The 57,671-nt window shown below is 43.2% G+C and carries 45 protein-coding genes and 1 other RNA gene; 31 read left to right on the plus strand and 15 right to left on the minus strand.

Features of this window, described 5'->3' with window-relative positions; all coding sequences use genetic code 11:
- Positions 1-33: 33 nt before the first annotated feature.
- Complete coding sequence (locus QL982_RS03735) at positions 34-255, plus strand: transposase (protein ID WP_290190173.1); 222 nt, start codon at positions 34-36, stop codon at positions 253-255.
- Between the two features lie 119 nt (positions 256-374).
- Here QL982_RS03735 and QL982_RS03740 read toward each other — a convergent pair whose 3' ends face one another.
- The 4 genes from QL982_RS03740 to QL982_RS03755 form a co-directional block, all read right to left on the minus strand.
- Complete coding sequence (locus tag QL982_RS03740) at positions 375-1,106, minus strand: Smr/MutS family protein (protein WP_290161479.1); 732 nt, start codon at positions 1,104-1,106, stop codon at positions 375-377.
- A gap of 382 nt (positions 1,107-1,488) precedes the next feature.
- The gene (gene trpC / locus QL982_RS03745) at positions 1,489-2,358 is read right to left on the minus strand and encodes an indole-3-glycerol phosphate synthase TrpC (protein WP_290161477.1); all 870 of its coding nucleotides are present in this window, start codon (positions 2,356-2,358) and stop codon (positions 1,489-1,491) included.
- 73 nt (positions 2,359-2,431) lie between these two features.
- Positions 2,432-3,553, minus strand: a complete 1,122-nt coding sequence (gene trpD / locus QL982_RS03750) for an anthranilate phosphoribosyltransferase (protein ID WP_290161475.1) — start codon at positions 3,551-3,553, stop codon at positions 2,432-2,434.
- Positions 3,554-3,635: 82 nt separating this feature from the next.
- The gene (locus tag QL982_RS03755) at positions 3,636-4,259 is read right to left on the minus strand and encodes an aminodeoxychorismate/anthranilate synthase component II (protein WP_290161474.1); all 624 of its coding nucleotides are present in this window, start codon (positions 4,257-4,259) and stop codon (positions 3,636-3,638) included.
- Between the two features lie 908 nt (positions 4,260-5,167).
- Here QL982_RS03755 and glnA point away from each other — a divergent pair.
- Positions 5,168-6,577, plus strand: a complete 1,410-nt coding sequence (glnA, locus tag QL982_RS03760; protein ID WP_290161472.1) for a type I glutamate--ammonia ligase — start codon at positions 5,168-5,170, stop codon at positions 6,575-6,577.
- A 372-nt stretch (positions 6,578-6,949) separates the two neighbouring features.
- Positions 6,950-7,738, plus strand: a complete 789-nt coding sequence (locus QL982_RS03765) for a DUF4124 domain-containing protein (RefSeq protein WP_290161470.1) — start codon at positions 6,950-6,952, stop codon at positions 7,736-7,738.
- A gap of 244 nt (positions 7,739-7,982) precedes the next feature.
- On the opposite strand, the gene QL982_RS03770 is transcribed toward QL982_RS03765, so the two are convergent.
- Positions 7,983-8,696, minus strand: coding sequence for an SIMPL domain-containing protein (locus tag QL982_RS03770; protein ID WP_290161468.1), 714 nt, complete (start codon positions 8,694-8,696; stop codon positions 7,983-7,985).
- 255 nt (positions 8,697-8,951) lie between these two features.
- Here QL982_RS03770 and ffs point away from each other — a divergent pair.
- From ffs to msrB, 12 genes are all read left to right on the plus strand, one after another.
- An RNA gene (ffs, locus tag QL982_RS03775) (signal recognition particle sRNA small type) lies at positions 8,952-9,048 on the plus strand.
- A 360-nt stretch (positions 9,049-9,408) separates the two neighbouring features.
- On the plus strand, positions 9,409-10,005 hold the full coding sequence (locus QL982_RS03780; RefSeq protein ID WP_290161466.1) for a LemA family protein: 597 nt from the start codon (positions 9,409-9,411) through the stop codon (positions 10,003-10,005).
- Positions 10,006-10,018: 13 nt separating this feature from the next.
- Positions 10,019-13,018: a M48 family metalloprotease gene (locus tag QL982_RS03785; RefSeq protein ID WP_290190168.1), complete on the plus strand. Its 3,000-nt coding sequence runs from the start codon at positions 10,019-10,021 to the stop codon at positions 13,016-13,018.
- A 110-nt stretch (positions 13,019-13,128) separates the two neighbouring features.
- Complete coding sequence (locus QL982_RS03790; RefSeq protein WP_290161462.1) at positions 13,129-14,022, plus strand: DNA polymerase III subunit psi; 894 nt, start codon at positions 13,129-13,131, stop codon at positions 14,020-14,022.
- A 92-nt stretch (positions 14,023-14,114) separates the two neighbouring features.
- Positions 14,115-15,251 carry a 3-phosphoserine/phosphohydroxythreonine transaminase gene (serC, locus tag QL982_RS03795; RefSeq protein ID WP_290161460.1) on the plus strand — a complete coding sequence of 379 codons (1,137 nt, stop codon included), beginning with the start codon at positions 14,115-14,117 and terminating at the stop codon, positions 15,249-15,251.
- 308 nt (positions 15,252-15,559) lie between these two features.
- Entirely contained in the window at positions 15,560-17,392 is a 1,833-nt protein-coding gene (locus QL982_RS03800; RefSeq protein ID WP_290161542.1) for an extracellular solute-binding protein, read from the plus strand.
- Positions 17,393-17,696: 304 nt separating this feature from the next.
- Positions 17,697-18,476 (plus strand): hydroxyacylglutathione hydrolase, encoded by a 780-nt coding sequence (gene gloB, locus QL982_RS03805; RefSeq protein WP_290161458.1) that lies wholly within the window; start codon positions 17,697-17,699, stop codon positions 18,474-18,476.
- Positions 18,477-18,579: 103 nt separating this feature from the next.
- On the plus strand, positions 18,580-19,650 hold the full coding sequence (gene yejB, locus QL982_RS03810; protein WP_290161456.1) for a microcin C ABC transporter permease YejB: 1,071 nt from the start codon (positions 18,580-18,582) through the stop codon (positions 19,648-19,650).
- Positions 19,651-19,748: 98 nt separating this feature from the next.
- Positions 19,749-20,762 (plus strand): ABC transporter permease, encoded by a 1,014-nt coding sequence (locus QL982_RS03815; protein ID WP_290161540.1) that lies wholly within the window; start codon positions 19,749-19,751, stop codon positions 20,760-20,762.
- A gap of 76 nt (positions 20,763-20,838) precedes the next feature.
- Positions 20,839-22,443, plus strand: coding sequence for a dipeptide ABC transporter ATP-binding protein (locus QL982_RS03820; protein ID WP_290161538.1), 1,605 nt, complete (start codon positions 20,839-20,841; stop codon positions 22,441-22,443).
- A gap of 186 nt (positions 22,444-22,629) precedes the next feature.
- On the plus strand, positions 22,630-23,934 hold the full coding sequence (locus QL982_RS03825) for an iron-containing alcohol dehydrogenase (RefSeq protein ID WP_290161454.1): 1,305 nt from the start codon (positions 22,630-22,632) through the stop codon (positions 23,932-23,934).
- A 343-nt stretch (positions 23,935-24,277) separates the two neighbouring features.
- Positions 24,278-25,486, plus strand: a complete 1,209-nt coding sequence (msrB, locus tag QL982_RS03830) for a peptide-methionine (R)-S-oxide reductase MsrB (protein WP_290161452.1) — start codon at positions 24,278-24,280, stop codon at positions 25,484-25,486.
- 95 nt (positions 25,487-25,581) lie between these two features.
- On the opposite strand, the gene folE is transcribed toward msrB, so the two are convergent.
- Positions 25,582-26,178 carry a GTP cyclohydrolase I FolE gene (gene folE, locus QL982_RS03835; protein ID WP_290161450.1) on the minus strand — a complete coding sequence of 199 codons (597 nt, stop codon included), beginning with the start codon at positions 26,176-26,178 and terminating at the stop codon, positions 25,582-25,584.
- A 461-nt stretch (positions 26,179-26,639) separates the two neighbouring features.
- Here folE and QL982_RS03840 point away from each other — a divergent pair, with 461 nt between their 5' ends.
- The gene (locus tag QL982_RS03840; RefSeq protein WP_290161448.1) at positions 26,640-27,449 is read left to right on the plus strand and encodes an enoyl-ACP reductase; all 810 of its coding nucleotides are present in this window, start codon (positions 26,640-26,642) and stop codon (positions 27,447-27,449) included.
- Positions 27,450-27,551: 102 nt separating this feature from the next.
- Complete coding sequence (locus QL982_RS03845) at positions 27,552-28,247, plus strand: YoaK family protein (protein WP_290161446.1); 696 nt, start codon at positions 27,552-27,554, stop codon at positions 28,245-28,247.
- Between the two features lie 77 nt (positions 28,248-28,324).
- On the opposite strand, the gene QL982_RS03850 is transcribed toward QL982_RS03845, so the two are convergent.
- On the minus strand, positions 28,325-28,489 hold the full coding sequence (locus tag QL982_RS03850; protein WP_290161444.1) for a hypothetical protein: 165 nt from the start codon (positions 28,487-28,489) through the stop codon (positions 28,325-28,327).
- 689 nt (positions 28,490-29,178) lie between these two features.
- Between QL982_RS03850 and QL982_RS03855 the strand changes: the two genes are divergently transcribed.
- Positions 29,179-30,600: a DASS family sodium-coupled anion symporter gene (locus QL982_RS03855; protein WP_290161443.1), complete on the plus strand. Its 1,422-nt coding sequence runs from the start codon at positions 29,179-29,181 to the stop codon at positions 30,598-30,600.
- A 177-nt stretch (positions 30,601-30,777) separates the two neighbouring features.
- On the opposite strand, the gene QL982_RS03860 is transcribed toward QL982_RS03855, so the two are convergent.
- Entirely contained in the window at positions 30,778-32,007 is a 1,230-nt protein-coding gene (locus QL982_RS03860) for a siderophore-interacting protein (RefSeq protein WP_290161441.1), read from the minus strand.
- A gap of 307 nt (positions 32,008-32,314) precedes the next feature.
- Here QL982_RS03860 and hrpA point away from each other — a divergent pair, with 307 nt between their 5' ends.
- Complete coding sequence (hrpA, locus tag QL982_RS03865; protein ID WP_290190169.1) at positions 32,315-36,562, plus strand: ATP-dependent RNA helicase HrpA; 4,248 nt, start codon at positions 32,315-32,317, stop codon at positions 36,560-36,562.
- 279 nt (positions 36,563-36,841) lie between these two features.
- Positions 36,842-37,210 (plus strand): hypothetical protein, encoded by a 369-nt coding sequence (locus tag QL982_RS03870; protein ID WP_290161437.1) that lies wholly within the window; start codon positions 36,842-36,844, stop codon positions 37,208-37,210.
- Positions 37,211-37,287: 77 nt separating this feature from the next.
- Here QL982_RS03870 and QL982_RS03875 read toward each other — a convergent pair whose 3' ends face one another.
- Complete coding sequence (locus QL982_RS03875; RefSeq protein ID WP_290161436.1) at positions 37,288-37,617, minus strand: hypothetical protein; 330 nt, start codon at positions 37,615-37,617, stop codon at positions 37,288-37,290.
- 513 nt (positions 37,618-38,130) lie between these two features.
- Between QL982_RS03875 and QL982_RS03880 the strand changes: the two genes are divergently transcribed.
- Together QL982_RS03880 and QL982_RS03885 are read left to right on the plus strand one after the other, a co-directional pair.
- Positions 38,131-39,408, plus strand: a complete 1,278-nt coding sequence (locus QL982_RS03880; protein ID WP_290161434.1) for a hypothetical protein — start codon at positions 38,131-38,133, stop codon at positions 39,406-39,408.
- Between the two features lie 702 nt (positions 39,409-40,110).
- Positions 40,111-40,680 carry a hypothetical protein gene (locus QL982_RS03885; RefSeq protein ID WP_290190170.1) on the plus strand — a complete coding sequence of 190 codons (570 nt, stop codon included), beginning with the start codon at positions 40,111-40,113 and terminating at the stop codon, positions 40,678-40,680.
- A gap of 185 nt (positions 40,681-40,865) precedes the next feature.
- Here the strand turns inward: QL982_RS03885 and QL982_RS03890 are convergent, their stop codons facing one another.
- Complete coding sequence (locus QL982_RS03890) at positions 40,866-41,696, minus strand: EamA family transporter (RefSeq protein WP_290190171.1); 831 nt, start codon at positions 41,694-41,696, stop codon at positions 40,866-40,868.
- Between the two features lie 331 nt (positions 41,697-42,027).
- Between QL982_RS03890 and QL982_RS03895 the strand changes: the two genes are divergently transcribed.
- Positions 42,028-42,711, plus strand: a complete 684-nt coding sequence (locus tag QL982_RS03895; RefSeq protein WP_290164941.1) for a YetF domain-containing protein — start codon at positions 42,028-42,030, stop codon at positions 42,709-42,711.
- A gap of 110 nt (positions 42,712-42,821) precedes the next feature.
- Here the strand turns inward: QL982_RS03895 and creD are convergent, their stop codons facing one another.
- Positions 42,822-44,405: a cell envelope integrity protein CreD gene (gene creD / locus QL982_RS03900; protein WP_290164939.1), complete on the minus strand. Its 1,584-nt coding sequence runs from the start codon at positions 44,403-44,405 to the stop codon at positions 42,822-42,824.
- A 285-nt stretch (positions 44,406-44,690) separates the two neighbouring features.
- On the opposite strand from creD, the gene QL982_RS03905 reads away from it, so the two are divergent.
- Positions 44,691-44,906, plus strand: coding sequence for a hypothetical protein (locus QL982_RS03905; protein ID WP_290164938.1), 216 nt, complete (start codon positions 44,691-44,693; stop codon positions 44,904-44,906).
- A gap of 62 nt (positions 44,907-44,968) precedes the next feature.
- On the opposite strand, the gene QL982_RS03910 is transcribed toward QL982_RS03905, so the two are convergent.
- Both QL982_RS03910 and pnuC read right to left on the minus strand, forming a co-directional pair.
- Positions 44,969-45,571, minus strand: coding sequence for an ATP-binding protein (locus tag QL982_RS03910; protein ID WP_290164937.1), 603 nt, complete (start codon positions 45,569-45,571; stop codon positions 44,969-44,971).
- Positions 45,522-46,235 carry a nicotinamide riboside transporter PnuC gene (pnuC, locus tag QL982_RS03915; protein ID WP_290164936.1) on the minus strand — a complete coding sequence of 238 codons (714 nt, stop codon included), beginning with the start codon at positions 46,233-46,235 and terminating at the stop codon, positions 45,522-45,524. The genes QL982_RS03910 and pnuC overlap by 50 nt, the downstream gene beginning before the upstream one ends.
- 267 nt (positions 46,236-46,502) lie before the next feature.
- Here pnuC and QL982_RS03920 point away from each other — a divergent pair, with 267 nt between their 5' ends.
- The 6 genes from QL982_RS03920 (at position 46,503) to QL982_RS03945 (ending at position 55,120) form a co-directional block, all read left to right on the plus strand.
- Positions 46,503-47,648, plus strand: a complete 1,146-nt coding sequence (locus QL982_RS03920; protein ID WP_290164935.1) for a beta-ketoacyl-ACP synthase III — start codon at positions 46,503-46,505, stop codon at positions 47,646-47,648.
- A gap of 241 nt (positions 47,649-47,889) precedes the next feature.
- The gene (gene prfA, locus QL982_RS03925) at positions 47,890-48,981 is read left to right on the plus strand and encodes a peptide chain release factor 1 (protein ID WP_290164934.1); all 1,092 of its coding nucleotides are present in this window, start codon (positions 47,890-47,892) and stop codon (positions 48,979-48,981) included.
- Positions 48,982-49,112: 131 nt separating this feature from the next.
- Positions 49,113-50,651 carry a lysine--tRNA ligase gene (gene lysS / locus QL982_RS03930; protein ID WP_290164933.1) on the plus strand — a complete coding sequence of 513 codons (1,539 nt, stop codon included), beginning with the start codon at positions 49,113-49,115 and terminating at the stop codon, positions 50,649-50,651.
- A 116-nt stretch (positions 50,652-50,767) separates the two neighbouring features.
- Complete coding sequence (locus QL982_RS03935) at positions 50,768-52,030, plus strand: hypothetical protein (protein WP_290164932.1); 1,263 nt, start codon at positions 50,768-50,770, stop codon at positions 52,028-52,030.
- Between the two features lie 69 nt (positions 52,031-52,099).
- On the plus strand, positions 52,100-53,986 hold the full coding sequence (gene dnaX, locus QL982_RS03940; protein ID WP_290190172.1) for a DNA polymerase III subunit gamma/tau: 1,887 nt from the start codon (positions 52,100-52,102) through the stop codon (positions 53,984-53,986).
- Between the two features lie 234 nt (positions 53,987-54,220).
- Complete coding sequence (locus tag QL982_RS03945; RefSeq protein WP_290165948.1) at positions 54,221-55,120, plus strand: LysR family transcriptional regulator; 900 nt, start codon at positions 54,221-54,223, stop codon at positions 55,118-55,120.
- 175 nt (positions 55,121-55,295) lie between these two features.
- Here QL982_RS03945 and QL982_RS03950 read toward each other — a convergent pair whose 3' ends face one another.
- Together QL982_RS03950 and QL982_RS03955 are read right to left on the minus strand one after the other, a co-directional pair.
- Positions 55,296-56,477: an aspartate aminotransferase family protein gene (locus QL982_RS03950; RefSeq protein WP_290165949.1), complete on the minus strand. Its 1,182-nt coding sequence runs from the start codon at positions 56,475-56,477 to the stop codon at positions 55,296-55,298.
- Between the two features lie 41 nt (positions 56,478-56,518).
- On the minus strand, positions 56,519-56,710 hold the full coding sequence (locus QL982_RS03955) for a DNA gyrase inhibitor YacG (protein ID WP_290165953.1): 192 nt from the start codon (positions 56,708-56,710) through the stop codon (positions 56,519-56,521).
- Between the two features lie 194 nt (positions 56,711-56,904).
- Between QL982_RS03955 and QL982_RS03960 the strand changes: the two genes are divergently transcribed.
- Complete coding sequence (locus tag QL982_RS03960; RefSeq protein WP_290165951.1) at positions 56,905-57,582, plus strand: DUF938 domain-containing protein; 678 nt, start codon at positions 56,905-56,907, stop codon at positions 57,580-57,582.
- Positions 57,583-57,671 lie beyond the last annotated feature (89 nt).

Below are 57,671 nucleotides of genomic sequence, written 5' to 3' on the forward strand. Positions count from 1 at the left end.
AAAGCACTGCTTTGCCCGAGCGCAAGGGGAGAGCTGTGCTCGAGTACAACCTTCCACAAACGGCTTGATACCAAAGTACTTCTTGAAGAGGCAGGACATACTATTTTATGGCTGCCTCCATATAGTCCAGACCTAAATCCTATCGAGCAGATGTGGGCTTGGGTGAAAAGAAAACGTAAGGATTGGCAAATAGATTGTATAGATACGCTGTTCTTTTATTTTCTTTGGATCTGTGATTGCTTTACTTTGCCTTGACTATAGCTTTGTGCCTACAGCTTGCTACTATAGAAATAGACAAGTTACTTATATAAAAAAGGACTGCTATTTGCAGTCCTTTTTATTTAGCGTGATTTTATGTTCACTGACAATAATAATTATTCGCCATCTGCTTTAGGTTTTTTGAGCAATACTAATACAGCACCATTACCGCCATCTTTAGGCGGGGCAGAGCAGAAAGCTAGTACTTCTGGTAATTGACGTAACCAACCATTCACACACGTTTTTAGAATGGCCTCAGAGCCTTTACCATGGACTATTTTTACCATCGTCTCATTTTTCTGCTTCGCTTGACTCAGTAATTGCGTCATGGCATCGCGAGCTTCTTCTATCGTGCAACCATGAATATCTACAGCATCATACCAACGTAGCTTGCCTTTCTTAAGTTGATCAAAGATCTTGTTTTGCAAGGTTGGCTGTTTGTACGATAAAAATGCTTCAGCAGCCACAGGATTGAGCAGTGCTTGCATATCTGACAAGCCTGCGCCCAAGTCACTGGCTTCACTACCTTGAGCAGCCGCACGTTTAGACAGTGTGGTCGCATCAGGTTTGCCCGCTTTTGCTGCGTTTGCAGGTGAGCGGACGTTTTTATCTTCGAGCTGATCGACACCATGCATGGCTTGCATAAACAGCACTTTATCATCATCGATATGTTCGCTGTTCATTTGCTTAACAGTCTTATTGACTTGTTTTTGCGTGGGTAATGACACAGGTTCAGTTGGTTTTTGATCCTCACCTTCAGGTGACGTGGTATCACGCCCTTTGCTTAGTTGGCCTTTTAGCTCTTTAAGTTGGTCTTGCATTTCTTTTGAAAACAGAGAATTTGACATAAAAGTTAATGTATCGTTGGTTGATGAATGAATGACTTAATAGTCTATATCGTCGCTGGTTTTATACTAGGGTCTGTTGAACATTCAAATATTAGGGCTGCTGATTGCTAAAATTGCACCAAACTAGGCGCAAGTCGACGATAATGTCGAGACCTTAGCTAGGTTTGCAACAACGTTTGGGGTGATTTTAGCATCAGCCTTTCAGGGCAGTACTATTTTTTGCCAATATATGGCGAAATTGTTTAACCTAGAATGACTAGGCGTCAAAAATTTCACTGCATATTGCCTAAAAAATAGTGACTGCCAGCACCACATTTGAATGTTCAACAGACCCTAATATAAGCTTACGAGTCGTATCGTAGTCTAATCTATTTTGGTTACTTTACTCGTCTGCTGCGACGCCCGCAAGTAAGGATTGTAACGCCTGCCCTGGATGATCGGTTTTCATAAACTGCTCACCGATTAAAAAGTGCTGAATATCATGACTTAACATCAAACGAATATCATCACTACTATGAATACCACTTTCGGTAACGACAAGCGGTTTAAGGGTTGTGTTGTCTACCGCTAATGCTTCGATCAAAATATTTTTTAGATCGAGTGTGGTTTGCAGGTCGACGTCAAAAGTATTTAAGTCGCGATTATTAATGCCATAAATATTGTGCGCTGAGCGTGGCAATGTTAGTGCGCGATCAAGCTCAGATTTGGTATGTATCTCTATCAATACATCCATACCTAACTCGATACTCAGTGCATGCAACTCGTGTACTTGCGTGTCATCAAGGCAAGCCATGATAAGTAGGATGCAGTCTGCACCCATTAGATAAGATTGATAGATTTGGTATACATCTACCATAAAATCTTTGCGCAATATCGGTAGGCTAGCGGCATTAGCCGCTTGAAGAAGGTAGCTGTCATCACCTTGAAAATAATCACGATCGGTCAATACTGATAAACAACTGGCACCAGCTTGCTCATATTGCTGGGCAAATAATGCTGGTGCAAAGTTATGATTGATGATGCCTTTAGACGGCGATGCTTTTTTAATTTCCGCAATGATACCGACACTGTTTTTGTTCGTACTGGCCGCTCGTAAAGCGGCAGCAAAGCCTCGGCGTGGTTTATTATCAGCTGCGACTTGCGCTTGTAAATCCTCAAGAGAAAGCATCTCACGCGCGGCTTTCACTTCTTCTACTTTGGTTGCGACAATACGCTGTAATACTGAAGGTATGTCTGAGTGAGTTGTGTTCATGCTGGTATCCGTTTTAGACTTCTTTGACTATAGACAGTGGTGGTAAAGTTTGCACCATATGAGTGTTTATAAGTTAACCCTGAGCCACTAATTGCTGTGTGTAGTTGGCCAAAGCCTCAAGTTTGAGTAATGCATCGCCATTTTGGATGATTTTTTGTGCTCGGCTGACGCCATTAGGATAGTTGCTGGCAAGTCCTGCGGTGTATATCGCCGCGCCTGCATTCAATGCAATCATGTCACGAGCTTTTAGCACAGCACGGTCATGGGTATCGGAGCCTGATAAGGCCGCACGAATCAGCTCAAGGCTTTGTGCCGGAGAGTCGACATCAAGACCGATAAGGGTTTGGGATTCGATGCCAGCATCTTCTGGCATCATCTCATAAATAGAGATTTCACCATCTTTTAATTCAGCGACTGTGGTCGACGTGGCAAGGCTGATTTCATCCAGACCATCTTTTGCGCCCACAACCATGACATGACGTGCGCCTAAGTTTTTCATAACCTTTGCGATCGGCTCGCACAGCTGCGCGGTAAACACGCCAATTACTAGGTTGGGCGTGCCAGCGGGGTTGGTCAATGGGCCTAAAATATTAAAGATGGTACGCGATTTTAGCTCACGGCGTATAGGGTTGGCATAACGCATGGCGCTGTGGTGATTGGGTGCAAACAAAAACCCAATACCTTGGTTTTCGATACAGTCTTGTGCTTGTGCAGGTGTGAGCGCAAGACTGATGCCTGCTTGTTCAAGTAGGTCTGAGCTGCCAGATTTGGTCGAAACGCCGCGATTGCCATGCTTTGCCACTTGTGCCCCAGCGGCAGCAGCGACTATCGCTGACGCAGTCGAGACGTTGAACAAGTTAGCACCATCGCCGCCAGTACCGACGATATCGACCAAGTAATCACAGTTTTTTGGTTCGATATTGGCTGCCAATGCGCGCATGGCACTGGCTGATGCGGTGATCTCGTCGATGGATTCACCTTTCATGCGCAAGCCAGTCAAGATAGCCCCCATCATGGCGTCGCTACATCTGCCTTGCATGATGATCAGCATCACTTGATACATCTCATCAAAGGTCAAATCAATGTGTTGAAAAATTCTTTCTAACGATGCCGTCAATAACTTATGAATATCTGCATCAGACAGTTTTTCAATACTCTCTGGGGTGTGAGTTTCTTCTATTTTTATCGTACTCATGATGGTCTCTCTAATGGTTATTTTTTATATGGATATATATGATTTGGAATAGAGTGTCACGTTTCAGTGACTTGAGTCAAAACTAACCGACTTGTGGCAGCTCATCTGATGCTAAGGTCGCCAAGCCATAAGTCTGTAAAAAGTTATTGAGCAAATGATAGCCCGCTTCGCTCAAGATTGACTCAGGATGGAACTGGACACCTTCTATCGCTAGCTCTTTATGACGGATACCCATGATTTCCTCGATACTGCCATCGATATGCTGTGTCCATGCGGTCAGCTCAAGGCAATCTGGTAGGCTATGCTTATCAATGACGAGCGAATGATAACGCGTGACTTGCGAGGGATTCGGTAGTCCAGCAAACACGCCCTGACTGTTATGGTAAATGGCTGACAGTCGACCGTGCATGACTTCACCCGCTTTGACCACTTGTCCACCAAATGCTTGACCGATGGCTTGGTGCCCCAAGCAAATGCCCAATATGGGAATAATGCCTTTGAATGTCTCGATGACCGCTAGCGAAATACCAGCACGGTCAGGGTCGCAGGGGCCTGGGCCGATTACGATCACATCAGGTGCAAGGGTTTGAATCTGCTCAATGCTGGCCTGATCGTTGCGCCAGACAGTGATGTCCTGCTTTAATTCACCGAAGTACTGTACGATATTGTACGTAAAGCTATCGTAATTATCGATCATCAAAATCATTAAGGTTTCAACTTATCAGTTTTATTATATTTTTAACATAAGATATTTTGCGACTGCTATTAACGGTAACTATTACCTGTCGTTATCTTACCATTATTTTGCTTTCTATCAAATGTAGGGTATAGGCGACCTAGGGTAGGGCGTGCCATCAATTAGCATCTTGATGCATTTAGTGGTTTTAACATGGTTAAATCTTACCAAGCATCGTTAGAAGTATTAGCGCTGAATAAAAACCTATTTTTTATCGTGCTGATTTAGGCGGCATGACCATTATGATTTGGCCGCTATAAATTGATTGCTATGACTTGATCGTTATGGACAGTGCTATACATTCAATCATTAGCGTTGCACCAAAAAAGAACAGTTGAAACGTTAGTATATTTGAATCTGCACTGATTCGGTGCGATTGGTTCCTGATTAGTGCTTTGAGTCGGTGCGGTAGAAAAATATAATTGGCTGAACATAACTATTTATATAAAGATTTAAAAGGTATAAGGTACTGTAATAATTGATAATAAGTCATGTTCTTAACTTTACTCACGATGGGCGTGGCAATATATTGGCATAGCCTTTGCTATATGGCTGTTATGATTATTTATGATCCCAAAAAACGGATCTGAAAATAATTATCAGTAAGTGCTTGAAGAGTTCAGCATTATGAGTTTTATATTGCTAGAATGTGGTTAGGATTGACTTGGCGTATTTTGGATCACTCACGTAATGATTGGTCTGATTGAGCAAACGCCTTAGATGAGTATCTTGACTAATACGCCAAATAGTGCTGATAATAAGCATAATATCGAATGCGCTGTTTTAGTATAAAAAAGCACATCTGACATTCTTGAACAAGAAAGCCATATTAATAATTTTAAATCGCAATCACGTGATCAACACAACGGAGACTATTTATGTCGAATAAACTATTAGATCTTATCCAATCCTCTAATGCTAAATGGGTTGACTTTCGCTTTACTGATACACGCGGCAAAGAGCAGCACATCAGCTTTCCAGCGCACAGCGTTGACGAAGATGTCATGGAAGATGGCAAAATGTTTGATGGCTCCTCTATCGCTGGTTGGAAGGGTATTGAAGCGTCAGATATGATCTTGCGTCCTGATCCAGAAACGGCTTTTCTTGACCCGTTCTTTGATGCGGTGACTGTGGTTGTTACCTGCGATATTATTGAGCCGTCAACCCTACAAGGCTATGATCGTGACCCACGTTCTATCGCGCGCCGTGCTGAAGAATACTTAAAATCTACGGGCATTGGTGATACGGCTTACTTCGGTCCTGAGCCTGAATTCTTTGTATTTGATGATGTTAAATGGTCAGTCGATATGTCTGGCGTTAGTCACAAAATCACGGCTGAAGAAGCAGCATGGTCGACTAATGAGACTTATGAGTGGGGCAACATGGCGCATCGCCCACGTGTAAAAGGCGGCTATTTCCCAGTACCACCAATCGATAGCTCACACGATATGCGTGCTGTTATGTGTGAACGTATCGAAGAAATCATTGGTGAAGGTAGCGTAGAAGTGCATCACCATGAAGTTGCGTCTTGCCAGTCTGAAATCGGTGTAGCATTCAACACGATGGTACGTAAAGCAGATGAAGTTCAGCAATTGAAATACGTGGTTCATAACGTTGCACATCAGTTTGGAAAAACAGCCACCTTTATGCCTAAGCCAATCGTTGGTGATAATGGTTCAGGTATGCATGTGCATGTATCAATTTCTAAAGATGGCGTAAACACATTCTCTGGTGATGAGTATGCGGGTCTGTCTGAAACAGCCTTGTATTTCATTGGTGGTATCATCAAGCATGCTCGTGCTTTGAACGCGATTACCAACCCATCGACCAACAGTTATAAGCGCCTAGTACCACATTATGAAGCGCCTATTAAACTTGCTTATTCAGCATCTAACCGTTCAGCGTCTATCCGTATTCCACACGTGAGCAGCCCTAAAGCGGTACGTGTAGAAGCCCGTTTCCCTGATCCAACAGCCAACCCTTACTTAGCATTTGCTGCATTGTTGATGGCTGGCCTTGACGGTATCCAAAACAAAATGCATCCAGGCGAAGCTGCGGATAAAAACTTGTATGACTTGCCACCAGAAGAAGAAGCGCAAATCCCAACGGTTGCAGAGAGCTTAGATGTCGCACTACAAGCATTGCGTGACGATCATGACTTCTTATTAAAAGGCGATGTGTTCACTGAAGACATGCTAGAAGCGTTTATCGCTTTGAAAGAAGAAGAAGTACAACGTCTGAACGTAACTGTACATCCTGTTGAATTTGACATGTACTACAGCTGCTAATTAGTCGCTAAAGCACTCAGTTATTTTGAGTCATAAAAACCAGCTAAGTTATTCTTAGCTGGTTTTTTTATGCCTTTACCATCGTTTTACGCTTTGTCTGGAATATATAATCAATCCTCTATAAAAGAGTGACAGCGTTAACCTCACTTGAAGTATGACATATACATCTGCATTCAGTTGCCTTGTATCTCTTTTAAACTGAATCAACTATAGCATTTGATAAAATGCAGCGATCAACAGTGCCTAGCCTATTTATCAAAATTAAACACACCCTAGCTTGATTGGCAAAGATTCTTTGAAATCAATACTGATTTCACGTCAAAAGTAACGCATAATAGTTTTTATAAAATTATATTAATAGGTTAATGAATCATGACTTTACTCTCAAAACCAATTTTTTCAAAAGGTGATTTAGGGCTAGGATTATTGGCTACGATGATTATTAGTACAGCCAGTCTCTACGCGCCTTTGGCAAATGCCGCGCCTATCTATAAAGTTATTGACGAAAAGACGGGTCAAGTCACCTTTACCGATCGCCCACAGAATTATGAGCAGCAGGCTGGCAAGCAAGTCACTCAGACCAGCGTGATGACTAGAAGTGACACATTTAGCTCAAGTAATAATGGCAAGGAAGGCAGTCAGCCGAGCCAAGTGAGTGATAGTGAAAGCGACAGTGCGACAGCAACTGCTGACGCTAAAAATAGCGCTGCGGTCAAACCACCAGTTGATTATCAGCTTGCGATTACTGAACCCAATGAAGAGCGTGCTTATCGTCGTCCAGCCCAAAGTATTGATATCAATGTGCAAGTCAAGCCAGCGCTACAAGCTGGTGATAGTGTGACGATTTACTTAGATGGTAATGAGGTCGCGCAAGGTCTTAGCGCCTCGATTGCAACGATAGATATTTTACCAGGATCGCACAGTGTGAAAGCAGTGCTGACAAATGAAAAAGGGCAGGCAACCAAGCAGGCAGAGCGTACCGTCCATGTGATTCAGAACAATACAACATTGCAAAATAATAAGAAAATCGCGCAACAGCTATTGGCTTATAAAAATTTGCCTTGGTATGAAAAAGTGAAATTAAAAATGCGCAGAAAAGACAGCGATGCGAAAAAGCCACAAAGCAGCCAGCCTGTGACTAACAATGCTTTTGTTCAATGAGCTGAATAAAATAGTAGCCAAAGGGTTTAAGCAGTCGAATATTGTATTTAATGTTTTTTAATCGTCTAGGATCTGTTGAACATTCAAATATTAGGGCTACTGATTGCGAAAATTGCACCACATTTGAATGTTCAACAGACGCTAAAAAAAGAGGCGCTCACTATGACAAGTGAGCGCCTCTTTTTTTGTTGATGTTTTGGTTTGTGGAAAGGTTTTAATATCTTAAAGACATCAGTTGATTCAGCTACTTAGATAGCTCGATCGTACCATTTGCGGTCACTGAAATGGTGCTGTTGCCAGACTCGAAGCTTTGGCTTGGTACTGATTCAAGTGAGTCTGACTTCATGCTCATGGCGCTATACATTGGGCGTGGGTAGTTGCTACCAGTGTTTAGATTGACAGTGATGACACGATAGCCACTGGCATCCCAAGCGCGAGTGAGGCTCTTAGCTTGTTGCTGAAAAGCGCGAGAGGCTTCGGTCATCAACTTCTGCTCTAGCGCATCTCTTTTGGTATCTGAGACACCAAAGTTTAGATTGTCCATGACCAAGGTTTCTTGTAAATCAGCAATGAGCTGGCTGGTTGCTGAGAAATCTGTGCTTTTTAAATCTATGTTTGCCTGACCTGTCCAACCAATAATTTTATTGTTTTTGTCGTAGCGTGGATAGGTGCGTTGTTGCCCTGTACTCACGGTCACGCTAGGGTAGCGCTTGGCGATTTTCATGGCATTATTGGTTGAGGTATTGAGCATAGCGGCCAGCGTCTTAGAATCCGTTGACTGTGCTTTTTTATATAAGCTGGCTCGTACTTCATCATTTTGAATTTCTTCTTTTGTTTCTGTTTGAAACGTCAGTTGATTATAGCCTGTAGGTTCTGCATGGGCGCTACCCATCATTGCTGTCATCAGACAAACCGTACCAGAAGCCAGTGCTGCTTTATTGAGTAAAGTGTTTTTCATTATTATCTCCTAAGTTCATTCTCAAAATACATAAATGAATAGTGTTAAAGCTCATTTATAGATGAAAAGCGGTACCTTTTATTTGTTGAGTAAAAAGAGGTATTCAGCTTCGTTCATTAAAATAGCAAAATTTAGTAGTATTGCTGTAATAGTTTTGTGACCCAAGTTACAGAATATTTTTGTCCCAAAACAAACAGTTTTGAGATAGGGGTTGTAATTTCTGAAAATCCTTGTATAATTTGCAACCAGTGGCTCCATTGGTAGCCTCGCAACATTGTTCTATGAACCCCGCCAGGACCGGAAGGTAGCAACGGTATTAGTCACAATGTGTGCCGAGGATGTGCTGATGGAGTCGCTTTTTTTTGCCTAAAATTTGATGATTGTATAGATTGTTGATTAGAAATACCTATTTGATATGCTAAGCCCTTAATTATGAAGGGCTTTTTTTTGGCCTGTATTTTGTTTGATTTTGCCCTAAGATTGATTAAGATGGGTTAAAATACAATGTATTAACTTTTATTAATATTTTAGGATATGTCCTCAATTCAATTGCTCATCATCTAACTGGACTAAAGATAGCAAGATTTTGCCACGTAGCGTCAAAAATGTGGTTAATATCTCGATATGCTCGGCACTATTTTCCTCGTTGGATGGCAATTTTTCTCACTATTTTTAAAATGAGGACATGATCTAGACACTTTGGGGTTTTTTTATGAAAATGTTTGTTTGGCTGTTTATTGCATTTGTGGTGCTAGTAGTTGTATTTGGTGTCTCTATATTTAATAAGTTGGTACGGGCACGTAACCAAGCAAAAAATGGCTTTGCTCAAATAGATGTACAGTTGAAGCGCCGCCATGATTTGATTCCAAATTTGGTCGAAACCGCCAAGCGTTATTTAACCCATGAAGAAGAAACGCTGACTCGCGTCGTTAGTGCGCGTAATCATGCCCAAAGCTTGCAAGATTCCAATAAGCATCAGCCAGACTCGCTAGAACATATGGCGCTGTTTGCAAAAGCAGAAGGTATGTTGTCTAAGGCGTTGAGTCAATTTTCCGCTGTCGTCGAAGCCTACCCAGAGTTAAAAGCCGATAGTATGATCAAAGAGCTCATGGACGAACTAACCAATACGGAAAATCGCATCGGTTTTGCGCGTCAGCATTATAATGATAGCGTGATGTTTTATAATAACGACCGCGAAATATTCCCCAATAACCTCGTTAGTACGACCTTTGGTTTTCGTGCGCTCAGTCCGTTGGTGTTCGAAGACAGAGAAGCCATTGCTCAAGCACCGATTGTCAATATGGGCTGAGGTTTAGATAAATTTGGCGAACTCTAGGCAGTCTATTCTGATGGATTTTTTCGGTGAACAGCGAATACGTACGCGGCGCAGTCTATTACTTTATGGACTGTTTTTCCTGATCGTGCTTGCTCATATGGCGGTAGGACTGGCGGTCATGTCTGTACTGCTGGCTGTATTTACAGGTGGTGTGTATCACTGGGTGTTGGTTCTGGTCATTATCTTGACGCTGGGTAGTTTCGTTGGCGGGAGTTTTTTAGAGTATCGACGCTTGAGAGCGGGGGGGCGCGCTATTGCTCAGCGAGTAGGGGCGGTCAGACTGTTTATTGATAACAGTCAACAACCATGGCAGCACAGTCATGGAGTTGCGCATCAACACGAAGCTGAAGAGAAGGTTCGCTATAGCTCACGTCATATAGCGGTGCGTGATGAGCGTGATTTTCCACCAGTCTATCGTCGATATTATGAAATTGCCCAGCAGTTAGCGATTGCAGCGGGTTTGCGCACACCGATTTTATATGTATTGCCTGATGAACAAGGTATCAATGGCTTTGTCGCTGGTCGTCACAGCCAAGATATGGTGCTCGTCGTTACCCAAGGCGCGCTAGATAAACTGTCTGATGAGGCGCTATACGGGCTCATTGGTCATGAGTATGGTCATATATTGCATGGCGATGCCACCTTTAATTTACAGCTGATGGTGATATTGGCAGGCTTGCAAATGCTATATGACTGGAGTGATCCCATCTCCAATCATCGCTACTTTGATAATAGCATTACCTCCAATACACCTCTATCACAGAGGCAAGTGGATACGCTTGCACGCAATACAGAGGCGCAAACGGCCAGTTTTACCACGCACAGTGAGTGGGTGACCTACTGGCAACAACAGTCACAACAGCAACAATCCTCAGCCAAGCATCAGTCCAAGTGGGTACAACCCCCACCTGTAATAGATCGTCAAGCCCCGCGTAGTATCTGGACATTGCTGCTGCATGGCTTGAGCTTCTCTAGTATGGCAAGCGCGCAGCTGATTAAGCACAGTTTTAACCGTGAGCGTGAGCTGCTCGCTGATGCAACCAGTGTTCAGTTAACACGTACGCCTGCGATTATAGAAACTTTAAAAGCCATTCATCAAGATTCGCTTGGCTCTCGCTTATCTGGTATTGCTGATATCAATGGACTCAGCCATTTTTTCTTTGCCAGTAGCGGTACAGATTTGGGCGATGTTTCATGGTTTGCCACTCATCCCAGCTTGACTGAGCGTATGAGTGCCATCAATACTGAGGCCCATCATACATTTGCCGTACAAGTCGCTAAGGAAAAACGAATAAATCAGCAAAAAATCAAAGAAATATATCGGCAGCGCCGCTTAGGCGACTGGGGAGCGATAACAGGAAATAGCCTAAGCGAAGACGTACCAGAAAAAAGCAAACATCGACCATCAGTATTTCAAGCACCCACAGCCTCATCGATTAATAAAAACACTGATAATGATGACGACTGTCCATCTGATAACAGTGTGATTGGTTATCCTGACCATACAGTTGGGGGAAAAACGCCTGCTTTTTCTACGAGCGACAGTCCTAGCAAAAGTAACAGCGAATTGGAAACCGATATTGGTTTAGAGTTTACCGTAGAAGCCGATGTGGTGATTGATGGACGGTTGCAGGTACAGGCCGAAGATATAGGTACTTACCAGCTGTTAACGCCATGGCAGGCCAAACTTGACCCTGATTTACCAGAAAACACATTAATCGAAGTCAGTGATATTCAAAAAATCTCATTACCCCAATACCTACTCAATCACTGTCATCACCCTTTAGGCGCGCAAGCCTTGCTCGAGTCTGTCATGCTTTGTCATCAGAGTCGCCCATTATCAACGGCTGCAACGTATGATTTGACAGATATTTGGTGTGAGGTGACTGCTGTCGAAGCTGACACGACACGCAATGAGCAAATACTACCGCATACGATAGACCATCAGCTACTGACGATAGTGTCCCGTCTTGATAGACGTTTAGACAGCGCTTTGATTATATTTGCCTTAAAACGGCTGCGCCGACATGATTTATCTGAAATATCGATCGAACACTTAAAGCGCAAAAGTGACCGCGATCACAGTCACGACAGTCATCAGCACTACACACAGCAAGAAAAATGCCGTACGATGTTATTGCGTTATCAGCAAGGCATGTTTGAGCTGTTCAGTCAGCAGCTGACATCAGACCTAACCAAAAGCTTTGCTCAGGATTTATCAGTTCAAAAAGCATCTAGCAATCATGCTCACGTGGCAGCACCTTCCTTAGATAATTCGACAGCGTTAGCGCTACAGTACTCGCCAATACTGTCATTATGGCAAGCGTTACATTTACAGCAATTGCTACCGATATTGTCTGAGGTTTTGCACGATACAGACACACAGGCTCGCTGGCTACAAATGTTGAAAACTGGTATGGCGGATATCTGCGCGCAACTAGATCCTTCACGGCAGGTATTTACGGGTCTTAGTGCGGCTCAAGTATCGATTATCATTTTGCTGGCTTATCGATTGTCAAAAGATGCCAAAGGCCAGATGACCTCAATGCACGATCGGTTGATGTTGAGTGAAGGTAATGAGAGTGTGGCGCATTATATTGTAGATCTGAGACGTCATGCTCGCTTAATTGACGTTGATCTCGTGACAGTGAGTGATGTTAATTTGCAGTGGTTGTTATTGACTGCACAACATTTGAATGGCATTCAACTACTGGCGGTTATGGCTGCGGTGCCTGTTTTTATCAACGGTACAACCAAGCCTTTAATAGACGCTCAAAACACTGATAATTATCGAGAGAGACAACAGGATAGCAGCCAAATAGATTATAATGACGACGATACGGTTCGGCCTGCCCATCATGAGTATCGCCAATGGCTAAGTACGTTGCACACCATGATGTTACACGATACGATAATCAGCCAAGATGAATACGATTGTTTGATGACAATGGCAGAGCATTGGCTAGGCAAGCGACAGCTTTTTTGATGGGTATGTATTTAGTAATTGATAGTACGACGTATACTCAATGAGAGCGGCCAAAACCACAAACCCATCTATAAATAATATAGATAAGATAATCAGGATAGTAAAGTCGTATGAGTGATACCCAAGACCCGCTAATTGTATTGCAGCGCCGTGTGCAGCAACGCCAAATTCTAGCGATGATGGGTATCAATCAATGGGTGCAGCCCGCGTCACAGACCATCAATATGGCGGACATTGCGACAGTTTCGGTTAAGCCATCAAACACTGACTCTACTGACATCAGACCTACAAATCATGAGTCAACGAGCGCTGAATTTGCAGATATAGCCGATCAGCCGATCAGTGATTATGATGTCAATGACTATAATACTAGCGACTATGCTGTCGATGAGTATGATACTGATTCGCAAGCTATTGGTGAACAGACGGCCAATGAGCAAAGCCCTGTTACTTATAGTTTTGATTCCGTTGATTCGAATACTGTTAGTTCAAGTGCTGGGTCTAACTACCATGACATCCCAAGTACTGTATCGAACCAAACTGTAGCAACCTCTACGAATGCACCTGTTGAGCAACATTCATTTGCGCAGAGTAATTTTCCGAAAAGTACTAGTGATAACAGCATAAATGATGATAGCTTAAAAAAAGTAGTACCATTTGACCTGCAGGGTGGGCGTTACGGTGACTGGGTAATATTGGTTGATATTCAAGCGCTCAATAGCGACAGTCAAAAACTGTGGCAAAACATCACTCAAGCGCTATCAATCAGCTGCGAGACAACCTCATTCCCGATCTGTAACGGCATGGATACTGCTGAGCTTGCCAATGCCAGTCTTGCTGGATATATATTTCGAATTGGCCGGAGCGAAGAGATACAAGTTGCCGCACTAACGGCGTTACCTGACGGCCTTCAACATCCCAATCTGACCACTGTGCCAACATTAGAAGAAATGCTCGTAGATAGTGATGCTAAACGTCAGCTATGGGAGCAGATATCTCATTGAGTTGTATTAAAACCAACAGTGATACAAATGCCTTTATCAACAAACTGAAATAAAAAACATCCTTTTATTTCATCATATCTAGGACGGTGATTATGTCTACAAACCCAACCTCATCAGCAACTGCCACTCCTACCACACCGCATCGCCTGCCAAATTTTTGTGCGGGTCCTGCTACGATGCCAACAGCCGTATTAGAGCGTGCGCAGAGCGAATTGCTTGATTGGCAAGGTCGCGGCCTGTCGGTCATGGAAGTCAGCCATCGTAGCAAAGAGTATATGGCGATTACTGAAAAAGCAGAAGCTAAGCTACGCACGCTTATGGAGATACCTGACAACTATAAAGTGCTGTTTTTGCAAGGCGGTGCTAGTTTGCAGTTTTCTGCGATTCCATTAAACCTGCTAAATGGTGGACGCGGTGACTATTTGACGACAGGTGCATGGTCAGGTAAAGCGATCAAAGAAGCCAAGCGCTATGAAGCGTTGGGTTTGGGCGAGATTAACTTAGTTGCGACTGGCAAAGAGAATAATTTTACTGACGTACCAGCGCAAAGCGATTGGAATATCAGTGAAGACGCCGCTTATTTTCATTACTGTGCCAATGAAACCATTCATGGTCTACAGATATTTGAGCCACCACAAGTAGATGCACCAATCATTGCTGATATGTCATCTTGTATCTTGTCACAGCCGATAGACGTGTCTAAATTTGGCATGATCTACGCGGGTGCACAGAAAAACATCGGTCCTGCAGGTCTGGTCATTGTCATCATCCGTGATGATTTGATGGGGCAAGCAAGTGAATGGTGCCCTATGCTGCTAAACTATGAGCACCAAGCTGACAAAGAATCTATGTCAAACACGCCAGCGACGTATTCTTGGTACTTAGCTGGGCTAGTGTTTGATTGGTTGGAAGAGCAGGGCGGTGTGGCTGCTATGGGTAAAATCAATCAGCAAAAAGCCGACTTACTTTATAAAACGATTGATGACAGCAGTTTTTATAATAATCCAGTAGCTATTAAACATCGTTCTATCATGAACGTGCCGTTTACTTTAGCAGACAGCAGCCTCGATAAAGTATTTTTAGAAGAGTCAGAAAAAGCTGGCTTATTAAATCTAAAAGGCCATCGTGATGTAGGCGGTATGCGAGCTAGTATTTATAATGCCGTACCACTTGAGTGGGTACAGCAGCTGGTTGACTTTATGATTGCTTTTGAAAAAAAGCACGCGTAAGCAAGATAATAACTGCTAGCGTATAAAGTCTTGCTATATAAAATGTACATCAAGAAAGGCGTAACTAATCATGGTTGCGCCTTTTTTATATTTATAAACAGACAGTTTGGTCATGCTAGCGCGTAGTAATAATGGTTTGCCGTGGATATGATTTAATGCTATCACCATTAAGTCATATCCACGGCAAACCATTAGGTTAAAAAACCTAAGTTTGTTATGATAAAATTTTGCTATAAAGCTGTTTTGCTGTCAGGCTTTACGTTTTGATATTTATATTGGTTAGCATAGAGGTTTGTTATAACGTCATGATAATAAAAAATGCCCTGTTAAAAGCTGTTTTGCTAACCGTTACCGTCAGCTGGATATCGAGCAGTATTGCTGCACCCATCACGACAACAGCGCTTGGTCACAATAGCTCTACTGAGTATATCAGCGCGCCATACATGCCCTATGCCAATCCAAAAGCGCCATCAGGGGGCACGCTCTCTCTAGATGCTCGCGGTACGTTCAACAGTGCCAATAAATGGATGACCACTGGTGTGGCCATGATTGGCACTGACTATCTGTATGATACCTTGATGACTGGTTCATTGAACGAAGCATTTACCATGTATCCGCAGCTAGCAAGCAAGGTAACGTATGATCCAGAGGATACCAGCTGGATTATATATCACCTCAATCCAGCCGCTCGATTTTGGGATGGAACACCAGTGACCAGCCGCGATGTCAAAGCGACTTATGAGGCGATATTGAATAAAGGCCCTATGTATATTCGCAGTTATTTGGGCGATATCAAAGACATTCAAATCATTGATGATCAGCAAGTAAAGTTTGTCTTTGCGTCTACTGAAAACAAAGAAATCTTGCTAACCGTTGGGCAATTTCCTATTTTTGCCAAATCTTCCATTGATAGCAATTTTGAAAAAATCAGTCTGACTCCATTGATGGGTAGTGGGCCTTATAAGTTAGGCCGCGTTGATGCGGGCCGTTCGGTGAGCTATATACGTGATCCCAATTACTGGGGCCGTGATCTGATGGTCAATCGTGGTCGTTACAATTTTGATAGGATCAAATTTGTTTATTATCAGAGCGATGAGATTTCCTTTGAAGGGTTTAAGTCTGGTCAATATCGTTTTCGCCCCGAAAAAAAAGCATCGAACTGGGTCAGCGGTTATACTTTTCCTGCAGCAAAAGCAGGGCTTATCCAAAAAGAGACGATAACCAGTAAAAACCCAGTACCGATGCAAGGTCTGGTGATGAATATGCGTCGGCCACTCTTTCAGGATATTAAAGTTCGTCAAGCATTAACGGCTGCTTATGATTTTGAATGGATGAATAAGACTCTATTTCATGGGCAGTACGAGCGCTTGCAGAGCTTTTTTCATGGCTCAGAGCTAGCAGCAACGGGTACGCCATCTGATGCAGAGATGCAGGTATTGACGCCTTTATTGTCTGAGCTCGAACCGATTCAGCGTAAAGCGACATTAGCAGAGTGGCAGCTACCCACCAGCGATGGGAACGGCTTTAATCGTCAAGGGTTATTAGAAGCGCGTAAGCTATTGTTAGAGGCTGGGTTTTATTATGAGAATATGAAACTATATCAGCCTGATGGATCGCTTGCCCAGATTGAGATTTTGATGACAGGCGAGACCATGGGCCGTGTATTGTTGCCTTATATACGCAATCTAAAACGCTTGGGATTTGATGCAACATTGCGCCAAGTCGATGGGCCGCAATATTATGAGCGTATGCGCCGTTTCGATTATGATATGGTCGTGGATGTATTTGCCCAAAGTCTCTCTCCTGGTGCTGAGCAAGCGGCATTCTGGGGTAGCGCTGCTGCTGACGAGCCGGGTAATCATAACAGTGCTGGTATCAAGAATGCAGCCGTCGATAAAGTCGTTGCTGCCCTTGGTAATGCTAAAAATCGTGATGAGATTGTACTGTATACACAGGTACTAGATCGGTTATTGCGCGCAGGTCATTATGTCGTGCCGCTATACGGCAAGTCTGGCACCAATGTCGCTTACTGGGATCAATATCGCCATACCGAAAAACTACCGACCAATGCTGTTGGTATCGATTACTGGTGGGTCGATAAAGAGGCAGAAGGGCGTATCAATAAATATTTAAAACAGTAAACAGTGTTTACTACAGGGTTTGACCCGATAACAACGGACAGCTGAGCATATATGCTGTTGCTATCAAATAACAGTTAGATTAGGGCGTGTCCTCATTTTAAAAATGGTGATAAAAATGAGACAAATTGCCGTCAAACGAGGAAAATAGTGCAGATAATATCGAGATATTGACCAACTATTTGACGATGTTTGGCAAAATTTAGCTGTTTTTAGCCCATTTAGAGGACACTCGATTGAATTGAGAACACGCCCTAGATAACTCAAGATAACACGTAACAAAAATAACTACCGGTAAGGATTTAACATGAGTATCCGTATTCACCCAATCAAAGCATTTAGCGATAACTATATCTGGACATTGATCAATGAAAATAATAAGCAAGCGATTGTCATTGATCCAGGTCAAGCCCAGCCGGTCATTGATTATCTAGAGACGCATGAGCTTGAGCTAACCTCGATTTGGACGACTCACCATCATCATGATCATATCGGCGGCGTCGCAGAGTTACAGGAATCGTATCCGATGACTCATCTGGTTGCGCATAGTGAGCATAGCGTCGATGAAGATCAAACTATCAAAGATGGTAGCACGGTAAGCGCGTGGGGCTGCTCTGCGCAAGTCTGGGATGTATCAGGGCATACCGCTAGCCATATGGCCTATATCTTAGATATCGATGGGCAAAAGCATTGCTTCTGCGGTGATACTTTGTTTAGTGCAGGTTGCGGGCGTGTTTTCACTGGTACGATTGAGCAATTGCATGAGAGCTTCAAGCGCTTGAATGGATTGCCAGACGAGACACTGCTATATCCTGCGCACGAATATACGGCCAGCAATCTGCGTTTTGGTCTGTCTATTGAGCCTGATAGTGAGGCGATGCAGCAAGCCTTAGCACGAGCAGAGGCGCAAACCGCACAGGATATGCCGACATTACCTGTGACCTTAGAGCATGAGCGTATGGTAAATGTCTTCTTACGCACACAAGAGCCGAGTGTGATTGCAGGGGTGAAATCCAAAATGCCTATCGACGATGAGAAGTCATTAACGGTATTTGCAGCGTTACGTGAGCTGAAAAACAACTTTTAAAGTAAGTTTTTAACAAGTAGCTTGCTTTCAAGCACCTATTTAATACACCACAATTCGCTGCTGAACGTCATTGCCCTCTCTCTTTATTTAGGAAGTCGCCATTATGGGTCGTTATATCTTAAAAAGACTACTACTGATATTGCCGACACTATTTTTGATCTTGCTTGCCAACTTTGTAATCGTACAAGCAGCACCTGGCGGGCCTGTTGAGCAGCAGCTGGCACTTATCGAGCAGGGCGCAAAAGATAATGCGCTTGGCGGTAATATCGGCGCAGGCAGTGCAGGTGGCAACGACAGCACTTATCAAGGAACGCGCGGTCTCTCTGAGGAGATGGTCGCTGCAATCAATGCCCAATATGGTTTTGATAAATCTGCCCCAGAGCGATTTTGGCTCATGCTAAAAAACTATGCTCAGCTAGATTTTGGTGAGTCGTTTTTTAAAGGGCAATCGGTGACAGAACTTATCATAGAGAAGTTACCAGTCTCGATATCGCTTGGACTGTGGAGTACGCTGCTCATCTATATGATAGCTATTCCACTGGGTGTCTATAAAGCGATGCATCATGGCTCAGGCATTGATAAAGCCACAGCTATGTTGCTAGCGATCGGACATGCGATACCTGTGTTTGTCTTTGCAGTGATTTTATTGGTTTTCTTTGCAGGTGGCAGCTATTGGAATATCTTTCCACTGCAAGGGCTGACGTCCGAAAATTTCGATCAACTAAGCACGCTTGGTAAAGTGAAAGATTATTTTTGGCATTTGGCATTACCGTTGCTGGCGAGTACTGTAGGCGGTTTTGCAGGCTTGACTTATCTGACAAAATTCAGCTTTTTAGAGGAATTGGGCAAGCAGTATGTACTGACCGCTCGCGCTAAAGGCTTAGGTGAGCGTCAAGTGCTATACGGACATGTGTTTCGCAATGCAATGTTGATTATCATTGCAGGTATCCCAGCTGCTATTGTTGGTATTTTCTTTGCGGGTAACTTTTTGATTGAGATTATCTTTAAACTTGATGGTTTGGGCTTGCTAGGTTTTGAAGCCATTCAACAACGCGATTATCCAGTGATATTTGGCACGCTATTTATCTTTACCTTAGTGGGGCTGCTGCTGCAATTAATCAGTGATTTAAGTTATCACTTAATTGATCCTCGTATTGATTTTGAGGGGCGCTAATGTCAAATAATCAACCTTCATCAAAGAGCAGTCCTATTAATAGCGAACCAGATAAAGCGCCAATGCCTGAGCAGCTATCTACCACAAAAAAGCAACGCTTGAGCCCTATATGGCAAGCGCGTCTAAATCGCTTTCGTAAAAATCGACTTGGGGTGATATCGCTGTTTATTTTTGCAGTGATATTTGTCATTTGTATGGCAGCTAACGTCATTGCCAATGACAAACCTTTACTGGTTCAATATCAAGGCGATTATTACTTCCCGGTATTAAAGGCCTATCCTGAAACGACGTTTGGCGGTGTGTTTGAGACCGAAACCAATTATAAAGACCCTGTAGTGCAGTCGCTGATTGATGAGCAAGGGTTTTATGTGATGCCGCTTATTCCGTTTGCTGATCAGACGCCGAATGTTGAGCTTGGTCTGCCTTATCCAGCAGCACCCAATGCCCAAAACTGGCTTGGTACGGACGATATGGGGCGTGATGTGCTGGCACGGATACTTTATGGTATGCGAGTGTCATTACTGTTTGGTCTGGCTTTGACGCTTGCGGGTGCACTAATTGGGATTATCGTCGGTGCTGTACAAGGCTATTATGGCGGCTGGATTGATCTGGCAGGGCAGCGATTTATGGAAGTATGGGGCGGTATGCCTCAGCTGTTTATGATTATTATTTTGGTCAGTCTGTTTAGTCCTAGCATTATTATGCTGTTCGCCATGATGCTGTTGTTCGGCTGGATGGGTCTAGTTGGTTTGGTACGGGCAGAGTTCTTACGAGCTCGCAACTTTGACTATGTGCGAGCTGCACGCAATTTAGGCGTTTCGGACAGCCAAATCATGCTCAGACATATCTTACCCAATGCGTTAGCTTCTAGTTTGTCGCAGTTGCCATTTATTCTAACGGCCAATATTATCGCTTTGACTGCGCTGGATTTCTTGGGATATGGATTGCCACCTGGCTCGCCGTCTCTTGGTGAGCTAATGGTACAAGGTAAAAATAACCTTGATGCACCATGGCTTGCCTTGTCAGGATTCTTTAGTTTGACCTTTATTTTGTCATTGCTCATCTTCGTCGGCGAAGCGCTGCGTGATGCATTTGATCCAAGGCGCTCTTGATATGACTAAAAATATTATCGCCACCGAGCAAAACAACGCACCAATTGAAAGTCTTCATCGTGCACAAGATAAGCTCATGCTAACTGTAGATAGATTAACTATCACGACAACGGCAGGTATCCAGCTAGTCGATGCGCTGTCTTATCAGCTAACACAAGGGCAAACCTTGGCCATCGTTGGTGAGTCAGGCTCTGGTAAATCGATTGCCAGTCTTGCGCTACTAGGTCTGTTGCCAGATAGTTTAACGATTACTGGTGAGGTGCAGCTGGCAAGTACAACAGGCATGTCGACCTTGCCTATAGCGAATGATAAGGCGCGTAATGCTGCATTACGGTCTATTCGTGGACAGCGTATCGGTATGGTGTTTCAAGAGCCGATGACCGCGCTGAACCCACTACATACGGTCGCCAAACAAATCGCCGAATCGTTGCGTCTAAGCGGCGTACCAAAGAAACAATGGCGAGACGCCAGTATCGCTTTGCTAGATGACGTCAATATTACTGATCCTGCTGACAAGTTGAATCGCTATCCGCATGAGCTATCAGGTGGTCAGCGTCAGCGAATGATGATTGCCATGGCATTGGCTCAGCAGCCTGACATCTTGATCGCTGATGAGCCAACGACTGCGCTCGATGTTACCTTGCAACATGAGATTTTAGCGCTACTAGATGATCTAAAACGCAAGCACAATATGGCGATGATATTAATCAGTCATGATCTCAATCTGGTCAGGCGCTATAGTGATGAGGTTATCGTTATGCGTCAAGGCCAAACGATTGAACAGGGTCAAACGTCAGCGGTATTTAGTCAGCCCAAAGCCGATTATACTCGGACGCTTATTCAGCAAGACTTTGGTCAAGCATTGACCATAGAAGACGATAACGCAGATAAACAATCAAGCGTATTAGAAGTGAAGCGTCTTAACGTACAGTTCCCAATTGAAAAAAGTCTGTTTGGTGGTACCAAGCGCTGGTTCGATGCGGTCAAAGATGTCGATATGACGCTACAAAAAGGCCAAGCATTGGGTATCGTCGGTGAGTCTGGCTCTGGAAAAACCACCATTGCGCTGGCGCTTAGCCAACTACTGAGCAACCAAGCACGTGTGAATGGGCAGATAGTGGTCAACGGGCAAGATATTTCGATATTGTCCAAAAAAGCGCTACGTAACTTCCGCGCGCAGATACAGATGGTATTTCAAGATCCATTTGCCAGTATTAATCCGCGTATGACGGTCATGCAAATCGTTGAAGAGGGGTTGCTGGTACAAGGCGTGGCTAAAGCTGCACGTCAGCAAGCGGTGTTAGATAGTCTTGCTACGGTACATTTGCCTTTAGCGTTTGCGCAGCGTTATCCGCATGAGCTGTCAGGTGGTCAGCGTCAACGCGTGGCACTGGCGCGTGCACTCATTATGAAACCAAGTCTACTCATATTGGATGAGCCGACCTCTGCGCTGGATAGTACCACTCAGGTCACAGTGGTTAGCTTGCTACGGGAAATCCAACAAAAGCTGCAAATCAGCTATGTCTTTATCAGCCATGATCTCAAAGTAGTACGTGCTTTATGCCAGCATGTTATGGTGTTAAAAGAAGGCACCTGCGTAGAGTCTGGGCGTACCGAAGATCTCTTTAATCACCCACAGCATCCTTATGCTCAGCAGTTGTTAAAGGCGAGCAGTTCATAATAATAGCGACATACTCAAAAAAGCGGTGGTACAATCATTCTAGACAGTGGTCTGCTGTATCCAAGCCTCTTTATGACACATATAGTTATCTATTCTGATATCGGCAAACGTTAATTAGCTATCATTAGCTGACCAAAACGGTCGTTATCGCGGTTAAAATCATCATTAACAAGGATTTTTGTGCCCATGAAAATACAAAACAGTATTACTAAATTGGTAAAGACGAATGGTTTGCAGCATGCTGGTTATTTGGCTGTCGCTAAGACTCGGGCAAAGGTATTAAAAGCAGTATCTTATGTGATACCTATAAGAAGACCGATGTTATTCGTTGGTGAGACTGCCTGCGATGAGCTATGCGATATGCTTATCAATGAAGGCAATACCAATGTGTTTATTGTCACGGATACAGTGCTCAACAAACTAGGTATACCTGCAAAAGTTACCGATTATCTAGATGCGAAAAATATCAGTTATCACATCTATGATGGTATTACGCCAGATCCTACTTTTAAAGTAGTTGAAGAAGGGCTCCGTCAATCTATAGAAGCCAATTGTGACTCTATCGTAGCCATTGGCGGCGGCTCAGTGATCGATGCGGCTAAAATGATAGCTATGTCTCAAGGCAACAAGTGTAAGCCAAAGCAGCTGATCGGTATTCTTAAGGCAAGAAAGCCTGCGACGCCTTTATACTGCGTACCAACGACGGCTGGCACGGGTTCAGAGGCGACACTTGGTGCAGTAGTATCGGATGATAAAACGCATCAAAAAGCATTGTCTATCGATCCAAGAATGGTACCACTAGCCGCTGCAATTGACCCAGTTATCATGAAAGGCATGCCAGCCCATATCACAGCAGATACTGGCATTGATGTATTGACCCATGCACTAGAAGCATGGATGAGTGCCAATGCCAGCGTAGAGACAGACTATTATGCAGCCTCTGCCGTAAAATCTGTCATGTATTATCTACCACTAGCTTATAAAGACGGTGGTAATCTAAAAGCAAGAGAAGAGATGGGTATCGCCGCTCATTACGGCGGGATTGCTTTTAATAAAGCAGGTCTGGGTTATGTGCATGCTATCGCGCATCAATTAGGCGCTTACTATAGTATTCCTCATGGTCGTGCCAATGCCATCGTGCTGCCTTATGTACTTGATGTCAATCGCAAAGCGAGCAAAAAGAGACTGGCGGCATTGGCCAAAAGAACGGGCATGGTACAAGATGGTCAAGCGGGTAATAGCGACAGTGAGATAGCCGATTACCTTATCGCGCAAGTTAGAGACTTGATTGCAGATCTAAACATTGATCCGACTGTCAATGGTATGCAAACCAGCGACTTTGATAATATTGCAAAAGCCGCTGCAAAAGAAGTCAGCGACACCTATGCAGTACCAACTTATCTATCAGCCGCTGAAATCAAGGAAATTCTAACAAAGATTAAGCAGGTAAGTGACAAACGTGCTGATAAAGATAGCCAAAAATCTTCATAATCCTATGCTTACATTGATAACCTTACGATAAATAAAAGCCCATTACTTTTTTGAGAATGGGCTTTTTTAATGCATTGAGATAATAAAGCTTCTGTCTTATTCCCATAGTTAAGTCATACTAAAATATATGATCGTTATCAAACAACCGTTTAATTTATCTTGTGATTAGGGCGTGTCCTCATTTTTAACCCATTTAGATGACTATCGATTGAATTGAGGACACGCCCTAAACTCAGTTGATAAAAAATATCTTAATAAACTGTAAATATATAACAGTATAGGAATGTTTCAGTGACACAAAAGCGTTAGGATATTTAAAGGACATTACGCTTAGGAGATTTTTATGACTCGCATATTACCATCTAGAATTATAGGGTTAGTTATCATAGCGAGTAGTGCGATTTACGCAGGCTGCGCATCAACTGAAAACAGCTCTACTGTAAAAAACCCAACTGCCGCTAACCCATATGCACCGACTACGCCAGGATTGGCAGTAGCCACAGTAGCGGGCGGGTGTTTTTGGTGTGTTGAAGCAGGTTATGAAAAAATCCCTGGCGTGGTAGAAGTCGTGTCTGGCTATACGGGTGGCACCGCTGAAAACCCAACCTACAAGCAGGTGTCAGCAGGTGGTACTGGGCATACCGAGGCAGCGCAAGTATATTATGATCCTAAGAAAATTACTTACAATGGCATAGTGCAGGCGCTATGGAGAATTGCTGATCCTACTGATGATAAAGGGCAGTATGTTGATCGCGGTACACAGTACCGTCCCGCTATTTTTTATAACAACGCGCAAGAAAAGCAAATCGCAGAAGCGGCCAAGCAATCACTACAAGCCTCTGGTGTGTATGAGAAGCCAGTAGTGATTGAAATTGTTCCTGCTAGTGCTTTTTATCCTGCTGAAGAATATCATCAGGATTATTATAAAAAGAACCCGATACGCTATAAAGCTTATACCTTTAATTCTGGTCGCTATCAGTTTATCGAGAGCGTTTATGGCAAAGACTATGAGCTTAATTTTAGCCAGTTTAAGCCTGCGCCAGACAGCGCACAGCCAGTAATCTCAAACGAGACGCCAAACAGCAAGGCGAGCTTTAACCCAGCTACATTTGTAAAGCCATCACAAGATGAGCTGAAAAAATCGCTCAGTGATATTCAGTATAAAGTCACTCAAAAAGAAGGGACCGAGCGTGCCTTTGATAATGAGTACTGGGATAATAAAGAACTTGGATTATATGTCGATGTGATATCTGGTGAGCCACTGTATTCTTCGCGTGATAAATACAAGTCTGGCACGGGCTGGCCAAGCTTTACGCGTCCATTGAGCACTGACATGGTAGTAGAGAAAGAGGATCGGGGTATTTTTTCGACTCGTACTGAGATTCGTAGCCGTTACGCTGACTCGCATGTAGGGCACGTATTTGATGATGGCCCAGCACCGACAGGCAAACGCTATTGCATGAATTCAGCAGCATTGCGTTTTGTTCCGCTTGCAGAGATGGACGCTGCTGGTTATGGCGATTGGATCGATGAGGTTAAACCCGTTAGTTAGTACAGTTTTGCTATCGCTAACCCAAATAAAAAGGACGCTAGTGCGTCCTTTTTATTTGGGTATTATTTATAACAGCCTAAACAATTAACAGCGACTTAAAAGGCTGGTTGACGCTTAGGTACCGCACCCAAAAACTCATTGCGAGCTTGATTATTGTGTTGATATTCACCAAGCATTGCTGTGCTACGAGTGGTTGAATGCTGCTTGCTAACACCGCGCATCATCATGCACATATGCGCGGCATCCATCACCACGGCCACACCACGGCAGCCAGTGACATCCATGATGGTCTGTGCGATCTGTTCACTCAGATTTTCTTGTATTTGTAGGCGACGGGCAAACATGTCGACGATACGGGCGAACTTGGACAGCCCCAATACTTGGCCGTCAGGTAGATAGCCGATATGAGCGACACCGTGGAACGGTAGCATATGGTGCTCACACAATGAATAGAACTCAATGTTCTGTACCAATACCAGCTCACGATTGGCTGATGGAAAGACAGCATTATTGACGACTTCTTCAATGCTTTGATGATAGCCTTGGGTCAAATGAGAGAAGGCCTTTGCAGCACGTACAGGCGTATCTAACAAACCAGGACGATCCAAGTTTTCACCAGTTGAGGCAATCAGCTGGCGATAGGATTCAGTACTTTCTTTATGGTCTGGGGTGGTTCTTGGGGTGTTACTCATAAGTTTGGCAGCCATCCAAAATGTGGGTGTAGCTTAACGTTGAATCCTATCATGTGAGGATTCTTATAAAAATTGTGCAAGCTGGGAAGGGCTGTGATTATACTCGAAATCTGCTGAACTTCATACTACTGTGGCTAGCAGTTAAGCGTTTAATCAATAGAGAGGTGTCGAGCCCTCAATAAAAACTGTTATAGTGATGGTACTTACCGCATAATTCTTCGTAAACGCGCAGCAAAACACGACTCAAAATAAAAGAGATGCACTGAAATAACGCTCAGTTGGTATAAATTTTCTTCGCTTACTATAACGAGAATCAAACACAGTTTACGACTGTTTACTTAAATGAATTCGTGTATAATAAGTCATCTTTTCGTTTGCGTTATTTTATTACTCTCAATCTTCTAATTACTCTAAATAAATTCTTATTCTAAATTATCTCGATTGATTCAAAAGGAAATTTTATGCTACTGCAAGGACAACGATTCGTCGTAACTGGTATCGCAAGTAAACTCTCTATCGCTTGGGCTATCGCAGAAGCGCTACACCGCGAAGGGGCATCACTGATCCTGACTTATCCCAACGATAAAATAAAAAAACGTGTGGATATGGCCGCTGAAAAATTTGAAGCAGATTTGGTTCTAGAGTGTGACGTCGCCTCTGATGAATCTATAGCCGCTTGCTTTGAGCAAGTGACTGCCCACTGGGGTGATGGTATTGATGGTGTGGTACATGCCATTGGTTTTGCACCGATGGATCAGCTTGATGGAGATTTTGTCAGCGCAACCACTCGTGAGGGCAGCCATATCGCGCATGATATATCCAGCTATAGCTTTGTTGCACTGGCCAAAGCCGCCCGCGAATTATTGGCGATGCGTCATGGTTCGATGCTGACGTTGACTTATGAAGGCAGCATTTCAGTATTGCCAAACTATAATGTCATGGGTATGGCAAAAGCCAGTCTTGAAGCCAGTGTTCGTTACTTGGCAACTTCTATGGGCGGTGAAGGCATCCGCGTTAATGCGATATCTGCAGGCCCTATCCGTACGCTTGCTGCTAGTGGTATCAAATCTTTCCGAAAAATGCTCGATATCAGCGAAAAAATCGCGCCATTACAACGAAATATCACACAGACAGAAGTAGGTAACGCCGCATTATTCTTACTATCGCCGTGGGCATCTGGCATTACTGGTGAGATTATGTTCGTTGATGCAGGGTTTAATACGGTTGCCATCAGTGAGCAGTTGATGATGCTTGATGATCCAGCGAAGTAATCGTTATCAATGATTTGTTCCATGAGAGAGAAGGCAGCCAATTGGCTGTCTTTTCTCGTTATACTATGAGGATTTTTGGCGATAGGCCTCTGGGCGATAGATATGATAACCAAGTTACCAAAGTGGATATTATGGGGTGGGGCGGTACTGGCATTTAGTGCAGGCTGTGTGAATACAACCGCTTTGATGGGGTTTGCTAACTTATCGGTGTCACATGTCACTGGCAATGTCAGCTTATTTGCGGCGGCTATCGCTTATTTAGATATGCACAGTATCTTGTATATCGGCACGCTGCTGTTATCTTTTTTGGCAGGGGCTATTTTGAGCGGTTTTGTCATTGGTCAGACGTCATTAAAATTAGGTAGACGCTATGGCAGTGCGTTGTATATTGAAGCAGCACTGTTGATCATCAGCTATTGGCTATATCAGCAACATGATTATTTAGGACAATTGGCGGCAGCGATGGCATGTGGATTACAAAATGCGATGGTTGCCACTTATAGTGGGGCGGTGATTCGCACCACTCATTTAACAGGCCTTACCTCTGATATGGGGGCTGCGATTGGCAATTGGCTGGCTGGCCGATCTATTAGTAAGCCGACACTGGGCTTTCAAGCCATTATCTGGTATTGCTTTTGCGGTGGTAGTGCCGTGGGTGCATTCTTATTTGCTAAGGTTAGCTATGAAGCGCTATTTTTACCCATTGCTATCGTTTTGACCGCAGCATTCGTCTACAACTATGTGTCAGACCGCTTACCAGAAAAAAGAGAGCCAACACATAAAAAGCACTTATCATAACGATAAGTGCCTGCCATATAATGATGGATTGGCCATATAAATTTATCGTATGAAAAATATAAGCCCAACGCGATGGTCTATTTTTGCCCTTCTTCTCTGTGATCTTCATGCTCATGCATACCTTGCATCATATCGAGTGCAGAGTCGTCGGTACGCTGTTGGTCTTCTTTGGCCAAACCGTCTTGGTTGATATCTTTTGGTGCCATTTTAGTGGTTGAGTCGGTTTTATTTGCGTTTGTCATAAGAGGGTCCTATTTGTTTTTATTAAATGTCCAATTACTTGACTTATTTAGGGTCTGTTGAATATTCAAATATTAGGGCTGCTGATCGCTAAAATTTCACCAGACTAGGCGAAAACTGATGATAATGTCGAGACCTTAGCTAGGTTTTCAACAACGTTTGGGGTGATTTTAGCATCAGCCCTTTGGGGCAGTACTATTTTTTGCCAATCTATGGCGAAATTGTTTACCCTAGAATGACTAGGCGTCAAAAATTTCACTGCCAATTAACTAAAAAATAGTGACTGCCAGCACCACATTTGAATGTCAAACAGACCCTAGTATGGAATAGCATTGAGGAGTTGTACAGATACGATGTACGCTTGTTTAGTGACGATATGTAACTGCAAAGTATAGAAGCACTGTATATGCGATCTATTTTAAAAAAGTACGGTTCTACTGATATGAATTTTCTTCACTGGCTGTTCGCTAGCGTGACAGAGGCTTCAAAAAATTTGTCCCAGTAGAAAATGTTGAACTGAGTGTATTTTTCATGAGTTTAAGACGGATGGCGTTAAATCAATTTTTTGTTATATATCTGTTATCATGACGGCGTATTTTTTGGAGTGACTGACAGGTGATCGTCATTCAGCAAGATACACGTTTATTTTAGGGTCTTTTTTACACGGTCTTTGAGGAAATAAGGACGTTTTATGTCAGAGAAAAAACTAGATAGCCATCTTCCGAATGATGGCAATGAATATTTATTTACTGATACTTTTCCAAAGGGTACAGGTAAAGGGTTGATAGTGGTCGCTATCGCGGCAATTATTAGTATGATTATTTATAATGTGTTGCCATTCGATATAAATGCGAATAAGGGCCTCGCCTTATTGTTCTTTATCGGTGTCCTGTGGCTGACAGAAGCATTGCATGTCACGATCACAGCGCTGTTGGTTGTCGTCGTGGGTGCGCTGATTGGTATACCAGATTTTGATGCCAAAATTGGCTTACAGAGCTTTGCTAGTCCGACGATTTATTTGTTCTTTGGGGGTTTTGCGCTGGCTGCAGCCTTGCATGTGCAACAATTGGACAAAAAAATCGCATTAAAAATTCTATCGATGTCGGGTGGCAAACTGAGTACGGCTGTCTTTTTAATCTTTGGTGTGACCGCATTTTTATCCATGTGGATATCAAATACCGCGACGGCAGCGATGATGTTGCCACTGGCGTTAGGTATTTTGACGCAAGTTGACCGTGAAAAAGATCGTGGTACGTTTGTGTTTGTACTATTGGGTATTGCTTATTCGGCCAGTCTGGGTGGTTTGGGTACGATCGTCGGCTCACCGCCTAACGCCATTGCTGCAAAGGCACTCAATATTGCCTTTGTAGACTGGATGAAGTTTGGGGTGCCGATGATGCTGGTACTCTTGCCATTATTACTCGGTGCCATGTATTTATTCTTAAAGCCTAATCTAAATCGTAAAATTGTCCTCGTTGAAGATGAGCCTATTGCTTGGAATAAGCCCCGTGTGGTGACGATTATTGTTTTCATTGTGACCGCCTTGAGCTGGATATTTTCCAAAAAAATCGGTGCAGCACTCGATATCTCTGATACGGATGCCATTATTGCCTTATCAGCGGCAGCAGCGGTGGTGAGTTTAGGATTGGTATCATGGAAGCAAGTCTCTGATAATACCGACTGGGGCGTTCTCATGTTGTTCGGTGGTGGTATTGCACTATCGACGGTTTTGAAAGTGTCAGGGGCCTCATTGGTGCTGGGAGAGACTGTGGCAAGTGCCTTGTCAGCAGCACCGCTTGTCGTGGTCATGATTGCGGTCTCAGCGTTCATTATATTTTTGACTGAATTCGCTTCTAATACGGCCTCTGCCGCATTATTGGTGCCGGTATTTGCGGCTATCGCTGAGCAGATGGGCTTACCACATGAAGTGCTTGTATTGGTCATCGGTATTGGTGCATCGTGTGCCTTTATGCTACCTGTTGCCACGCCACCAAACGCTATTGTCTTTGGTACGGGGCTGATTAAGCAGTCAGAGATGATTCGTACGGGTGTTATTCTTAATATTATTGCTACCTTTGCCGTGGGGCTGTGGGCGTATTTTTTCTTACTATAGATTAGGGCATGTCCTCAATTAAACGATAGTCATCTAACTGGTCAATATCTCATTTTTATCTCCACTTTTGAGATGAGGACACACCCTAGTAAGTAACAAGCCCTAAAGAAAACCCGATGTTTTAAGTCACACTTAAACATCGGGTTTTTTTTATGTGTTTTGGTTGTTAGTAATCGTTCAATCTTGACGCCAATAAACCTTGACCACCACTTCTGTACGATTGAGCTCAAGCCGATCTCTCAATAAAGGACGCAGTGCTTTTGCTGTATTCGCTTCTAGTGCGCCCCACACTTTATCAATCTGTAGAGAGTGATGGGTCAAATAATCGCCCAGTTTTTGATCAATTGCGGTGGCTAATTGCTGTCCTAAATTTATTTGATTGGCGTCTATGGGTAATACGGTAAAAGGATGGTCGGTGTTGTTTTCGATGCTGTCTGTGATATGAGATTCAACACTACGACGCATTTTTACGTCATCAAAGTACTTTTGATCAGCGGTGTCTTGTGTGACACAAATGACCAATGGTGGCTTAGGGTTGTCCCAAAGTTCCAATAAGCGTGCCACCGTGGGCATAGAGGTTTCATCAGCAATCAGTAGCGCTTGACCCTCTCGAAGATGCTCAACTTTTTCAGGAAACTCCCTTTTTGTGATGACGGTATCACCTGCTTGCAGGGACGCTGCCCAGTTACCGCCTGACGTATTGCCATGAAGAAAAACATCGACCCACGCTTGTATACCGTCGGGCGTTGGCCATGCTTTTCTTAAAGTGTAATAACAATGGGGACGAGAAGGGGTAAGACTTTCTTTTATACGGCCATCGACGTTATTGGTTGTCGCCAGATTGTGCTCTAAATCAAACAAATAAGCATAACCTGCTTCGTTTGTGGGTATTGAGATTGATTTTGATGCGTCACCAGAGTTATTTAGTGTGGGCATGGTCAGTTCAAGACGCAGCATATTTTTGCTGACCTTGTAATGGTTCTGTACGCCAAATATTTGCTTGGTCAGTTTTATTGTTTTTTTGCCCAGTTTTTTATCAGCTCTTTGTTTGAGCAAGATATATTGATCTTGCAGTTCAGTAAGCTGCGCGATGGGCGAGGCAAAGGCAATAAAGAATGTTTGCTCTTGAGTTGTTTTATATGGAGAGTCCGCAGACAGATATTCTGGATTTTTAGACTGCACTTGTAGCGTGATACCTTCAGAATAAATAGCCGTTAATTGTACATTTAAATTGTCTAAATCAGCGACAGATAAAGAGGTAAACGCCCCTAAAAATCCGATTAGCTCTTCAAGGTGCTCTTCATTGATATGAGCGAGTATGTTTGCTATTTCAGGATCATGTAACGAGGTATATAAGCTGTTTTGATGATCGGTGTGTTGGTCAGCAGCGAATAGGGTATTGGTCATATAAATACTCACAAGCAACAGCGAACTGAAGCATAAGACAGTTGAATTTAGTTAATGATAATTGTTTTTGTTATCATTTACGAGAAAAATCACGGTTTATTACTGTTTTGATATAGCATCACGCCTTTGAACCCATAGATTTAGACAAATCGGCTTATGATGGTTTGAACAAGCGTTGGTTTTAAGACACTTGTGATGAGGGCAAGCAATACCATAAGTTTTTATTACTGAACATTCCTAACTTGAATCACACTCCAATTGCCTCCATAATCTAACCACTCCTACATAATAAATAGCCTAAGCAAATATGCCCAATACTTCCAAAAATACCGATTTAGAAATATCTACTGAAAACAAAACGCACGATGTTAAAGAATCAACGATTCCAAATCATGAAAATCCCATTGTTATAGAGCACAAAGAAACAGTATATTCATCGGCTGATTTGCCAGTGCTTGCCAAAGACAGTTATCATCTGAGCCGTCTAGAGCGAGAGCTGGCGCGCGCAACCGTCTCTAGCAAAAAAGCAAATGACGAAAAAACGAGCGAAGCGTTGACGAAAAAACGTGAGCAATACAACAAAACAAAAGCCCGATCACAGCAAGTAGTGCAGGCTCGTATTGATAGTATTCCTAATGACCTGCCAGCCAAGCTAAACCCTGATTTGCCAGTGAGTCAGCGTGCTAATGATTTGATTCAAGCCATCATCGAAAATCAAGTCATTATCGTCGCTGGTGAGACAGGTTCTGGTAAGACGACGCAGTTGCCAAAGCTTGCGATGCTGGCAGGGCGTGGTATCACTGGACAGATAGGGCATACGCAACCAAGACGACTGGCCGCTCGTAGTGTGGCAAACCGTATCGCAGAAGAGTTGGGTGAGCCATTAGGTCATACCGTCAGTTTCAAGATTCGCTTTAATGAGCAAGGCTCAGCGCAATCTGTCGTTAAGCTGATGACGGATGGTATTTTGCTGGCTGAATTGGGTCATGATCGGTTTTTGAGTAAGTACGATACGATTATTATTGATGAGGCACATGAGCGCAGCTTAAACATCGATTTTATTATGGGTTATCTCAAAAAGATGTTGCCTAAGCGCCCTGATTTAAAAGTCATCATTACGTCAGCGACGCTAGATACCAAACGCTTTAGTGAGTACTTTAGTCGTTATGACAATAAGCTCAAACGGCAAATTCCTGCGCCGATTTTTAATGTCGAAGGGCGAAGCTTTCCAGTAGAAGTTCGCTATCGTCCGCTGACGGATGAGCCAGTCAATAGCTCGGATGATGACAGCTATGATGACTTTGAAGAGAACCTGCCACGTGCAGTGGTTGCTGCGGTCGAAGAGTGCTTTAGCGACGCGCAAAGTAAAGGTCATGCCGATCAAGCTGATATCTTAATATTTGCCGCGACTGAAGCCGAGATTCGTGAGACGCAAGAGGTGCTAGAGCGTCATGGACCCAAGCATACCGAAGTGCTGCCATTGTTTGCGCGGCAGACCTATGAAGAGCAGCAGCGTATTTTTCAGCCGTCCGGTCGCGGCCGCCGTATTGTTATCGCGACCAACGTTGCTGAGACTGCGTTGACCGTACCAGGTATTCGCTACGTGATTGATTTGGGCTTTGCACGGATTTCGCGTTACTCGTATCGCTCGCGCGTACAGCGTCTACCAATCGAAGCCATCTCGCAAGCGGCTGCCAATCAGCGTAAAGGTCGTTGTGGCCGTGTTGCACCAGGTGTTTGTATTCGTCTTTATAGCGAAGAAGACTTTAGCGGTCGCCCTGAGTTCACTGAACCTGAGATTTTACGGACCAATTTAGCGTCCGTGATATTGCAAATGGCCAATCTACGCTTAGGTAGTGTCGATGATTTTGCATTTATTGAGCCACCTGACAGTCGCTTGGTCACAGATGGGCATAAATTGCTTGACGAGCTAGGGGCGATTACTTCCAAAATGCAAGTCACTTCTGCGAATAAAACCAACCAGCCAAAACCAAAAAAAGGTCTGGATCATCTTGCTCTGACGCCTACTGGTCAAAAGATGGCACGTATGCCAATCGATCCAAGGCTGGCACGTATGTTGGTCGCTGGTTCTGACTTTGACTGTATTCGTGAGATGCTGATCGTTGTGGCCGCGCTAGCCGTGCAAGATCCCCGTGAGCGTCCTGCCAATAAACGCACGCAAGCGGATCAAAAGCATGCGATCTTCCGTCAAGATGACTCTGACTTTCTGTTTTATTTGAGTCTATGGAAGGCGCTGTTTGAAAAGGACGAAGACGGTAATAAGCTATCTGGTAATCAGCGCAAGCAATTTGCTAAGAAAAACTATTTGAGCTTCCCGCGTGTGCGTGAGTGGCATCAGACACACCGCCAACTGGTACAGATGGTCACGGAGCTTAAGTTAACCGACGTCAATGAGTCGAAAGCGTCTGATAAAGCTGTCGTCAGCAATGACCCGACCGCAATTGAAGACGAAGAGCTAAAAGCCGTCAAATATGCCAATCTGCATAGAGCGTTATTGACAGGCTTATTGTCTATCATTGCGCACAAGACCGAAAGCCGCGGCGAGTATTTGGCTGCGCGTCAGCAAAAAACCAAGATATTCCCCGCCAGTACGGTGTTCAAACAAATCCCGCCTTGGGTCATGGCGTTTGAGATGGTAGAAACCTCACAAGTCTTTATGCGTACCGTTGCCAAAATCGAACCAGAATGGATTATTTCAGCGGCAGGCAATCTACTAAAGTATCATTACTTTGAGCCGCATTGGTCCAAAAAAACAGGACGTGTCAAAGCTTACGCACAGATTAGTCTGTTTGGGCTGATAATTATTAGTAAGCAGCTGACCAACTATGAGCAAGTCAATTTGGTCGAGTCACGAGAGATATTTATCCGTGATGGTCTAGTGACTGGTAACTTTGGTCGCAACGCACCATTTTTGCAACATAACATGGACAAAGTTGCCCATGTTGAGCGTATCGAAGACAAGCTTCGCCGCCGTGATTTATTGGTGGATGAAGAAACGCTCTATCAATTTTATGATAAGAAAATTCCTGAGCATGTTGCCAGTCGTAAAGCATTTGAGGATTGGCGTGCAGAAGTTGAGAAGCATGATACCAAGCATTTATTCTTTACCGATGATGATGTGCTTAATAGCCAAGCACCGACCACAGGGGACTTCCCAGAAGTGTGGAAGCTGGGCGATTTAAAGCTGCCACTCCGTTACATCTTTGATCCAGCCAGCGACGATGATGGCGTGACCATACGTGTGCCGCTTGCCGCATTACCACAGCTTGACGCGATTGAGCTACTGTGGGGTGTGCCTGGTTGGCGCTATGAGTTGGTATTGCAATTGCTCAAGTCACTACCAAAAGAGATTCGTCGTCAAATCGTACCAATTCCTGATACAGCTGATGGCTTATTTGATGAGTTACAGCCCGCTGGTGGACAAGGCTTGCTGAAGCAGCTTTGCCAAGCGTTAAACCGTCGCGGCATTATGTCGGTGACGCCAGATAATTTCAGTCCATCTACGATTGACCGTTATTTGCAGCCACAAATCTGCGTGGTCGATGACAAAAACCGCATCATCGAAAAAGGCCGTGACCTGCAAACGTTGCAGATTCGTCATGCTTCTGAGACCAGTCAAGCAGTGACTGAGCAACAAGGCGTGCATACTGAATTTCCTGAGCACTTTGCCTTTAGCAAAAACCATCATAGCGCGGGTGTGGTGATGAAGCAGTTTGCGGCGCTTGTCGCTGATGAGTCAGGCGCAGCGGTATCGATTCATCAATATACGGACGTCAATGCAGCACTTCAAGCTCATCGAATCGGGGTATTGAGCTTAATCAAAGGCAAACTTGGTGCAAAGAAAAAGCAGCTAACGAGCCAAATCGATAGTATATTTAAACTGGCATTTGCGCCACTTGGCGACATGGATAAACTCAAAACGATCGTTATAGATGCTGCGTTAGACGCGGCTCTCGAAGAGCACTATATCTTATTTGATCACTCTGAAAATTTACCAGAAAGCGCCGATGATATTGCAGTTGGATTGAGCGAAGAGCTACCGTTTACCTCTGAGGAGTATACTCAGACGCTCGAAGTGGTAGTAAATAACTTCTTATTAACTGGTCAAAGCGTTATCAAAACGCTTAAGAATGTCTACACTCGTTGGCAACGTATTCGCCAAGGACTATTGATGCTAGATCGCGAGATATTTGGTGAGTCTATCGATGATATCGAAGATCAGTTAGAGGATTTGCATTTGGCGGACTTTGTTTATCGGATGGATTATAGCCATTGGCAACAGTATCCGCGTTATCTTGAAGCGCTACAGGTTCGACTAGAACGGCTTGAGCATAATATTGATGCCGATCTCGATGGCGTCTATGCGCTTGACTTGCATATGGAGCGACTGGCAGGACGTGCGGACAAAGAAGCCATCAGTGAGTATCGCTGGATGGTGGAGGAGTATCGTATTCAACTGTTTGCTCAGCCTATGAAAACTCGTATGGCAGTATCACCCAAGCGTCTAAGTAAAATGTGGGATAAGGTGAGCTAGCGTCTTATTTAGATTGCTAGAGTCGACAGCGGACACCGTAAAAAATCACTTGTATAGCCCTATATTTTAATCAAATATTATTGATTAAAATATAGGGCTATCATTTTTTATAGCAGCATTTTCTTACTTTTAGAGTCGGTGAACTACTAAACCGCTACGGCGTTACCCTCCTCAGATGTACTACTTGTACAATCTGCAGTCGGCTGCCTTGTACCCATTTTAGCGTTCTTTGACTATATTTGATGTATTGATCGAGAGTTTTTCATAAGGTAAAGCATAATGATTAAAGATGGATTCATCGTGTTAGGGCTTCTATCAGCCATACTCATGAGTACGGGCTGTGATGAAACACGAGCCAGTAGCGACAGTGAGGTGAAAGCGGTAGCACTAGAAAATGCGGAAAAAGAAGTACAGTTACGTGGTAAGTTTAAAAGAAGCTTTGAAGTTCATGAGCTAGAATCTAATGGCAGTATTTACTATGTGTCAGATCCAAAGCAGCTATTAATAAAAGCGGCAAAAGGTATCAATCAAGACGGTTATTATAAATTTTTCGAAACTTGTATTGTTGGCAATGTCAGTGCTGTGGGTCAATACGGTCCTCTGGGTAAATATCAAAAGCAAATTACTGTTCGTGGCATTTGTGCTTAATTTTTAGTTTGGTTTTTTACTTTCTATCGCTTTCAATATTTTTTATGCAAGTTTCTGTCATACCCAGATATCACAGTTTAGTGGCTAATCTTTTCTGTCAGTACACCCATGCTATACAGTGTGAATGCAAAAATTGTTAGCGCGACAATCACTGGCGTAAACAACCAAATGACGACATTGATCAAAATTGATGGCAGCAAGCCGTTGAACAACTCAATATCTGGTGTAAAAAAGTCAGTCATTACATCGACTGCACGCTTGGCAATAGGAAAGAGCAAGGTGCTTAAGGCCAGCATATAAATATACTTGCTAAAGCTAGGGTCGCTCATGACTACCATGAAGTAGAACACTGAAAAATAAGTGATGCTTAACGCCCAGCATTTGAGAGTGTAACTTAAACGAATCATATCATGTCCTCCCCAAGCTTTCTGTGAATCAGACTAAGAATAACGCTGCTTCTATATATCTAAAATTTTAAATATACACTATATGTTATAATACGAATATATAGTATAGTCAACTGTTTTTTTTGATTTTTTACTTCAAACGATTAGGGCGTGTTTGATATTCGACCATGGCAAAAAATAGTCCTGTCTCTTCGAGCTGCTGCTAAAACTGCCCCCCCAGATCTATATAAGCAGTGCGTTGTAAACCTCGTTAAGGCATGAGCATTACCGTCGTTTTACGCCTTGTCTGAAACAGTTTTAGCGATCAGCAGCGCCTATTTGTGAATATCAAACACGCCCTAATACACATGTTCTTTTAATGAAACTGAATCATACTTTATATTAAACTTGACTATTGTTAGCTTCTGTAAGAAACTCAGTGGCTTTTGATTGTCGATTTAAATACCGAATATGGCGTCGTTATAGCCCAAAAATGAGGGTATAAAATAGATAGAAAGGAATGCCAACCATCCTATGGATAATTACATAATAAGACCGCAAGAGATTTATTTACTGGAGCGTTATAGCTCTACGGTGTACTTTGACGAGATGCGTGATGCCTTTGCTCATATGCTAGAGGCGGCTGAACAAGCATTAGAGCTATTTATGGGGGACTTGCCTAGCGATTATCGTAGTAGACCCATCAACCGGCAGCCTGATATCGTCTGGGGCGAGCGCGTACTACCTAATTTACGCAGCACCTTAGACGATCTTAATGTCGGTTATCAAGAGCTGTTAAAAGGAGATTTAATAGCAATAAGATATGGTGGTAATGTACAAAGTGATTTTCGCGCTATCAGTATGGATTATGATATTGACTGGATGCCAGAGCAGCAACAACTGGATTATGATAAATGGGAGCGACAAGCCAGCTTACGCGCTTTTAACATGAAAATAACCAGCTATTTTGGTTGGAAAATAGGAAGTCTGACTGAACGCTATACTAATGAATCAAGAGGATCGCTCAACCCACCCGAATCCTGGCCTATATATCGTTTAAACCCTCAATATACTGTTGAGTTAGATAAGATCGTCCCTGTGGCAGGTATTTATATACCAAATCGAGCAGATGCCAGTGCCCAAGTGCTACTAGACGGTATGTTAGCAAATGAAGCTTATGTCGGTTATGACCCCGAGACCATGCAAGCGGTCGGTATGGCACCAGTCACTTGGATGTTGGTTGAGCGTATTGCGGATAGTGGCGGTGGTAGCCATAATGTCGCACCAAAACGCTTACGCTGCGAGTCGGGTAAGCCCTGCTCATTCACAGGCTACTGGTGGTCACCATCAAGTAAAGATATCAAACACTTCAAAGCAGGCGACATCATGCCAAAGATGAAGCGACTTGAATGGCACACTATTTGGTATCTCAATGAAACCAATCAGTTGGATAATCAAAGCGATATTGACTATATCAAGGTAAAAAGGATTCGGTACGATAAAAGTCGTCAACTATGGAGTAGAGATGCATTTTTTATTATTATTATCGTAGATGTAATCATTTTGCTTTTTGTTGAACAAACCTGTGGAGCCGTTATCTATGGACAGTTATTACATGCTATTTATATGCAAATATTGTGTTTGTTTATGTTCGCGGATTCCAAATGGATGATAGCGTTGGCTAGGGCAGTGAATAGACAGCTAGCCACTATGAAAGTTGCTGCTTTTTTTATCATGTTAGGATCATTCTATCTATTTTTTCTTGCGACAAAAGGGGTGGTTTTTCAGAATGCCCTTAAATGGTGTGTTTAATTGGCTGAATAGAACACGTGTACAAATCCTAGATAATCATTCGTTGAGATTGATGAGGTAACGTTTCTAGCTTTTGATGACAAGGATTGGCAAGTAAATATCAGATGGGTAGTAGTGATATTAATTAACATTAGTTTGTTTTATTGGGTGATGATCGCATATAGTAATGAGCAGAAATTAGCTAATCGATAGTACATAGTAATTGAGTAAAAAATGATCTTACCCATCCCTCCCGTACCTCCTGTCGGTAAAATAATCAGTCGCCCTTATGAAGAAGCTATTCCTAATTTTAAAGAAAAAAATGGCAGTATTGATAGATTAAGTTCACTTATTCATGAAGTGAATCCAGACTATCTGCTATTTCATCCCAGTATTAACTCTATTCAAAATTTAGTTTTATTGGCATCCTATGCCTCACTATGGTTGTTTGGCCAATTTCTATTTCTTATTTATGCTATGTTTAATTCAGTAATAAAAGAAGGAGTCTTAGTCTATTATTTTTATGCAATTATATGTTTAGTAACTATTTCCATCAGTTTTTTTACTGCGCCTTTTTTGACTTTGAAACAACTTAAAGCCAAAAAATCTCGCTATCACAAAATATTACTGCTAAAACAAACACAACAGCTTGCTTATTACGAACATAACCGAAACCAAGAGCCTATTTTTCATTTAATTAACTACAGGGACATCACTGCCTCCGTGAGGCGTAATGAAGGTTTGGTCTATGAAGTACTGAATCTGCACGTTATTGATGAAACAACAGGAGAGCCAAGCTTATCTATTAATCTTGAAGACATGCAACTAAACCCCTACGACCAATGGACGTTTATCCGTACCTATATGGAACGTCCAGCAGACGAGCTACCGCTTGATCCTCGATATGCGCATGCCTGTCCGACAGATATCAGTACCTCGCTATTGGCTTGTGCTGATATTGCACAAGATAAGAAAGGCAAAGGCTTAACTGGTTTACGTCATGAAGTGACGATTATGGGTTGGTTGCGAGCCTGTACAGTTAGCTTTTTAGACTTAGCAGAAGGTAATATTTATCAATCTAGCGCCAATCCAGCATTACATCCTGAGGTGCAGCGTCGGCTCATGTGGGATGGAAAAAACAACCCATATAACGTATTGCCTGTCACCGCAGCGCGCCAAGCCGCTTTTGATAATAAAAATTCAAAGGTCAAACTAAAGTGGTACTCAGGTATAGCAGTGAATGCGACATGGTTTATCGGTTCGATATTGTATGTGATGTTGGTGATTGCTTAGATAAAAATGTGAGTATTCAGTGACCTGTTTTAAATGCTCAATTTTAAAAGACATGTTTTCAATGTTAATATTTGATAGGCTCACATTACCGTTTTTAAACTTTTACTGCTTTCTTATTCAAAATAAATACCAACACCGCACCCAATATCACCGCGCTTGCCACTACGAACTGCATGGTCAATTGCTCAGATAAAAACACCACGCCCAGTATGGCTGCAAGCACAGGTACACAGAGCTGTACCACTGCTGCTTGGGTGTTTTTTTAACAGTGGCATAGCCATATACCAAATGCTATAGCCCATACCTGATGCGATCGCCCCTGATGCACATGCCAACAGTATTCCTTTGATAGTGATATTACCTAAATTGACGTTTTCCAAGCCGATATTATCGAGATACACCATGCCGATTAATGACAGAATAGGAACAGCAACAAGGCTCCGAATAAAGTTAAAGCCGGTGGCGCATAGCGGTGACACACATGATTTGCCACGTATACTATATATACCCCAAGCCACACCACTGATTGCCATGAGCGTCGCTGCTAGTAACGAAGGCACTGCTGCTGACGGTAGCATCAAATAAATAAATCCGACCACTGCGACGATAAAGGCAGCCCATTGTAAGACGCTTAATTGTTCTTTTTTATAGATGCCCCAGCCAATCATCGTGAGCTGAACTGCTGAAAACAAAATCAATGCGCCAGTACCCGTGTCTAGTTCTACATAGGCAATCGAAAAGCAAAGTGCATAAATCACCAAGCTTGCACTACTAAGCCAACTGCCTTTATCATTCAAAATAGCCTCATAAGAGGTGCTACCTAGATTGAGCGCTTGACGTCGTAATCGATAGGTATAGACCGTCATGATGATAGCTAAACAAACAGCCGCACTCACCAAGCGAATGATCGTAAAGCTCCAGGCATCTATATAGCCTGCTGCTAGCGCCATTCTTCCAAAAAGAGAGTTGGCGGCAAATGCGATCAATGCGATAACAGTATAGAGCGTAGCTTTCAAGGTAATTCCTACTATGAATAAGTTGATTTTGAAATAGGCGAGCAGATGATTTTAACGTTAATTTTTTAGATATATTTTTATAACAGCTAATCATCGTTTATCGGAAATGAGGGCTGGCACTCTAAAAATCCAGTTGATAGCTATCTCACAAGGAACGATATTTTGTCGTACTTGCGACAAAAAGTCTCTTTTAAATTAGAATAACGATAGTTGCATTGATGATAAGGCTTATGAGTGAAATAAGTGGTCAAAATTACTATCGGCAACCTTTCAATAGTTTCAATCAACTAGTCAATCAATCAAATAAAAAAGATACGCAGGAAACGATAACATGGATTGGGCAGGTATTTTTATTTATGACACAACGTGGGCATTTGCACTTGAAATATTAGTACGTGTCACCGTCATGTTTGTGCTCATTATTTTATTTTTACGCTTTACGGGCAAGCGTGGTGTCCGTCAGTTGTCAATCTTTGAGTTAACCATCATTTTATCACTGGGCTCTATCGCAGGTGATCCAATGTTTACGCAAGACCTGCCAATTATTCAGGCAGTGCTGATTATGGGCTCGGTCATTTTTCTTTATCGACTGTGCACATGGGCCATGATGAAATTTCAGCCGTTCGAAGATTTACTAGAGGGTAAGTCGCTATACATTGTCGAAGATGGGTTGTTAGTACTAGAAAAGATTAAAAAGGGCAAGATGTCGCATGATGAGTTTTTTGCTGAAATGCGTCAACAAGGCGTTGAGCATTTAGGTCAAGTGCGTACGGGGCTTCTGGAAACAGATGGCAATTTTAGTATCTTATTATACCCACCCGAAAACACAGGCTATGGCATGCCACTTTTCCCCAAACAGTACCAGCCAGTCGAGCAAGTAGAGTCAGGCGTTTATTATGCTTGTATGCATTGTGGCTATATTGACACTATCTCTAACGCTCATCAGCTGTGTATACGCTGTGAGGATGACTGTCGAAACTGGGCAACAGCGTTGAAGAGCGAAATTGTGAGATGAGAAAATGCTTGGGCTGTTCTCTGTATTTTTATGCAGACCTATTACACAGATAGGAACAGCCCAAATTTCAATTGTTTAAGGTGTCATTCTTTCTAGATATTTTGATGAACTTAGGCGACTTTATACCAGTCAATTTTACGAGTCATGACCATCACGCAGGCTAGCAGTACAAAGCAGAATACGGCACCCAGTAATAAATTCATGTCTTCTGTGGTGAGAATACCAAAAAATGATGCGTACAATCCTGCCAGTGTGGCAGTAAAAATTACCGCTCGTTTTACACCGCCGAGTACATAATAAGTATACCAGCCAATGAGCCCGACACAGGCGCTAGCAGCAATGGCGTACGCTTTCCAAAACACTATTTGCTCAGCAAGCGGTAGCAACAACACGTAAAAAACGAATAACGCACAACCGACTAATAGGTACTGGATAGGGTGGATACGGCTGGATTTAATCACTTCAAATAAGAAGAAAGTGCCAAACGATACTAGGATTAATAATAGAGCGTATTTCATCGTTCGTTGGGTTTGCAAATACACATCATTGGGCTCGGCAAAACTAACCCCAAAGCTGTTGAGGCGCATACTATCAGGCATTGCACCACCTTCTACTGCAATCAAGTCATTGCGAGACATCGACTGACTGCTGGTATCAAGGCTGGCTTGACTCGTAACAGCACACTCATTATTGGCGCTACCGATACAATGTGATAAATATTGGTTGTTAGTGACGGATAAATATTGATTCTGCCAATTGGCTTCAAACCCTTTCGTGGTGAACTTTTTGGCATTCGGAAGGGCTTTGCCAATGAAGTTGGGTGCATGCCAGTTACTGCGCATGGTTAGGCTAAAGTTCTGTCCAGTAGGGACAGTATTTAAATTGCTAATACCTGCTAAAGGTAAGTCTACTATGATACTAATCGCTTGAGTACTTTCGGTATCGGATGGCTGGTTGGTCAAGTCTGTACCAGATAATGTTTCGTTATCCTGAGGGCTAGCAACAGGCTTCGCTGGACGGTTCAATACATCTTGAGGAATGGCCACCTCTACATAGGTTAGCTCTTTCAGCATAGGTGTCTGTGGATATGTTGCTTGTATTGATTTATTGTCAATGGTCACTGTCGGTAGTGTCGCTACACCGCGTAGGTCTGATACAGGAATAATTAATTTGGCTTTATTCCAGTGAATGATGGTTTTTTCAGGTTTTATTTTATTGATAAATGGGTTTGTAGCGCTATCGACTGAATCTGATGCTTGGTTATTCGTATTATTAGGCTCGTTTAAGCTACTTAAGGTTGAATCAAAAGTATAGTTTTGGTCAAATTTCAGCGCACCGTTATAACTGGTCGCATGATAAACACCGCGCTTATAGGTGTCCGTGTTTACCTCAAGATCTTGAGCTGCTTGGGTTTGATTGGCAAAAACAGTTTCAATTTTTGAGTAGGAGGCGGCGCAGTTACTGGTTGCTTCGGACCCTGTAATCTCACATTCAGGTGTGACCGTGGTCGGAATGGCGATAAATGGCGTAATGACTTCTTGCGGGTTGACGTGCTGTTGAGCGATTTCTCTGATAACCGACTCTGAATAACTTTGCCTCTCATAGATGACCGAGCCAATCATGTTGAGACCAACGGCAAACAGAACACACAGCCCCGCGATGATGGATAATTTAATCAGTAGTGTCTTTTGCATGGGAGCTCCTCATATAAATCTCTAGTCCAAAACTGTCAATACAACAGTCAGCAGGTTTAAAGAAAAGGATAGAGGAGGGATGAAGAAAAAATATGTAAGAACAGTGGAGAGTGTGTGGAAAGTCGTATTAAGTTCAATTTAAAAGCTGATTTATATGTTTGTTAGTATTTATAGAATTATTATAGTTAAGTTAATCTATATTAATTTTTAATTCAACTATTGTTTATTTAGATATCATCCTTATATAGGTAGTACAAGAAAACAAACAGTATTAAGGAGATAGATTTGAATAGACCTACATCAGAATTGTGTATGATTGCTGCAGCGGGAGGTGGTATTAAAATGTCATCAGATAGAGCAACTCCAGATCTGTGTACTATTGCAAAAGCACTTAGTAATGGAGCAAAGCTCGTTATTACAGAAGCCTCTAAAAAGACTACACCTGATTTATGTATGATTGCTAAAGCAGGGGCAGGTAAAGTCGTATTTGAGTTCGTTTAGCTAAAAATTGTACTAAATTCATTCAATAGAAAGATAAGCTGTGGTAGGAGGGTTTTGGCTTATTAAAGCTTATCTTTTATCCAATAAAGCCATTCGGTCACTTGCCGAACGCGATCTTCTCTATCACCACCGATACGACGAAACGGCTTTTGATGGCGAGTCAGCTGGCTTGCAAAATAGTCGCTTATCTCATCACGTTGATGCGGGCTATCTCGTAAATCGTCGGCGACCCACGGGGTATCTACTTCGGTTAATAAAATTAAATCATAATGATGCACCACTGCCACTTGCTGAAGGGCAGCAGGGCAGTCGCCATAGTACCAATTGGAGTAGACCATGAGCTCAAACAGACTGGTATCACAAAACAGATAATGGCTGCTATTGGATGATTGAGCGACTTGTTTGGCGAGCGTGTTTTCTAACGCTATTTGACCTTGTGCGATAGGTAGCAAATCATCCCACGTACAAGTCAGCTGTTCGTCATCCCACTTTGCTTGTAAGTAGGTGCGCATATATTCTGATACCCAAGGGCCATCAAAATGTGTGGCCAAATCCCGACATAAGGTCGTCTTGCCAGTGCTTTCTGCACCTAAGATCGCGACCTTGATGACCGATTTAGGCGTATGCTGCACGAGGTTGTACGCGGTAGCGTCGCTGCCATTCATAATAAGCCCAGATTGCGATAAGAGTGAAGGCTACATATTGTAGCGCGGTAAAGGTAAAACCTTTATAAAAGTATAGTGGTACAGATATCGCATCGGCGATGATCCATAGTATCCAATGCTCGATTTTACGCCGTGCCATGAGCCACATGGCCATCAAAAATAGCGCTGTGGTGAGCATATCGGTATAGTCGATCCATGTAAATAAATGCAAACCAAGCACTGCACCATCGAAGCTAAAACCATTGTTAATGACTGGACGGAAATAATAAATCAGCGCCACAAACCCCATCGTTCCTGCTGCCAAAGCAGAGAGTATAGGTATATCGCCTGCATGCAAATGCTCAATATGAACATTATTGGCATCGTTTGACGGCTTATGCTCGACAGATTGAGCTCTCTTATTTTTTGACCAGTTAATCCAGCCATACAAGCTCATTACCGTATAGTAGGCGTTGATGAACATATCGCCAAACAACTGCCATTTCCACAGTAGATACACAAATATAGCGGTGCTGACTAAGCCAATAGGAAAGACCAAAATATTGGTTCTGCTGGCAAGTAAGACACTTGCTACACCGAAGATGACAGCAATCAATTCTAGAACAATGAATACAGTGGTGTAGTCAGCGTATTGACCAAATAACCAGTTAAGAAGTTCTGCCATTATTATTTCCACATAGAGGTTTTTGTTGAATGGTACAGAATAAAAAGGCGCCAATTATAGCGTAGCTGTTGCAAAAACCCGTCAGTCTTTGCTTGTTTTTCGCAACAAACAGGTTATTTGTAACAAAGTATTAGAAAAATTATAATATTCAGGCATAATAAAGCCACTGATTTTAAGTTTACAGTTATTCACCGAAAGTAAATGGCTGTTATTTTTCAACCTTTATGCTTATTCCAAGCACTATAGTAGTAGACAAGGAAGCTTATCATGACGACTTGTATCACAGGCACAGGCCTATACATCCCACCTTATAGCATCAGCAATGAAGAGTTAGTAGCGTCATTTAACCAGTATGTTGAAAATTATAATACAAAGCATGCTGACGAGATAGCGGCAGAGACAGTGACTGCACTTCAGCCTTCATCAGCGGCCTTTATTGAAAAAGTGTCTGGCATCAAATCACGTTATGTGATGGAAAAAGACGGTATCTTAGACCCTGAAATCATGGCACCAGTGATTCGTTATCGTCATTTGGGTGAAGAGCTGTCTATCATGGCAGAAATGGGCGCTGCCGCGTTAAGAGATGCTTTGGCTGATGCAGGATTAGAAGCCAATGATTTGGATGGTATCATCCTTGCTTGCTCGAACTTTCAGCGTACTTATCCAGCAGTTGCCATCGAGATTCAAAACGAGATTGGTATGATTGGTGGTTTTGCTTATGACATGAATGTCGCCTGTAGTGCAGCGACCTTTGGTCTATCACAAGCCCATGGATCTATCGTCTCTGGTCTGGCCAAGCGCATCGCTGTGGTCAACGTAGAGATTACCTCAGCGCATCTGAACTGGCGCAACCGTGACAGCCACTTTATCTTTGGTGATGTGGCCACTGCGTCTATCGTCGAAGAATTGGATACACCAAGAGGTTACGAGATTCTAAACGCTAAGCTATTCACGCAATTTTCGACCAATATCAAAAACGAATACGGCTTTATGGATCGTTCGGAGTTTTTGGCCGCACAGACTGAGATGTATCCAGATATCAAAGAACCTGTTACTGACAAGTTATTTTTGCAAAATGGTCGCAAAGTATTCCGTGAAGTTTGTCCGAAGGTGTCAGAGGTCATTACTGAGCACTTGCAAGAAAACAACATAGCAACGTCTGACATCAAGATGATGTGGCTACATCAAGCCAATGCCAATATGTTGGATCTGATTTTACGCACGGTCGTCGGTAAAGAAGCCGATAAAGCCATCGTGCCAAGCGTCATTGCTGAATTTGCCAATACCAGTTCAGCCAGTCCAATGATTGTCTTCCATCGCTATAAAGATGATCTAGCGTCAGGCGATTTGGGCGTTATTTGCTCATTCGGTGCGGGTTACTCTATTGGTTCAGTATTGGTTCGTAAGGTGTAATTTTTAGTTTTAAGCCTTTTATCCTGATAAAAATAGCTGAGACACTTCTTGGCTATTTTTTTTGTCTGTTAATTTTGTGATGGAAACTGAGTAGCTCCATTTAAGAATAAAGAGAAATATTTGAAAATATAATGGCAAGAATGATGAGAATATCAACAAGAATGCTTAGAGGTTTTAATTTACCCCAAAAAATTTGCTATAATCACGCTCTTATTCCCCTCATTTAATTAAAAGTCCTTTTATGAAAGAATCCTTACGCCTGCGTTTAGACCAGATGGTAGACCGTTATGAAGAGGTTACCGCTTTATTATCCGATCCTAGTGTCATCAGTGATAATAACAAATTTCGTGAATTGTCTGTCGAGCACAGCGATTTGATGGATATCACGACGTTGTGGCAAAATTATGTGGGTGCAGAAACGGATCAGGCCGATGCAGAAGCTATGTTAGCCGATGCAACAGATCCTGACATGAAAGAGATGATGATCGATGAGATTGATAGTGCGCGTGATACCATCGCCCAGATGGAAGAGGCGCTCAATCTCATGATGCTACCAAAAGATCCTAATGACAAAGTGCCAGCATTTTTGGAGATTCGTGCAGGTACGGGTGGCGACGAGGCAGCGATTTTCTCTGGTGATTTGTTCCGCATGTATCAAAAATACGCGCAAAGCCAGGGTTGGACCATGGAAGTATTGTCTGCCAGCGAAGGCGAGCATGGCGGCTACAAAGAGATCATCACTCGCGTATCAGGCAACAGCGTCTACGGTCGCTTAAAGTTCGAATCTGGCGTACACCGTGTGCAGCGTGTGCCTGAAACCGAGAGCCAAGGCCGCGTTCATACCTCAGCTTGTACCGTTGCGGTCATGCCTGAAGTTGAGATTGATGATACAGTAGATCTAAACCCAGCCGATATTCGCTTTGATACCTTCCGTTCAAGCGGCGCTGGTGGTCAGCACGTCAACACCACCGATTCAGCGGTACGTTTGACCCATATTCCGACAGGCACAGTCGCAGAGTGTCAACAAGAGCGTAGCCAACATAAAAACCGTGCCCAAGCGATGAAAATGCTTATCTCACGTATTCAGCAAGTGAAAGTACAAGCACAAGTCGATGTTGCTGATTCGATGCGCCGCGATTTAATCGGCAGTGGCGACCGTAGTGAGCGTATTCGAACTTACAACTTCCCGCAAGGTCGCATGACCGACCACCGTATTAACCTAACGCTTTATAAGCTCGACTCTATCATGGAAGGCGACTTGGATGAGATACTTGACTCACTACTACGTGAGCATCAGGCGGATCTGATGGCGAGTATTGGTGGCGGTGACTAGGAGCCAATCCTACACAAAGTGGGCAGTTTGATTGCCCTTCATCACGATGTCAGTTTTTATAACAATAAATATTGATTTAATTTTTCTGTTTTCGTTTATCCATTTAATTACCTAAAAATATTGAGAGTGTTATGTCAAAGCACAATAATCAGAACCAAGATCAAACCCCAGTCGTAGAAGATGCTAACGAGCTAATCGCACAACTGCAAGCCAAGCTAGATGATATCAGTGCTTCAGGTAAACAGCCGTATCCTAATACGTTCAAACGCACTGATTATGCGCAAGACTTACAAACAGCTTTTGATGGTGTATCAAAGCAAGAGATTGAAGAAAAAGCGGCGAATGGCGAAAAGACACAGGTTAACGTAGCAGGTCGAGTCATGCTCAACCGTGGATCATTCATTGTGATCCAAGATATGACTGGTCGTATTCAGTTGTATGTGGCACGTAAAGAGCTTGATGACGAGACGCGTGCGAGCATCAAATCACTAGATTTGGGCGACATCGTTGGGGTGTCAGGCTATATCGGTCGTTCAGGCAAAGGTGATTTGTATGTGCATATCGAAGAAATCACGCTGCTAACCAAATCACTACGCCCAATGCCAAACAAATTCCATGGTTTGGCTGATATAGAAGCCCGCTATCGCAATCGTCATCTTGATTTGATGACCAATGAGACAACTCGCGATACCTTTATGGTTCGCAGTCAGATTGTTAGCGGGATTCGTCAATTTATGCTAAATGAGCGTTTTATGGAAGTTGAAACGCCAATGATGCATCCGATTCCAGGTGGTGCAGTAGCACGTCCATTCGTGACGCATCATAATGCTTTGGACATGCCATTATACTTACGTATCGCGCCTGAGCTGTATCTGAAGCGCTTAGTGGTCGGTGGTTTTGAGCGAGTTTTTGAGATTAACCGCAGTTTCCGTAACGAAGGTGTCTCTACCCGTCATAATCCTGAATTCACCATGATTGAGTTTTATCAAGCATACGCTGATTATCATGATTTAATGGATTTGACAGAGCGCTTGTTCAATCAACTAGCAACCGATGTATTGGGCACGACAGAGCTGACTTATCAAGAAGAAGCCATTAGCCTAAAAGCACCATTTGCTCGTTTGTCGATGTCTGATGCGATTGCAAAATATGCAGAAAACTTCGATATGGCGCGTATCAATGATCGCGAATATCTAGCAGAGTACACCTCAACGGTACTTAAGCAGCAAGTAAAAGATGTGTTTGGTGTGGGTAAACTGCAAACCATCATTTTTGAAGAAACCGCTGAGCATCAGTTGCGTCAGCCAACGTTCATCACTGAGTATCCAGCTGAGACATCACCACTAGCGCGCCGTAGTGATGACAATCCTGAGATTACCGATCGTTTTGAATTGTTTGTTGGTGGTCGTGAATTGGCCAATGGCTTTAGCGAGCTCAATGATCCAGCAGATCAAGCTGAGCGCTTCCGTGGCCAAGTTGCTGAAAAAGACGCTGGCGATGATGAGGCCATGCATTTTGACGAAGAGTATATCGAAGCATTGTCTTATGGTCTGCCACCGACAGCAGGTGAGGGTATTGGTATTGATCGTCTAGTGATGTTATTTACTGACTCTGCCAGCATTCGTGATGTGATTTTATTTCCACACATGCGCCGCAAAATCGAAAGCTAAAGTGGATTTGCTTGCCATAAATCCATACTGGCACTCAACGGAATATAAAAGAGCTTTTACCTATGTTGGAAAAATGGGTGTGAGCTTTTTTATGCTACCTCGTTTATAGGGACGTTATGGATACTCAGCAATCCTCACATTCGCTTTGGCAAAAAATGATTCAACAAAGCTATTTGTCTTTATACGAATTATCTGACGATACACTCGCTGACCCTGAAATTTTTCAGGGTTACGATTTTGTTTTCAGATTCTCTAGAGCGACTATTTATCTCATCGTCAATGATGTAGTGGTGCAAGCCAATAAGCAAGAAGTGGATAGTGCGCAAGTTCGGGAGTGGAGAAAAGCAGTTGTTAATCAATTAATCAAACGGCATGCCCAGATTTATCAAAGAAACGAGACGTTGGTTGCAGAGAGAGCAGCGGCGCTAGCGGATAAAAATGTTTATTTTATCGGCTTAACGTCACTGTCTATCAAGCATCACGATGCTCAATCAAAGTCATCCTCTTATACGGTTGGTTATGAGTATGGCAGTCGGTTTTTTGCTGAAGACTGTGTTCTAGATTTGGACGATGATCGGCGTGTTTTACAAGTATTTAGTCATCAAAACTTCGCTGACATACTCAACCAATTAGTAACGCCAAGTGATTTGACGGCGTTTTTAGATTTTCATCGTGGTCAGTTGACCAACTCTGAACCGTTTCAAAACGAATCGATATTACTAAAACAGTTTTTGCAGTCGCCTAACTTTCATCATAGAGCGATCAAAGTCCAAGTGCAGTTACTGAATAATGAGTTAATCGATCAGATTGAACACCGTTTGCTGCAAGTTATAGAACCGAATCAGGCGGTATTTGCCAATACATTAATGGCAGAGGTTCAAAAAAATACGCGGATGTGGTACAAGCTGTTCAATAGTGTGATCGAACGTTATCACGAAGCTGGGCAGCCATTGCACAAAGAGCAGATCGATATTTTGGCTGATGAGTCAATGTATACCTATGCGTGTTTGGTAGAAAAAATATTAGCGTATAGAACCATCGATCAAGACTCTCGCTGGAATGGTTATGTTTGTCATGAGCATTCTTATCATATATTTGGACGCCATTATTTGATGGTGTTTTATGCGCAAGACGATAGCAGCCTGTTGAGTGCCGCGCATGTTCGCCTGTCTCACCAAGACTTACTGTCAGACCTAAATGCCCAACTACAGGAGCCAGTAATGGACGATTTGTTTTTGCTTGGCGTAGAGTTCAGACCGTGTGAGGACAGCGTAAATACTGAAGTGTATTTGGATGTTTTTCATCAAGTGGGTTCAATTATTGATGCAAGCACTCAGCGTTTGCATGAACGACTGGCACAACTACAAGCTCAGTTATGATTTGACCCTAAAATAGATCGCTGGCTTGACGATTTATCTATATTTGTATTATTCACATTGGCATTTATTATGACGCAGCAATATCAAGTTTTAGCTCGCAAATATCGTCCCAAAAACTTTCATGAATTGATCGGGCAGACGCATGTCTCGCAGGCACTGATTAATGCGATTGATTATAATCGTCTGCATCATGCTTATTTATTTACTGGCACACGCGGTGTGGGTAAGACGACGATTGCGCGTATTTTATCTAAATGCTTGAACTGTGATACAGGCATCACCAGTACGCCTTGCGGTGTATGTGATAATTGTGTCGCTATCGATCAAGGCCGCTTTATTGATCTGATTGAGATTGATGCAGCCTCGCGTACCAAAGTCGAAGACACACGTGAATTGTTAGACAATGTGCCTTATGCGCCCAGCCAAGGGCGTTATAAAGTCTATCTGATTGATGAAGTACACATGCTGTCTACACATAGCTTTAATGCGCTCCTCAAGACGTTAGAAGAGCCACCTGAGCACGTAAAGTTTTTGCTAGCGACGACCGATCCACAAAAGCTACCGATTACGATTATCTCGCGCTGCTTACAGTTCGTGCTGCGTCCGCTACCACAAGCATTGCTTAGTGAGCACTTAGCAAATATCTTAACTAAAGAGCAGGTTGGGTATACTCAGCCTGCCATTTGGCAACTGGCAAGCGCTGCCAAAGGCTCTGTGCGTGATGCTTTATCTTTGACCGATCAGGCCATTGCTTTTGGTCAAGGAGCACTGGATGATGCGACTGTCAATGCAATGCTTGGTCTCATTGATGCGGCCGACTTAGTACGCCTGATTACAGATGTTTATAATCATGATAAGTCTGCGGTCGCCACTCATATTGAGCAAATGCGCGCGCAAATGGTTGATGCGACTAGCATGTTTGATGGGCTGGCTGAGCTACTTCACCAGTTGGCATTGACCCAGCTGCTGCCTGAGGTTGCCCTCAATGTAAACGAGGCGCAGGCAAAAGATATTTATACGCTTGCCCAGCATATTAGCCCTGATGTCTTGCAACTGTATTATGAAATTGTGGTGCAAGCACGTGAAGGGGTCAAGCTTGCAAGTACACCGATGCAAGCGCTTGAGATGTGCATTTTGCGTTTGCTGGCCTTTCGTCCCTTGCCAGTCGATGAAGTACTAAGTAACACTTATGACAGTGAGGCATCTGCTACAAAAACACCAGTCATAGAGACGACTTCTTCGACGCTGCCCTCAACTGCGATGGCACATGAAGCGTCAGCACCATCACAAATTTATGACGTTGATTATCAGGCGCAACATCATGATGAGCGGCAAAGTGCCATTTATGATAATGACAATTTAGCACAGACAGCGACTCGTGCCATACCTGAACCCGTTGTTGAGCCTGAACCCGTTGTTGAGCCTGAACCCGTTGTTGAGCCTGAACCCGTTGTTGAGCCTGAACCCGTTGTTGAGCCTAGCGCAAATGATTCTCAATTAATATCATCAGCTGATGAAGATCCGCGCACATTACTACGCTGTCCACCTCAAGAGCTGACTGGTGAGTGGAACCCAGAAAAATGGGACTACTGGTTACAAACGGCTCGTGAAAGCGAGGTATTGGCACAAGATGAGCTAGCACTGGCACGTCAAGGTACGATGACTGGTCAATGTAATGGCCAAGCAATATTTTTGACCAGTGTTGATAGTAAGCATTTACAGGTCACTTTTCAGCAGTTAGCTACCAAGCTGCAACAACAGTTCATGCAAGCTAACATTGACTTAAAAATTGATAGTAGTATCATGCAGACCGAGGACAAAACCCCTGAGCATCGACAGAAAAAACGTCTGGAGCAAGCCAAAACAGTTGCCGAGATGAAATTACTAAAGACGCCAGTGATGCAGTATTTGACCGAGCGAGGTGAAGGAAAAATGGGCAAAGTGCAGCTGTATTAAGATTTTAGAGAGACTATGGTTAAAAATATCTAAAAAGCATACTTATATATTGGACGTGGTTTTATATAAAATATCAAGGTGATAATAATCTATCGCCTTGATATTTTTGTTTTTATTACGAGTCAAAATATATTTATCAAACAAGACAGAATCATTTAATAACGATAAGATGAATGTAGAGTCGTTATACTGGTTAAGTTATATTAAAAAATGAAATGACGTTTAGGTGAGAATATGTTGGATAATTTACGCGGTATGGCTGTGTTCGCCAGTGTGGTCGGACATGGTTCTTTTAGTGGATCAGCACGTGAGCTTGGTATTACAACCAGTGCAGTCAGTCAGCAAATTCGCTCGTTAGAAAATGAGCTTGGCGTGGTGTTGTTGCATCGATCAACTCGTAAGCTCAGCTTAACAGAGGCTGGCGAAAGCTTTTATGAAGCAGCAAAAGATGTGGTGAGTGCCGCTGAGCAAGGGCGAATCAAAGTCAATCAATTGCGTGACGAGCTAGCAGGCAGCTTACGCATATCGACGACCCCTGAGCTTGGTGTCAATCATATATTGCCAGCACTTTCTACGTGGATGGCAGCACACGATGATCTTAGTGTCACTTATCTGGCGGACAATCGTTATATCGACATGATTGATGAGCGCATCGATATCGCGATTCGTATGAGTCCGTCGATTAATGACTCTAGCCTCAGCAGTCATCCGTTGACTGATGTGCGCCAATTGTTGGTTGCTTCACCTCAGTACTTACGTCAACATAGTAAACTCAATACACCAAAAGACTTAGCCGATCATCAGCTAATCTGTATTGAAATTATGAAAGATGCCAATCAGATTGATATGGTGCAGACTGAAACTGGCAAAAAATCACGTACAAAGATGAACTCACGTATCTATACCAATAATGTGCTTATGGCGACTACCTTGGCTAAAGAAGGTCACGGTTTGATCAGAATGTTAGAAATGGATGTCAAAAAAGAGCTTGAGAGTGGAGAGCTAGTAGAAGTGCTGACTGGCTATCAGTTGCCTAGCTTTGTACTATATGCGGTTACTTTAAATCGCGATCAGCAACCCGCTAAAATCACTCGTTGTCTAGAAGTGCTGAAAAAATACTTTCATGTGAATTAAGTGTTGCTCTCACTACGCACGAAACTTTTTAGTTAGCAGTTAGCAGTTAGCAGTTAGCAGTTAGCAGTTAGCAGTTAGCAGTTAGCAGTTAGCAGTTAGCAGTTAGCAAAAAGCCTATAGATAATAAATCATCTATAGGCTTTTTTATTGTCTATTATTAAGATTACAGCATGCCTTAAAATGATGGCTTCAATAGATTAATTAAACGCTCAACAACCTGTGTGCTTTCATCACGGCTCATATTAAGCGGTGGTAGCAAACGGACAACATGACCACCCGTCACATTGATGATCAGCTTTTGCTCATCACGGGCACGATCCACCAGTTTGCTACAATCCATATCTTCAGGTAACGCGATGCCAATCATCATACCAGCACCGCGACTGCTAACGCCGTGCTGTCCCAGTGCATCGACCATACTGTTTCGGATAAACAACCCTTCAGTCACTGCGTTTTCCATGATATTGCTATTTGCTAGTACGTCATACACGCTATGTACCACACGACTGGCTAAAGGCGTGCCACCATAAGTGGAGCCATGACTACCAGCCCCAAACAAACCATTCGCACGGCCACGTACCATGCAGGCACCGACTGGGAAACCATTACCTAAGCCTTTCGCAGTCGTCAATACATCAGGGCGAGCATTACTGTGCTGATAAGCAAAGTATTTGCCAGTACGGCCATTGCCTGTCTGCACTTCATCCAGCATGAATAGCCAGTTATGAGCCTCACATTCTGCTTGTAGTTCTTCAAGGTAAATAAAGCCATTGGCTGCAGTATTGAGACCGCCCTCACCTTGGATTGGCTCTACAAAAATGGCGCAGATATCATCATGCTCTTGAGCAGCTTGTTTAACGGCAGCGATATCGCCAAATGGCACACGGATAAAGTCTTCATCTAGTGTATAGAAACCTTCACGTGCTTTTGGATTGGCAGTGGCCGATAGCGACAATAGCGTACGGCCGTGAAATGATTGCTCCATTACAATAACTTTTGGACGGGCAAAGCCTTGTTGGGACGCATACAAACGGGCAAGCTTCAATGCAGCTTCGTTTGCTTCAGCACCACTATTGGCAAAAAACACACTGTCCATTTGAGCGGCAGTACATAAGGATTCCCCAGCGCGTTCTTGCCAGTCAATACCAAACAAATTACTGGTATGCACCAAGGTGGCTGCCTGCTGTTGAATGGCTTCTGTCACTTGTGGGTGGCAGTGTCCCAAACCGCACACTGCGATACCAGTTAGGGCATCTAAGTAAGGCGTATCCTCTTTGGTATAGAGCCAACTGCCTGCACCGCGTGTAAAGCTGATAGGTTGACGACTATAAGTGGGCATCAGGTAAGTAGCAGACATGTAAAGCATCCTTGATATAATAAATGGAGTAAAAGGGTAGGTTATAGCTCGTCAGAGAAAGGTGTGGTTTCCGCCGGTAACGTGTAGTCTTCATTTGCCCACGCACCTAAGTCGATCAGTTTGCATTGGCTGCTACAGAATGGTTTATATTTATTGTCTTGCCATGCCGTCTGAGTGCCACAACGTGGACAAGGATAGGTCTTGGGAGAGGTGTTTTGGGTAGAGTCAGTCATAATAAAAGTGGGTGTATCCTGAATGTTATAGGTATCGGTGGCACACAACAGACGCATAAAATGCATTCATTCATTATCTAAATTATGATGAAACAAGCAGTACTTACGGTCGTTGTATTACTATTCAATGGGATTGACTATATAATAGCATGGGGCCGAATAATGACAAAAGACAAATGCTTTAAGGATAGTAAATGACCGATAATACTGAGCTCACGCATCAGCAAGAGCGTGCCTTTCAACCACAAAAACTGTCAGCACCACGTGATTTTTTTACGCCAAAAATAATCAGTGATAATAAAGATAACAAACCATTGGTGCTGGAGATTGGTGCAGGGAAGGGGAAGCATGCTCTTGGTTTTGCAATGCAAAATCCTGATAAACATCTGATAGCCATCGAGCGCACACGCAATAAATTTGAGGCTTTCTCAAAGCAGGCGACCTTGCAAAACGCATCGAACTTAGATGCGATTCATGCTGATGCCATCGCATGGACAGTGCATGCCATTAAACCAAACAGTTTGGCTAAAATTTTCATTCTTTATCCCAATCCTGAACAGCACAATCCAAATCAACAGTGGCTAAACATGCCTTTTTTTGAGTTTCTATTGTCACGCTTACAGATGGGCGGAGAAGTGATATTAGTGACCAACATCGAATCCTATATGGACAATGCAGAGCACCAAGCAACTAAAATATGGTGCCTGCCATCGACACGTTCTCGGGTGCCAGTCACTAGCCAGCGCACGCATTTTGAAGTGAAGTATCTGGCACGGCAAGAAGTATGCTGGGAGCTGAGCATTCGTAAGCCAAAATGGTATAAAACAAGATTTGATAATTGGCAGATTAACACCATAAGTGAAGATAAATAGCCTAAGTAATCTTAAGTATATATAAAGGAGACATAGACAAACCTTACGCAGACATTAATAACAAATATAAAATAGCCTAAGCAAATAAA

This window comes from Psychrobacter sp. 5A.1, from assembly GCF_030407455.1.
Lineage (GTDB): Bacteria > Pseudomonadota > Gammaproteobacteria > Pseudomonadales > Moraxellaceae > Psychrobacter.

Bases quoted from the DNA above. Each gene is read 5' to 3' on its own strand.
- QL982_RS03950 (WP_290165949.1), bottom strand. From the start codon at position 56,477: ATGTCTGCTACTTACCTGATGCCCACTTATAGTCGTCAACCTATCAGC.
- pnuC (WP_290164936.1), bottom strand. From the start codon at position 46,235: ATGGCAGAACTTCTTAACTGGTTATTTGGTCAATACGCTGACTACACC.
- QL982_RS03880 (WP_290161434.1), top strand. From the start codon at position 38,131: ATGGATAATTACATAATAAGACCGCAAGAGATTTATTTACTGGAGCGT.
- trpC (WP_290161477.1), bottom strand. From the start codon at position 2,358: ATGAACACAACTCACTCAGACATACCTTCAGTATTACAGCGTATTGTC.
- dnaX (WP_290190172.1), top strand. From the start codon at position 52,100: ATGACGCAGCAATATCAAGTTTTAGCTCGCAAATATCGTCCCAAAAAC.
- QL982_RS03855 (WP_290161443.1), top strand. From the start codon at position 29,179: ATGTCAGAGAAAAAACTAGATAGCCATCTTCCGAATGATGGCAATGAA.
- QL982_RS03755 (WP_290161474.1), bottom strand. From the start codon at position 4,259: ATGATTTTGATGATCGATAATTACGATAGCTTTACGTACAATATCGTA.
- QL982_RS03860 (WP_290161441.1), bottom strand. From the start codon at position 32,007: ATGACCAATACCCTATTCGCTGCTGACCAACACACCGATCATCAAAAC.
- QL982_RS03780 (WP_290161466.1), top strand. From the start codon at position 9,409: ATGAAAATGTTTGTTTGGCTGTTTATTGCATTTGTGGTGCTAGTAGTT.
- creD (WP_290164939.1), bottom strand. From the start codon at position 44,405: ATGCAAAAGACACTACTGATTAAATTATCCATCATCGCGGGGCTGTGT.
- QL982_RS03910 (WP_290164937.1), bottom strand. From the start codon at position 45,571: ATGAATGGCAGCGACGCTACCGCGTACAACCTCGTGCAGCATACGCCT.
- gloB (WP_290161458.1), top strand. From the start codon at position 17,697: ATGAGTATCCGTATTCACCCAATCAAAGCATTTAGCGATAACTATATC.
- glnA (WP_290161472.1), top strand. From the start codon at position 5,168: ATGTCGAATAAACTATTAGATCTTATCCAATCCTCTAATGCTAAATGG.
- QL982_RS03935 (WP_290164932.1), top strand. From the start codon at position 50,768: ATGGATACTCAGCAATCCTCACATTCGCTTTGGCAAAAAATGATTCAA.
- QL982_RS03765 (WP_290161470.1), top strand. From the start codon at position 6,950: ATGACTTTACTCTCAAAACCAATTTTTTCAAAAGGTGATTTAGGGCTA.
- QL982_RS03845 (WP_290161446.1), top strand. From the start codon at position 27,552: ATGATAACCAAGTTACCAAAGTGGATATTATGGGGTGGGGCGGTACTG.
- QL982_RS03875 (WP_290161436.1), bottom strand. From the start codon at position 37,617: ATGATTCGTTTAAGTTACACTCTCAAATGCTGGGCGTTAAGCATCACT.
- QL982_RS03840 (WP_290161448.1), top strand. From the start codon at position 26,640: ATGCTACTGCAAGGACAACGATTCGTCGTAACTGGTATCGCAAGTAAA.
- msrB (WP_290161452.1), top strand. From the start codon at position 24,278: ATGACTCGCATATTACCATCTAGAATTATAGGGTTAGTTATCATAGCG.
- QL982_RS03955 (WP_290165953.1), bottom strand. From the start codon at position 56,710: ATGACTGACTCTACCCAAAACACCTCTCCCAAGACCTATCCTTGTCCA.
- QL982_RS03820 (WP_290161538.1), top strand. From the start codon at position 20,839: ATGCTAACTGTAGATAGATTAACTATCACGACAACGGCAGGTATCCAG.
- QL982_RS03895 (WP_290164941.1), top strand. From the start codon at position 42,028: ATGGATTGGGCAGGTATTTTTATTTATGACACAACGTGGGCATTTGCA.
- hrpA (WP_290190169.1), top strand. From the start codon at position 32,315: ATGCCCAATACTTCCAAAAATACCGATTTAGAAATATCTACTGAAAAC.
- QL982_RS03790 (WP_290161462.1), top strand. From the start codon at position 13,129: ATGAGTGATACCCAAGACCCGCTAATTGTATTGCAGCGCCGTGTGCAG.
- QL982_RS03770 (WP_290161468.1), bottom strand. From the start codon at position 8,696: ATGAAAAACACTTTACTCAATAAAGCAGCACTGGCTTCTGGTACGGTT.
- QL982_RS03740 (WP_290161479.1), bottom strand. From the start codon at position 1,106: ATGTCAAATTCTCTGTTTTCAAAAGAAATGCAAGACCAACTTAAAGAG.
- trpD (WP_290161475.1), bottom strand. From the start codon at position 3,553: ATGAGTACGATAAAAATAGAAGAAACTCACACCCCAGAGAGTATTGAA.
- prfA (WP_290164934.1), top strand. From the start codon at position 47,890: ATGAAAGAATCCTTACGCCTGCGTTTAGACCAGATGGTAGACCGTTAT.
- yejB (WP_290161456.1), top strand. From the start codon at position 18,580: ATGGGTCGTTATATCTTAAAAAGACTACTACTGATATTGCCGACACTA.
- QL982_RS03870 (WP_290161437.1), top strand. From the start codon at position 36,842: ATGATTAAAGATGGATTCATCGTGTTAGGGCTTCTATCAGCCATACTC.
- lysS (WP_290164933.1), top strand. From the start codon at position 49,113: ATGTCAAAGCACAATAATCAGAACCAAGATCAAACCCCAGTCGTAGAA.
- QL982_RS03825 (WP_290161454.1), top strand. From the start codon at position 22,630: ATGAAAATACAAAACAGTATTACTAAATTGGTAAAGACGAATGGTTTG.
- QL982_RS03960 (WP_290165951.1), top strand. From the start codon at position 56,905: ATGACCGATAATACTGAGCTCACGCATCAGCAAGAGCGTGCCTTTCAA.
- QL982_RS03920 (WP_290164935.1), top strand. From the start codon at position 46,503: ATGACGACTTGTATCACAGGCACAGGCCTATACATCCCACCTTATAGC.
- QL982_RS03945 (WP_290165948.1), top strand. From the start codon at position 54,221: ATGTTGGATAATTTACGCGGTATGGCTGTGTTCGCCAGTGTGGTCGGA.
- QL982_RS03850 (WP_290161444.1), bottom strand. From the start codon at position 28,489: ATGACAAACGCAAATAAAACCGACTCAACCACTAAAATGGCACCAAAA.
- serC (WP_290161460.1), top strand. From the start codon at position 14,115: ATGTCTACAAACCCAACCTCATCAGCAACTGCCACTCCTACCACACCG.
- folE (WP_290161450.1), bottom strand. From the start codon at position 26,178: ATGAGTAACACCCCAAGAACCACCCCAGACCATAAAGAAAGTACTGAA.